Raw genomic sequence first — 54,978 nt, 5'->3', positions numbered from 1 at the left:
CTACGAAGGGCCGCAGCCCGCCTGACGATTTGGGTATGCTGGACGGCTGTCCGCAGCCGGAGAAACGCATGTTCAAAGCCCTGGTCCTCGAAAAGAATCCCGAATTCGCCGCGTCGGTGCGGGAAGTCGACGACACGTTCCTCCCCGAAGGCGACGTCACGGTCGCGATCGACTACTCCACCCTGAACTTCAAGGACGGCCTCGCCATCACCAACCGCTCGCCGGTGGTGCGTGCCTGGCCGATGATCGCGGGCATCGACGGCTCGGGCACCGTCGTCGAGAGCACTTCGAGCCAGTGGAAGGCGGGTGACCAGGTGGTGCTGAACGGGTTCGGCGTCGGGGAAACACACAAGGGCTGCCTCGCCGAACGCGCTCGCCTCAAGGGGCAGTGGCTGATCCGGCGGCCCGAACGCTTCAGTGCCAGGCAGGCCATGGCCATCGGCACCGCGGGCTACACGGCGATGCTGTGCGTGCTCGCGCTGGAGCGCCACGGCCTGAAGCCGGGGGAGGGCGAAGTGCTCGTCACCGGCGCCACGGGCGGTGTGGGCTCGACCGCCATCGCCCTGCTCTCCAGGCTCGGGCACCGCGTCGTCGCGGCCACGGGCAAGGCGTCGGAAGAGGCGTACCTGAAATCATTGGGCGCCGACTCGGTGATCGACCGGGCCGAGCTCGCGGCGGCCGGCAAGCCGCTGCAAAAGGAACGCTGGAGCGCTGTGATCGATGCCGTGGGCAGCCACACGCTCGTGAACGCGCTGGCCCAGACGCGGTACGGCGGGGCCGTCGCCGCTTGCGGTCTCGCACAAGGCATGGACCTCCCCGGAAGCGTCGCGCCCTTCATCCTGCGCGGCGTCGCGCTGCTCGGCGTGGACAGCGTGATGGCGCCGCTCGCGCTGCGGGAGAAGGCCTGGAGCCGGCTCGCGCAGGATCTCGACGCGGCCAAGCTCGATGCGATCACCACGGAAGTGCCGCTGGGCGAAGCCATTGCCGCGGCGAAGCGCCTCATGGAAGGACAAGTCCGCGGTCGCATTGTGGTGCGCACCAGGGCCGGTTGACAGCCGTCATCCGGCGGGCATGATGGCCGGTTCCGGAATACCCGGTTAGCCAGGAGAAAAACATGTCACTCAGGATCAACGACACCGCCCCGAATTTCACGGCGGAGACCACGCAGGGCAAGATCGACTTCCACCAGTGGATCGGCGACAAGTGGGCCGTGCTGTTCTCGCACCCGAAGGACTTCACCCCCGTGTGCACCACCGAGCTGGGCTACATGGCGAAGATCGAGCCCGAGTTCACCAAGCGCAACGCCAAGCTGATCGGCCTGTCGATCGACCCGGTGGACAACCACAGCCGCTGGGCCGCCGACATCGAGGAGACCCAGGGCTCCAAAGTGAACTACCCGATGATCGGCGACACCGACCTGAAGGTCGCGAAGCTCTACAACATGCTGCCGGCCGAGGAGGCGGGCACTTCGGAAGGCCGCACCGCTGCCACGAACGCGACCGTGCGCTCGGTGTTCATCATCGGCCCGGACAAGAAGATCAAGCTGATGATGACCTACCCGATGACCACGGGCCGCAACTTCGATGAAATCCTGCGCGTGCTCGACTCGATGCAGATGACCGCGAAGCACAAGGTGGCGACGCCGGTGAACTGGAAGAAGGGCGAGGACGTCATCATCGCGGGCTCGGTGTCCGACGAGGAAGCCAAGACGCTCTTCCCGAACGGCTGGACCGCCGTGAAGCCTTATTTGCGCGTCACCAAGCAACCCGGCAACTGAGGGTTGCGTGATACTGGGGTCTCCAATACAAGGGAGACCCCATGAACATCGTTCCGCACATCGGCCCGGTCGCGGCGCTCGTCGCCGGCATCCTCATCCTCGTGATGCCGCGCCTGCTCAACTTCATTGTCGCGATCTACCTGATCATCATCGGCGTGGTGGGCCTGCTCGGCAGATAGGGCTCAGGCGGGCTTGGGCTCCGCGGTGTGCGCGGCGTAGAGCTTCTGCATCCCGCCCAGCCAGCGGTCGTAATCCTGGCCCTTGGCCTGGAAGTACTTCGCGACTTCCGGATGCGGCAGCACCAGGAATCTTTCGTCGCGCATGGTGGCCACGACTTCCGCCGCGACCTGCTCGGCGGTCAACACGCCGTCCAGGCCCGCGGAGCCGGTGCCGCCCGCCGTCATGTCCGTCTGCACCGACTGGGGGCACAGGCAGGACACGCGCAGGCCCTTGCGGCCGTAGGCGATGCGCAGCCACTCCGCGACGGCCACGGCGGCGTGCTTCGTCACCCCGTACGGCGCGCTCTCCACGATGTTGAGCAGTCCCGCGGCCGAGGCGGTCACCACGAAGTAGCCTTCGCCGCGCGCGATCATCTCCGGCACGACGGCCCGGGCCCCCCAGATGTGCGCCATGCCGTGCACTTGCCACATCTTCTCCCACAGCGCGTCTTCCAGCTCGATGCCGCCCATGCGGCCGAGGATCCCGGCGTTGGACATGAAGATGTCCACCTGGCCGAAACGCTCGCGCGCCGCCGCCACCAGCGCCTGGATGTCCGCCTCCCGGCTGACGTCGCACTTCACGGCGAAGGCGTTGGGCCCCGCGTCGCGCGCAACGCCCTGGGCGCGCTCCAGGTTGAGGTCCGCGAGCACGATCCCGCGTGCGCCCTCCGTGGCGAATCGCTTCGCCAGCCCCGCCCCGATGCCGCTCGCGCCGCCGGTGATGACCGCGACTTTGCCCTGGATGTCCATGCTTGTTTCTCCGGTTGGTGCGGCAAGTATGGCGCGGCGGCAAGCCCCGGCCAGCCACGAAGGCGACACGCGCCGACACGAGGTCTGGCATCCCGTCCTACGCTGCTGAGCCAGCGGCTGGTGGAGCATCCATGCAGATTTTTCGACGGAGATGCGCGATGACGACAGCGATGCTGGACCATGAAAAAGACACCGACGTCAGCGTGGCGGGCCGCGTGGACGCCGCCCACGAGGACGCGCACTGGCAGCGCGCGCACGCGGCCGAGCGGTATTTCCGGCCGGGCCTGGATTACGAGGACTATGCCGGGGCCTATTGCGTGGGCTACACCGGGTACGCGCAGTACGGCGGCGCCTTCGAAGACGCGGAGAAGTCGCTTTGCGCCAACTGGATCCGCATCAAGGGCGATTCGCGCCTTTCGCTGGACGACGCCATGCTCGCCGTCCGCGCCGCCTGGAGCCGCATGGCGGCCTGAGGCGTCAGCGCTGTCCGTCGGCCGTTGAAAGCGCCACGGCGAGCCGGTCCAGCAGTGCCGTCTGTGCGGGCAGGAGTTTCTCGCGGGCTTGCGCCAGGGTGAACCACCCGATGCGATCGAGCTCGGGAAAACTCTGCATGCGGCCGGAGCGGGGCGGCCATTCCATCTCGAACGCGATGGACGCCAGGGCACCCGGGTCGAGGTCGCCCTCGCACGCCCAGGCCTGCACCCGCTTGCCGCTTTTCTGCCGGACTTCGCCCAGGGGAAGGTAAGGCGGCGATGGCACGTGCCCGGTTTCCTCGGTGAACTCGCGCACGGCCGCGGCCAGCGCTTCCTCGGGCGCCTCGTAGCCGCCCTTGGGCACGGTCCACGCGCCGTCGTCCCGCGAGCGCCACAGCGGCCCGCCGGGGTGGCCCAACAGGACCTCCGGCGTGCCATCGGCCGCCCGGCGGTACATGAGGAGTCCGGCGCTTTGCTTCATGCACCGAGCGTAGCGCGCATGGCGCTGTCCGGGGGAAGGCGCGGGCGCTAGTTCGCGGGGGGGGTGCCCGCCGCGTCCTCGCCCGGCTGGGATTCGGATTCGCCGTGGGTGTCCAGCTGGCGTTTCCTGATCATCACTTCCAGCGCCGTGTCCGAGCCCGAGCCGCTGCGGGGAACGTTGGTCGCGTCCTTGGAGGGGGAGTTGGGGTGGGCCGCGGTGTCCTTGGTGTCGCCGCTCATGAGCGATTGCTCCCGGCCGCGTCGTCGGCCTCGCCGGCCTGGTGGCGCTGCTGCTCCTCGCCCCGCGAGATCATGTGCGCCATGGCGCTGGCGGCGCCTTCGCCGGTGTGGCCGGCTTCGCCCTGCTCCTGCTGGCTGGACGACGCAGCCCCGGCGTGTTCCTCTTTGGTGTCTTTTGGATTGTTTCCGCTGCTGCCCATTGCTCGTGCTCCCGGACCGGTCCATGTGCACAGTCCATGAAGCTTATTTTTGGAAGAGCGGCTGGGATTCGCGGTCGGTATCCGGCTGAGCTATTTGTAGGAAATTTCCTCATCCGTGAAGGGATGCAACGGCCGGGGCCTCCTCCAGCCCGGCGGCGCGCCGCACCTCCACGCGGATCTCCTCGGTCAGGCGGGCCTTCAGGTCCACGAAAGCCGCCGTCGTCTTGACCGAGTAGTGCCGCGGGTGGCTGATGGCCACGGGCAAGTCGCATTTGATGCGCCCGGGGCGCGCGCTCATCACCACGACGCGGTTGCCCATGAAGATTGCCTCGTCGATGTCGTGGGTGACGAAGAGCACGGTCTTCCTCTCGGCCTCCCAGATGCCCTGCAGCAGCTCCTGCATCAGCTCGCGCGTCTGGTGGTCGAGCGCGCCGAAGGGCTCGTCCATCAGCAGGATGCGCGGGTCGTTGGCGAGTGCGCGCGCGAGCGCGGTGCGCTGCTGCATGCCGCCGGAGAGCTGTTTGGGAAAGTGGTTCTCGAAACCCTTCAGTCCCACCTTGGCGATGAAGCCCGCGGCCACGGCATGCTGGTCGGCGAGCGTCATGCCTTTCTCGCGCAGGCCGAAGCACACGTTCTGCAGGACGGTGAGCCACGGAAAGAGCGTGTAGCTCTGGAACACCATGCCGCGATCCGCGCCGGGCCCGGTGACGGGCGTGCCGTCCAGTTCGATGCTCCCCGTCGTCGGTGAGTCCAGCCCCGCGACCATGCGCAGCAGCGTGCTCTTGCCGCAGCCCGACGGGCCGAGGATGGTGATGAAGTCGTTCTCCTCGACCTTCAGGTCCGTCGCCTGCAGTGCGACGGTGCCGCCGGGGAAAGTCTTGGAAACGCGGGTGATGTCGAGAATGCTCATTGTTCTAGCGACCGATCTGCGCCCAGGGAAACAGCTTGCGGTTGAATGCCTTGAAGGCGAAGTCGGTCACGAGGCCGATGAGACCGATCACGATGATGCCGAAGATGATCTGGTCCGTGGCCAGCAGCGCCTGGCTGTCGGTGATCATGTGGCCGATGCCGCTGGACGCGCCGATCAGTTCCGCGACGATCACGTAGGTCCAGGCCCAGCCGAGCACCATGCGCAGCGTCTCCGCGATCTCCGGCGCGCTGGAAGGAAGCAGCACGCGGGTGACGATGCCGCGGTCCCCCGCGCCGAGCGTGTACGCGGCCTCGACGAGGTCGCGCCGTGTGTTGCCGACGCTCACCGCGATCATCAGCACGAGCTGGAAGAACGAGCCGAGGAAGATCACCGAGAGCTTCTGCGCCTCGCCGATGCCGGCCCACAGGATCAGCAGCGGGATGAAGGCGGAGGCGGGCAGGTAGCGCGCGAAGCTCACGAAGGGCTCGAAGAACGCCTCGACGGGCTTGTACGCGCCCATGGCCACGCCGAGCGGCACGGCGACCAGCGCCGCGATCGCGAAGCCGCCGACCACGCGCCACACCGTCATGCCGATGTCCTTCAGGAAGCCCTGGTGCGCCAGCAGGTCCCAGCCGGACCGCACCATGGTGAGCGGGTCAGCCAGGAAGGTCTTCGAGACGAAGCCGCCGAAGGTCGCCGCCGCCCACACGGCGAAGAAAAGGACGAAGAAGCCGATGCCCAGCGCGACGCGCGCGCCGGGGGCGACAGGTTGCAGGGGGCGCACTGCTTATTTCAGGAAGCGGGTGTCGGCGAGCTTGCCCATGTCCGGCAGCGCCTTGATGATGCCCGCCTCCAGCAGCAGGTCGCCGGCTTCCTTGCTGAACGCCGCATGCTCGCCGCTGAAGAACTTCTGGTTGGCGGCGCGGTCCTGCCAGCGCAGGTACTTCTGCGAGGCCTCGAACTGCTCGCCGGTCTGCTTCACGTCCGCGCCCATGATCTCGAAGCTCTTCTTCGGGTCCTTCTGGATCATCTCCACGGCTTCGAAGTAGCTGTCGGCCAGTGCCTTGGCGGCTTTCGGGTTTTCGGAGAGGAACTTCGGCGTGCAGCCGAAGGTGTCCATCACCATGGGGTAGTCGAGGGTGGTGGCGATGATCTTGCCGGCCTCCGGCTTCGCGCGCACCGCACCGAGGTAGGGCTCGTAGGTCATCGCGGCGTCGACGCCGTCGGTGCCCGCGATCATCGCGTTGGCGGCGGCCTGCGGCTCCAGGTTCACGACCTTCACGTCCTTGGTGGACATGCCGTTCTTCTTCAGGATCCAGGCGAGGGCGAAGTAGGGCGAGGTGCCGGGCGCGCTCGCGGCGACGGTCTTGCCCTTCAGGTCGGTGATCTTCGCGATGCCGGGCTTGACCACCATGCCGTCGGCGCCGTAGCTCTTGTCGAGCTGGAAGATCTGCGTCGTCGCGACGCCGTTGGCGTTCCACGCGACCCAGGTCTCCACCGTGGTGGCGGCGCACTGGACGTCACCGGAGGCGATCGCGAGGTGGCGGTCCTTCTGCGGAATCTTCTTGATGCTGACGTCCAGGCCGTTCTTCTTGAAGATGCCCGCCTCCTTGGCGAGCGTGAGCGGCGCGAAGCCGGTCCAGCCGGAGATGCCGACGGCGAGCTTGGTTTCCTGCGCGTGCGAGGCGCAGGCGAGGGCGACGAGGGAGAGGGCGAGCAGCTTCTTCATGGGAGTTCTCCAGGTAAAAATCGAGACGATCTTCATTGCAATTTCAATGCCGACAATTCGGGGATCTGCGATTCGAGGGCGTGGCCGATGTCGCCGGCGGCGACGAGGTGATGCACGGCCTCCATGTCGCGGGCGAGGCTGCGGTCCTGCATCATCGCGGGCGAGACGCTGCGCACCAGGCGCAACACGCCCTCCAGCCCCGGGGCGCTGCGCTGGGGGCGCAGGAATTCGATGCCCTGCGCGGCCGCGAGCAGTTCGATCGCGACGATGTGGGCGGTGTTCTTCAGCATGGGCTGCAGGCGGCGCGCCGCGAAGGTCGCCATGCTCACGTGGTCTTCCTGGTTGGCGGACGTCGGGATGCTGTCGACGCTCGCGGGATGCGCGAGCGACTTGTTCTCCGACGCCAGCGCCGCGGCGGTGACGTGCACGATCATGAAGCCCGAGTTCAGCCCCGGCTCGGGCGTGAGGAAGGGCGGCAGGCGAGAGACGACGGTGTCCACCAGCATCGCGATCCGCCGTTCCGTGATGGCGCCGATCTCGGCGATCGCCACCGCCAGCGCGTCAGCGGCGAGTGCGACCGGCTCCGCGTGGAAGTTGCCGCCCGACAGCAGGCCGCCGTCGAACACCAGCGGGTTGTCGGTGACGGCGTTGGCTTCGCGCACCAGCACCTGCGCGGCGTGGCGCATCTGGTCGAGGCACGCCCCCATCACCTGGGGCTGGCAACGCAGGCAGTAGGGATCCTGCACGCGATCGTCGTTTTCGAGATGGGACTTGCGGATGCCGCTGCCGACCATGAGCGCGCGGTAGGCGGCTGCGCAGTCGACCTGCCCGGGCTGGCCGCGCGCGGCGTGGATGCGGGGATCGAACGGGCCGTCGCTGCCGCGCGCCGCGTCCAGCGTGAGCGAGCCGGAGATCACCGCGGCTTCGAAGAGGCGGTCGGCCGCGAGCAGCGCATCGATGGCGAGTGCGGTGGACACCTGCGTGCCGTTGATGAGGGCCAGGCCTTCCTTGGCGCCGAGGCGCAGGGGCCGCAGTCCCGCGCGCTCCAGGCCCTGGGACGCCGGCATGCGCACGCCTTCGAAGAACACCTCGCCTTCGCCGATCAGCGGCAGGCTGAGGTGGGCGAGGGGCGCGAGGTCGCCGGAGGCGCCGACCGAGCCCTGGCACGGGATCACCGGCGTCACCCCGCGGTTGTGCAGCGCGATGAGCGCATCGACCACCTCCTCCCGCACCCCCGAGTAGCCGCGTGCGAGGCTCGCGGCCTTCAGCAGCAGGATGAGGCGCACGACACGCTCGTCGAGCGGCTCGCCCACCCCTACCGCATGCGAGCGCAGCAGCTTCAACTGCAGCACGGCGAGATCGTCCTTGCCGATGCGCGTGCTCGCGAGCTTGCCGAAGCCGGTGTTCACGCCATACACGGGCGCATCGCCTTCGGCCGCGCGGCGCACGGTTTCCGCACTCGCCGCGATGCCTGCGCGGCAACCGGGCGCGAGTGCGACCGGCACGCGCTCGGCGGCGCACAGCCGGCGCAACTGCGCGAGTGTCAGCTCGCCGGGATGCAGCGTCTCGGGGTTCATCCCAGCATCGGCAGGTTCAGGTGGTTCTCGCGCGCGCAATCCTTCGCGATGTCGTAGCCCGCGTCGGCGTGGCGCATGACGCCCGTGGCCGGGTCGTTCCAGAGCACGCGCTCGAGTTTTTCAGCCGCGTCCTGCGTGCCGTCGCACACGATCACCACGCCAGCGTGCTGCGAATAGCCCATGCCGACGCCACCGCCGTGGTGCAGGCTGACCCAGGTCGCGCCGCTCGCGGTGTTGAGCAGGGCGTTGAGCAGCGGCCAGTCGCTCACGGCGTCGCTGCCGTCCTTCATGCTTTCGGTCTCGCGGTTCGGCGAGGCGACCGAGCCGCTGTCCAGGTGGTCGCGCCCGATCACGATCGGCGCTTTCAGCTCGCCCGACTTCACCATCTCGTTGAACGCGAGCCCGGCGCGGTGCCGCTCGCCCAGGCCGATCCAGCAGATGCGCGCGGGCAGGCCCTGGAAGCTGATGCGCTCGCCCGCCATGTCGAGCCAGCGGTGCAGGTGCGTGTTCTGCGGGAACAGCTCCTTCATCTTCGCGTCCGTCTTGCGGATGTCTTCCGGGTCGCCCGAGAGCGCCACCCAGCGGAACGGGCCCACGCCGCGGCAAAAGAGCGGGCGGATGTACGCGGGCACGAAGCCGGGGTAGGCGAACGCATCGTCGACGCCGTAGTCCTTGGCGACCTGCCGCAGGTTGTTGCCGTAGTCCACAGTGGGGATGCCCATCGCATGGAATTCGAGCATCGCCCGAACGTGCGTCGCGCAGGATTCGCCGGCGGCTTGCGTGAGGCGCGCATGCTGCGCCGGGTCTTTCTGGGCCGCCTGCCACTGCGCCACGGTCCATCCGATCGGCAGGTAGCCGTTGATGATGTCGTGCGCGGAGGTCTGGTCGGTCACGATGTCGGGGCGGAGGCCGCCGGCCTTCGCGCGCCGCGCGAGCTCGGGCACGATCTCGCCCGCGTTGCCGCACAGGCCGATCGACACCGCTTCCTTGCGCGCGGTGTGGTGCGCGATCAGCGCCAGTGCGTCGTCGAGGTCCTTCGCCTGCTTGTCCAGGTACTTCGTGCGCAGGCGGAAGTCGATCCGCGACTGCTGGCATTCGATGTTGAGCGAACACGCGCCGGCGAAAGACGCCGCGAGCGGCTGCGCGCCGCCCATCCCGCCCAGCCCGGCCGTGAGCACCCAGCGCCCGGCGAGGCTGCCCCCGAAATGCTGCCGCGCGGCTTCCGCGAACGTCTCGTAGGTGCCTTGCACGATGCCCTGCGTGCCGATGTAGATCCAGCTGCCCGCGGTCATCTGGCCGAACATCATCAGGCCGGCGCGGTCGAGCTCGTTGAAGTGCTCCCAGGTCGCCCACTTGGGCACCAGGTTGGAATTGGCGATGAGCACGCGGGGTGCCCCGGCGTGGGTCCGGAACACGCCGACCGGTTTGCCCGATTGCACGAGCAGCGTTTCGTCCGCCTCGAGCTTGCGCAGCGAATCGAGGATCGCGTCGAACGCGGGCCAGTTGCGCGCCGCCTTGCCGATGCCGCCGTACACCACCAGCTCATCCGGGTTCTCGGCGACGGCCGGGTCCAGGTTGTTCTGGATCATGCGGTAGGCCGCCTCGATCTGCCAGTTGGCGCAGGACAGTTGCGTGCCCTGCGGTGCGCGCACGGGCCGCGCCTTGCTGTCGAGAAACGGGGTCTGCGAAAGATCGGACATGGCGGCTCCACGCGTGCAATTTCGGGGGATGCTAGTTGTCTATACAACTTGTGTCAACTGGGTTATCCTCGCCTCCCATGGCAAAGAGCGCACTTCCCGCGTACGAACAGGTCAAGGCCTGGACGCGCCGGCACATCGCCAGCGGAAAGTGGAAGCCGGGCGACACCGTGCCCAGCGAGGCCGCGCTGATGCAGCAGTTCGGCGTGAGCCGCATGACGGTCAACCGCGCGCTGCGTGAACTCGCCAACGAGGGCCTCGTCACGCGCGTGCAGGGCTCCGGCACGCGGGTCGCGCAGCTGCACCGCATCTCGTCCCGGCTCTCGATCCGCGACATCCACGAGGAGGTCGTCGAGCGCGGCCATGAGCACACCACGCGCGTGCTCCGGGCGGCCAGCGAACCCGCGGGCGAGGAGGTCGCGCAGTCGCTGGGCCTGAAAGCATCGGACGCCGTGTTCCACACCGTGATGGTGCACATGGAAAACGGCGTGCCCATCCAGTACGAAGACCGGTACGTGAACCCCGCGGCCGCGCCCGCGTACCTCGCGACCGACTTCACGCAGACCTCGCCCACGCTGCACCTGCTGCAGCACGCGCCGCTGACCGAGGCCAGCTATTCGATCGAAGCCTGCCTGCCGACCGCGCAGGAGGCGAGGGCGCTTGCGATCAAGCGCACCGAGCCGTGCCTGGCGATGATGCGGCGCACCGTGAGCGGCGCGCATGTCGCGAGCATCGCGCGCCTCGTCTACCCAGGGACGCGCTACAGTTTCGCAGGACAGTTCCAGGCCTGACAACACCGCACCGGAAGGACACCATGAGCTGGCACCGCATCGCCGTCGATTCCATCCCGCCCACGCCGTGGCGCAACGGCGGCGGCACCACGCGCGAGCTCGTCGTCTTTCCCGTGCGCGAGCACTGGCACTGGCGCATGTCGGTGGCGACGATCGCGCAGGACGGCCCGTTCTCGGTGTTCGAAGGCGTCGAGCGCTGGTTCGCGGTGCTCTCGGGCGACGGCGTGCGGCTGAGCATGGGCGGCAACACGCATGCGCTGCGGCCGGACTCGCCACCGCTGTCCTTCGACGGCGGCGTGGCGACGCAGTCGGAACTGGTGGGCGGCCCGACGGAGGATTTCAACCTCATGGTGCGCCAGGGGCGCGGGCACATGGAGCGCGTCCATGGCAGCCTCGCGCTCGCGGTGGCCTCGGGCAGCGCGGTCGCGTTGTGGTCCGGCGAGCACGCCGCGAGCGCGACCTTCGAAGGCGCCACGCTGGAGCTGCCGCCGCGCACGCTCGCCTGGCGGCACCTCGACATGGGCGGGCGCGTGACGCTACAGGCGACGCAGGGCCTGTGGATGGAGATCGCGCAGTGACCGTCCAGCTGTGGACGAACTGCCGCGCCGCGACGATGCAGGCGGGCCATGCGGCCGCCTATGGTCTTGTCGAGGACGCGGCGATCGCCGTGGAGGACGGGCGCATCGCGTGGATCGGTCCGCGCGCGCAATTTCCGCCCGGGCTCGAGGAGCGATGCGCGATGCGCCACGACGCGCGCGGCGCGCTCGTCACTCCCGGATTGATCGACTGCCACACGCACCTGGTGTACGCCGGCGACCGCGCGCACGAATTCGAGCTGCGGCTGCAAGGCGCGAGCTACGAGGAGATCGCGCGGGCCGGCGGCGGCATCGCCTCCACGGTGCGCGCAACGCGCGCCGCGAGCGGGCAGGAGCTGGTGCGGCAAAGCCTGCCGCGCCTGCAAGCCCTGGTGGCGGAGGGCGTCACGACCCTCGAGATCAAGTCGGGCTACGGATTGTCCCTGGAGCACGAAGGCAAGATGCTTCGCGCCGCCCGCGCCCTGGGGGCGCGTGGGGGCGTCGAAGTGCGCACCACGTTCCTGGGCGCGCACGCGCTGCCGCCCGAGTACGCGGGACGCGCCGACGACTATGTCGACGAAGTCGTGCGCATGCTGCCGCTGCTGCACGGCGAGGGCCTGGTCGATGCGGTCGACGCCTTCTGCGAGCGCATCGCTTTCAGCACGGCGCAGACCGAACGCGTGTTCCAGGCTGCGCGAAAACTCGGCCTGCCGATGAAACTGCACGCGGAGCAGCTGAGCGACAGCGGCGGCGCGCAGCTGGCCGCGCGCTACGGCGCGCTCAGCTGCGACCACCTGGAGTGGCTGGGCGCCGAAGGCGCGCAGGCCATGGCGGGCGCGGGCAGCGTCGCCGTGTTGCTGCCCGGCGCGTTCTACTTCCTGCGCGAGACGCGCGTGCCGCCCGTCGAGCTGCTGCGGCAGCATCGCGTCCCCATCGCGGTGTCCACGGACTGCAACCCGGGGAGCTCGCCATGCACCTCCTTGCTGCTGATGCTGAACATGGCGTGCACGCTGTTTCGCCTCACGCCCGAAGAATCGCTCGCCGGCGTGACACGCCATGCCGCGCAGGCACTCGGGCTGCACGATCGCGGCGTGCTGGCCGCGGGTGCGCGTGCCGACTTCGTTCTGTGGGACGTCGAGCGGCCTGCACAGCTCGCGTACGCGATCGGCGCGAACCCCCGCATCCAGACCGTCTTCGAAGGCCGTCCCCTATGACCTACCTCCTGAACACCGGCGAATCGCCCCTGCTCGTGAGCATGCCGCACCTGGGCACCGACATTCCCGACGACCTCAAACCGGATTACGTGCCGCGCGCCTTGCAGGTGGAAGATGCGGACTGGCATCTCGACCGCCTCTACAACTGCCTGCCGGCGCTGGGCGCCACCGTGCTGCGTCCCCGGATCGCCCGCTACGTGATCGACCTCAACCGGCCGCCGGACGATGCGCCGATGTATCCGGGCGCGTCCAACACCGAGTTGTGCCCGACACGTTTCTTCAACGGCGATCCGCTCTACCGGCCCGGCCGCGAGCCGTCGGACGAGGAGCGCAGGCGCCGCCGCGTCCAGTACTGGCAGCCCTACCACGCCGCGCTGGGCCGCGAGCTCGCGCGCATACGCGCCCGCCATGGCTTCGCGCTGCTGTGGGACGCGCACAGTATCCGTTCGCAGATCCCGTGGCTCTTCGAAGGCGTGCTGCCGGACCTGAACATCGGCACCGCGGGCGGCGCGAGCGCCCATTCCTCCATCGAGAGCGCGGTGGCGCAGGCGGCCGCGCGTTTCGGCGATGTGAGCCATGTCGTCAACGGGCGCTTCAAGGGCGGCTACATCACGCGCCATTACGGCGACCCCGCGTCGAACGTGCACGCGGTGCAGCTGGAGATGTGCCAGAACCTGTACATGGGCGAGGAGCCGCCGTACGCCTACGACAATGAAAGCGCGGGGGGCGTGCAGCCCGTGCTGCGCGAAATGATCGAAGCCGCGCTGGCGGCTTGCAATGCGCTGTATGAGCGTTGAGCCGCGGCGATTCTTCGCGGCATCCGCGTGGATCGGCGGGGCCTGGCTGAAGGACGTCGTGCTGGCCGTGGGGCCGGACGGCCGGTGGGCCGCTGTCGAGCCGGATGCCCCCGCGAGCGCGCGCGAAGGCGCCGTGCATCTCGCAGGCCCGGTGCTGCCCGGCCTCGTCAACGGTCACAGCCACGCCTTCCAGCGCGCGATGGCGGGGCTGGCCGAGCGCAGCGGCGGCAGTGCGGACAACTTCTGGTCCTGGCGCGACCGCATGTACACGCTCGCGCACCGCATGAACCCGCAGCGGCTCGAGGCGGTCGCAGCATTCCTCTACGAGGAATTGCTGCATGCAGGCTACACGCAGGTGTGCGAATTCCACTACCTGCATCACGCGTCGCTCGCGCCCGGCGCGGACCCGCTGGACATGGCGATGGCGCTCGTGCGCGCCGCCAGGCGCACAGGCATCGGCCTCACCCTCCTGCCGACCCTCTACATGCGATCCGGTTTCGGGGCCGCGGGCTTGCGGGACGACCAGCAGCCCTTCGCGTCGACGCCCGCGTCGGTGCTGCGCATCGCGAAGGAGGTCCGCGCGGCGGCGCCGGACGCACTCGTCACCAGCGCCGTCGCCGTGCACTCGCTGCGCGCGGTCGGCGCGCCGGCCCTGGCCGAACTCGTTGCCGGCGCGGCCGAGGACATGCCCCTGCACATCCATATCGCCGAGCAGCAGCAGGAAGTGGATGACTGCCAGATCCAGCTCGGGCGCCGGCCCATCGAATGGCTCGCCGCGAATGTGCGGCTGGATTCGAGGTGGAACCTCGTGCATGCCACCCATGCCGCGCCCGACGAACTGGACGCGGTTCGACACCGGGGCGCTTCCATCGTGCTGTGCCCGAGCACGGAGGCGAACCTCGGCGACGGCGTGTTCGACCTGCCGGGCTGGCTCGGGCGCAGCGGCAGCTGGTCCATCGGCTCCGACAGCCATGTGACGCGCAGCTGGCAGGAGGAATTGCGGCTCGCGGAGTATTCGCAGCGGCTGGTGCACCGCAAACGCAACATCGCGGCGCAGGCCTCGCTCAGCGACAGCAGCGCGGCCGCCCTGTTCGAAGGCGCGTTGCAAGGCGGCGCGGCCGCGGCGGGCGTGCCGCTCGGCGGCATCGTGCCGGGGCAGCGGGCGGACTTCATGGTCGTGGACGCGCGCGCACCCGCGCTGGCGGGCGTCGATGCGGAGCACGTGCTGGATGCGATGGTTTTTTCGAGCCCGGAGGTCCCGCTCGCGCAGGTGTTCGTCGCCGGCCGCGCCGCGCCGCCCCGCGACCCCGCCATCGCGGCCGCCTATGCGTCGGCCTTGAGGGGGTAGAAGCGGGTCGGGGGCTGGCCCATCGCCGCCTTGAACATCGCGGTGAACGCGCTGTCGCTCGCATAGCCGCTGGCCGCCGCGACGTGGCTCACCGGCGCGCCCTTCGCGAGCATCGGCAGCGCGTGCGCGAGCACGGCCTGCTGCCGCCACTGCTGGTAGCTCGTGCCCAGTTCCTCCCGAAACAAGCGGGCCATCGTCCGCTCGCTCGCGCCCACCTGCGCCGCCCACTCGGCCAGGGTGCCGCGTTCCGACGGTGCGTGGAGCACGGCCTCGCACAGGGCGCGCAGGCGCTTGTCGCCCGTCTGCGCGTGGGGCAGCGGCACGCCCAGGGCCTGGCTGTCCGCGTGCGCGAGTTCGTCGAGCACGAGCCCCGTGAGCCGCTCCTCGCGCGCGCGGGGCAGGGCGGTCCCGGCGGGCGCGTCGAGCGCCTGCACGAGTTCGCGCAGCAGGGGCGACACCACGATCACCCGACAATCCGTCCATCCCTGCGGCGTGACGGACGCGTCGATGTAGAGCGTGCGAAAGCGCGCGTCCTCCAGCACGTGCACCGCATGGCGTGCGCCCGGCGCGATCCACACCGCCCGCGAGGGCGGCACGATGAACGTCACCTCGTCGCCCTTGCCCAGGTGCTGCTCCGCCGTGACCTGCACGATGCCGCTCGCGCAATACGCGAGTTGCGACCACGCGTGGTGGTGCGGCTCGAAGTGGCTGTCGGCCTGCATGTTGCGCGCGCGCACGCGCACGGGCCGCTGGCGGCTGGGCCGGAAGGCATCGGTATCGCCGACAAGGGCGTGCAGGGCAGGGCGCGGGCGCGGCATGGACGGAAGCGGGTTTGGCCGATTTTCGCCGAAAGCTGGCGTTTTGTCGCATTTCAGAAAGGCCGCCCGCCGCTACGATGCCACGCATGAGCACCATGACCGCTTCCGCCGCCGCCGCGCCGGTGAGCCTTCGCCAGGACGCCGGCGTCATCGGCCTCGTGGGCCTCGCGCACATGATCAGCCACTTCTCGCAGCTCCTGCTGGCGCCGCTTTTTCCCTGGCTGAAGGATGCGTTCCACGCGAGCTACATCGAGCTGGGTTTCCTGATGACGATCTTCTTCGTCGTGTCGTGCGCGGTGCAGACCACCTCGGGCTTCCTCGTGGATCGCTACGGCCCGCGGCCCATCCTCTTCGGCGGCCTCGCGCTCATCGGCGCGGCCGCGTTCGGGTTCGCATCCAGTCCCAACTACTGGACGATGGCCTTCTTCGCAGTCATCGCGGGCATGGGCAACGGCGTCTTCCACCCGGTGGACTACACGCTCATCAACCGCAAGGTGAGCCCGCCGCGCCTCGGGCACGCCTACAGCTTCCACGGCATCACCGGCAGCCTCGGCTGGGCGCTCGCGCCGGCCGTGGTCGTGCCGATCGCGATCGCGTACTCGTGGCAGGCGGCCCTCATGACCGCCGGCACGATGTCTTTCGCTGTCCTGGCCGTCCTGTGGTTGAACCGCTCGCGGCTGGAGCTCCCGGCTGCCCCGCCCAAGCCCCCCGGCGCGGTCCAGGAAGAGGGCAACTTCGACTTCCTGCGGATTCCCGCGGTGTGGATGTGTTTCGGCTTCTTCTTTTTCTATGCGGTCGTCCTGAGCGTGGTGCAGGCCTTCGCGCCCGAGGCGGCGAAGCAGCTGCATGGCGTTCCCACCGCGCTGGCCGCGGCTTGCCTCACCGTCTACATGATCTGCAGCGCGGGCGGCATGGTGCTGGGCGGCTTCCTCGCCTCCAACCCGGAACGCTGCGAGCGCGTGGTCGGCCTGGGCTTCGGCGCCGCGGCGGCCATCGCGCTGCTGGTCGGCCTCGCGCCGGTGCCGGCGCTGGCGGTGCCCGCGCTCTTCGGCGCGATGGGCTTCGCCAGCGGGATCGCAGGGCCCTCGCGCGACCTGCTGGTGAAGAAATCGACTCCCGAAAACGCGACCGGCCGGGTGTACGGCGTCGTCTACTCGGGCCTGGACATCGGGCAGGCGATCGCGCCGCTCTTCTTCGGCGCCCTGATGGACCACCACCAGTACCGGGGCGTCTGGCTGGGGCTCGTGGTCATGCAGGCCGTGCTCATCACCAGCGCGCTGAACGTCCGCAAGGTGCGGCGTACGGCGCTCGCCGCCGCCTGATTCCCCTGCCGCGCGCAGGCCGCCAGGCTCTGCGTTGCGGGATGGCGCTATCCTAGGGGCCAATGTACGCCCCCTACTTCGGCCTGAAGGGCGAGCCCTTCTCCATCGCGCCGGACCCGCGCTTCCTCTTCATGAGCGAGCGCCACCGCGAGGCGCTCGCACACCTGCTCTACGGCCTGGGCAGCGGGGGCGGCTTCGTGCTGCTGTCGGGCGAGATCGGCACCGGCAAGACGACGGTCTGCCGCCTGTTCCTCGAGCAGATTCCGCCCGGCTGCAACGTGGCCTACATCTTCAACCCCAAGCTCACGGTGATCGAGCTGCTGCAGTCGATCTGCGACGAGTTCCACATCGCCATGCCGCGCACGGAAGGCCCGCCCACGGTGAAGGCGCTGCTGGACCCGCTGAACGACTTCCTGCTCGCGGAGCACGCGGCCGGCCGCAATAACGTCCTCATCATCGACGAGGCGCAGAACCTGTCGGCCGAAGTGCTGGAACAGCTGCGCCTGCTCACGAACCTGGAAACGCGCGAGCGCAAGCTGCTGCAGATCATCCTCATCGGGCAGCCCGAGCTGCGCGCCATGCTGGCGCGGCCGGAGCTCGAGCAGCTGGCGCAACGCGTCATCGCGCGCTTCCACCTGGGCGCGCTGACGCCGGCGGAGACGGCGCGCTACGTGCAGCACCGCCTCGAGGTCGCGGGCCTCAGCCGGCCGATGCCCTTCGAACGCACGGCGCTGCAGCGCATCCACGAGCTTTCGCGCGGGGTGCCCCGCCGCATCAACCTCCTGTGCGACCGCGCGCTGCTCGGCGCCTTCGCCAACAGCCAGGCCTCGGTGGACCGCGCGACGGTCGACAAGGCGGCGGGCGAGGTGTTCGACACGGGCGCCGATGCCCCGCGGCCGGACCATCGGCGCAGCGCGGCGCTGGTGGCGGCCGGGCTCGCCGCCGGCGCGGCCCTGTTCGCGGTGGCGACCCATTTCGGCTCGCGGCCCGCCCCGCCCTCGCTGGGCGCGGCGGTGGCGGCTGCCCCCTCGCGTGCGTCTTCGGGCGCGTCGGCCCCGGCTTCGCCGGCGACGACCGCCGCGCTCGCGCCGACGCTTCTCACCAGCTTCGACGATGCGTGGCGCGAGCTGGCGAAGTCATGGAAGGTGTCGCCGCTCCCCCCGGGCGACGCGTGCAAGGCGCTGCAGGCCGAGAGGCTGCAGTGCTTCCGCCGAAGCCTCAGCCTCGCGGAGATCCGCGAGCTCGGGCGCCCCGGCATCCTCACGCTCGATGCGGGCGGCGGCGCGCCGCGCTACGCCGTGTTGACCGCGCTCGACCGCGAGAGCGCCACCCTGGTGGCGGCCGGCGTCGAGCAGCGCGTGAGCATCGCCGCGCTGGCCGGCCGCTGGCAAGGCGATTTCGCGACGCTGTGGCAACAGCCGCCGGGCTTCGACGCGCGCAAGCCCGCCGCCACCGCGCCGGAGACCCGGGCGTGGATGACCTCCCAGCTCGGTCCGGGCCCGTCCTTCGGCGCGCAGCTGAAGGCATTCCAGCTCTCGCACGGCCTCGCGGCCGACGGCCAGCCCGGGCCGATGACTTTCATGCAACTCAATCGTGCGGCGGGGGTCGAAGAGCCGCGCCTGCGAAACGCTTCCTGAACACCATGTCCTACATCCTCGATGCCCTCCGAAAGGCCGACGCGCAGCGCGAAGGCGATCCCGCGCGCGGCATCCACGCGCAACCCCTGCAAGGCGGCGGGGGCGAGGCCCCCGGATGGCGAGCGAAGCGGTCGCTGCTGTGGGCCGGCGGCATCGCGGGCCTGGGTGCGATCGCGCTGGCGGCGTGGGCCCTGCGGCCCGTGCCGGCCGCACCCGGCCCGGCGCAGGACGTCGCCATCGCGCCGCAGGCGCCCATGCGGGCGACGCCTCCCGCGCCCGCCGCGCAAGTCCTGCCGCCTCCCGTGGTGGTGGCCCGCGCGCCGCTCATTCCTTCGCCCTCCGTCGTTCCCGTGCAGGCGCCCGCGCCGCTCGCGATGCAAGCCTCCCGGCCCGAGCCCGCGCCCCTCATCGCGGCGCCGGCCGCGACCGGCCAGCCGCAGGGCATGACACCCCTGCACGGTCCCCAGGGTCCGGGCATGCAGCCGCAGCCCGCCGGCCCTGCGCCGGGCTACATCCCGCCACCGGTGCAGGGCGCCGCGCCGCGCGGACCCATGCCCCCGGCGCAGCCCATGCCGCCGGTACAGGGCCTGCCCGCGGACGCGCCGAAGATCGTGATCAATGGCGGCGTGTACTCCGCCAACAAGGCGCAGCGTATGCTGATCGTGAACGGGCAGGTGGCCGCCGAGGGCGCGGATCTCGGTTCGGGCGTGAGGCTCGAGCAGATCACCGCCAAGTCGGCGGTGCTGAGTTTCCGCGGCGCGCGCTACACCGTCGGCTACTGAGCCTCGGGCAGACCGCGCTGGAAGACGGACCAACGGCCGTCCTTGAACAGGTAGAGCGCGGAGGAGAGGCGCGCGCCGGGCCCGCCGGCATAGAGCGCCGCGGCGCTGAAGCGCAGGTTGGCCACCGACACTTCGTCGGATACCGGCGCGTAGACGAGGCCGCCGCGGCGCGGCACCGCGACGACCAGTCCTTCGGGGTGTTCCTTGAGCAGGTCTTTCCAGAACTCCCGGTCCAGGAAGTAACTGCTGTTCAAGTCGTCCGATTCGCTTTGCACCTGCATCAGCTTGCCGCTCCAGGGCAGCGGCGACGGCGCGCCATACAGGCGGCGGAGGTTGGACACCGCGACGCGCAGCGCCTCGTCGGGCGACAGCTGCAGGCGCTTGAGGTCGTCGGACGACGCGCTCTGCATCTTCTCGCCGCCGTCGAACACCAGGCGGATGTGCATGTCGCCGAGGTAGCGGAACCAGCTCGTGTCCAGCGCGATTTCCCGCCCGTCGGAGAGCACGGCGCGTACCTGGCCGAAGGGACGCAGCGACTCGTCCTGCTTGTTCGCGCCGCGCGATTCGCGAAGCACGGCGATCAGGTTGCCGGCGCTGGTGTCGAAGGACTGCTCACCCGGGCTGTCCGCAGGCGCGGCACGCACGGCAGCAGGCGGGAGCATTGCGCAGGCCAGCGCAACGAACAGTCTGGACGCACAGATGTTCATTCGGATTCCCCTCTCTCTGGTTTTTATCCTGCTCCGAACTCGTCGGCGCCGCAACATCCGGACACGTTTGCCGCGAAAAAAGTCGCGCGCGGGCGGCGCCCGCGTCTTGCGCGGGCAACGAACTTGGTTACCGAACTTGCGCCGCGCCGTGAACATGTAATGAGGCTCGTCCGTAGCATCGGCAACTCTTACAACGCCACCCAGAGGAAACCACATGGCCATGCAGTCCCCGTTCTTCAACAAGCGTGAACCCGACGCCTACAGCCAGCGCAACGCCAACCCGAACGCCGCCGCCGCGGCAGGCATCACGCCGGCAACTGCGACGACCGCGCCCACCGCGCCTGCAGCCAATTCCGCCCCCGCCAAGGAAGGCGAGAGCAAGCTCACCGTCGGCCCGAACATCAAGCTGAAGGGCGTGGAGATCACGGACTGCGACACGCTGGTCGTCGAAGGCTCGGTGGAGGCGACGATGGATTCTCGCGTCATCCAGATTTCGGAGCGCGGCTCGTTCACGGGCTCGGCCGACATCGACATCGCGGAAATTCGCGGCCAGTTCGACGGCAACCTCACCGTGCGCCAGAAGCTGGTGATCTATTCGACCGGCAAGGTCACCGGCAAGGTTCGCTACGGCAAGATCGTGATCGAGGAGGGCGGCCAGCTCTCCGGCGAGATCGATTCCGGCAGCACCGCTTTGCGTCCGGCCGCCAATGGCGTGCGGCCCGGCCTGCAGGTGCATTCCTCGGCGGGCTGACCGCCGCTCAGACCGCGGTGCGGTGACGCTGGATGCAGGTGTCCAGCACCTCGCCTTGGTCTCGCAGCCACCAGTTGCCGGTGGAGAAGATCTCGACTTCGCTGTAGCCGGCGAAGCCCTGCGCCTCCATCCAGCCGCGGATGCGCGGGATGTCGATGACGCCGTCGCCCATCATCCCGCGGTCGTTCAGCAGGTCGGTCGTGGGCGTGAGCCAGTCGCAGACGTGCAGCGCCAGGAGGCGCTCCCTGCCCGCCCGCGCGATCTGCGCCTGCAGCTTCGGGTCCCACCACACGTGATACACGTCCACCGCGACGCCCAGTGCGCCGGTGCGCGGCGGGTCGAGCGCATCGCAGACGTCCAGCGCCTGCTCCATCGTGTTGATGCACGCCCGGTCGGCCGCGTACATCGGGTGCAGCGGCTCGATCGCGAGCGGCATGCCGGCGGCGCGCGCGTACTCCAGGAGCCGCGCGATCCCGTCGTGCACCTGCGTGCGCGAGAGCGCGATGTCCTTGTGGGCCGCCTTGCCGGCCAGCGCACCCGGCAGGCCGCCCACCACGAGCACCAGGCACGCCGCATTCAATTCCTTCGCCTCGTCGACCGCACGGCGGTTGTCGTCGTCGGCCGCACGCAGGCCCGCCGGGTCGGCCGCGGGGAACATGCCGCCACGGCAGTAGCCGGAGAGTTCCAGGCCGTGCGTCTTCACCAGCTTCGACACTTCGGCGAGGCCTGCCGCCGCGACCTGGTCGCGCCACGGTGAGATGGCGCGGATGCCGCGTCGCACGCACGCCTCGATGATGTCCGGCAGGGGCAGGTCCGTGCCGCGGCTCTTGCGCACGGTGGCCGTGTTGATCGACAGCCAGCGGTGGTCGCCCGAAAAGTCCCGCATCAGGCTTCGACGCCGTGCATCGCGAGGAGGGTTTTCATTCGCCGCGCAGCGAGCTCCGGCTGCTCCAGCAGGTTCGCCGCATCCGCGAGCCGGAAGAGCTGCACGAGGTGCTGCAGGGAGCGCGTGCTTTGTTGCCCGCCGACCATGGTGAAGTGGCTTTGGTGCCCGTTCAGCCATGCCATGAACACCACGCCTGTCTTGTAGAAGCGCGTAGGCGCCGCGAAGATGTGGCGCGAGAGCGGCACGGTGGGCCCGAGGATCGCGTGGAATTCTTCGACCTTGCCTTGCGCCAGCGCGCCGAGCGCCGCGCTCGCCGCCGGCGCGATGGCGTCGAAGATGCCGAGCAGCGCATCGCTCTTGCCGTGCGTGGGTTCGGTGCCGGCGCCGTCGCCCGCGATCAGCTCGGCGTAGTTGAAATCGTCACCCGTGTACATGCGCACGCCCGTCGGCAGGCGGCGGCGCATCGCGATCTCCTTGTCCTTGTCCAGCAGCGAGATCTTGATGCCGTCGACCTTCGACGGGTGCGCGGCGATGATGCCCAGGGCCGTGTCCATCGCGGCATCGACATCGGCGCTCCCCCAGTACCCGGCGAGCGCGGGATCGAACATGTCGCCCAGCCAGTGCAGGATGACGGGCTGCTTCGCCTGCGAGAGGATGCGGTCGTAGACCCTCTCGTAGTCCGCCGGGTTCTTCGCGACGCGGGCCAGTGCGCGGCTCGCCATCACGATCAGCGTGCCGCCGAGCTTTTCGATGGCTGCCATCTGCTCTTCGTAGCCGGCAATGACTTCATCGACGGTCTTCACGGCGTCGAGCGCGAGATGGTCGGTGCCGCAGCCGGATGCGACCCGTGCGCCCGGAGAATCCTTCGCGGCGTCGAGCGAGCGGCGGATCAACTCCAGGGACGTGGGCCAGTCCAGGCCCATGCCGCGCTGTGCCGTGTCCATCGCCTCGGCGACGCCGAGCCCGAGCGACCACAAGCGCTGCCGGTAGGCGATCGTGGCATCCCAGTCGATCGCGCATTGCAACCAGGGGTCGATCGCGGCCAGCGGATCGGCCACCACGTGCGCGGCGGAGTACGCGATGCGATCGAAGCGCACGCCGCGCGCGGGCTTGACGGGCTCGGTGCCGCGCAGGGCGTAGGTTGAGAGCGTGCCGTCCGACTTGGGCAGGGTGAGCGTGAGCGCCATGGCGTCCTCAGACCGCGAGCGCGGGCACGTCGATCCAGCGGCGTTCCTGCCAGCTTTGCAGCGCCGCCTCCACGAGCTGCACGCCCTTGGCGCCTTCGGCCAGCGTCCAGCGATAGGGCTCGTTCTCCACCACGTGACGGATGAAGTGTTCCCACTGGATCTTGAAGCCGTTGTCGTAGACCTGCGAGTCGGGCACTTCCTGCCACTGGTCGAAGAAGTTCATCGTCTGCTTGACGTCCGGATTCCAAACCGGGCGGGGCGTCGTCACGCGGCTTTGCGCGCGGCACTCCTGCAAGCCTGCGACAGCCGAGCCGTGCGTGCCGTCCACGTGGAAGGTGACGAGGTCGTCGCGGCGCACGCGCGTGGCCCAGGACATGTTCATCTGCGCGATCACCGGCTCGCCGTGGTGCCCGACCAGTTCGGCCATGGCGTAGGCGGCGTCATCGGCCGTCGCCGCGTAAGGCTTGCCTGCCTCATCCCAGCGCTGCGGAATGTGCGTCGCCCCGAGGCACGAGATGGACTTCACCTGGCCGAAGAGGTTGTCGAGCACGTAGCGCCAGTGGCACATCATGTCCAGGATCATCCCGCCGCCTTCTTCCTTGCGGTAGTTCCAGCTCGGGCGCTGGATCGGCTGCAGGTCGCCTTCGAACACCCAGTAGCCGAATTCGAGCCGCACCGAGAGCATGCGTCCGAAGAAGTCCGCGCGGCGCAGCATGTCGAGCTTGCGCAAGCCGGGCAGGAAGAGCTTGTCCTGGACCGCACCGTTCTTCACGCCGGCCTCCTGCGCGAGGCGTGCCACTTCGACGGCTTCGTTCAGGTTGGTCGCGATGGGCTTCTCGCAGTACACGTGCTTGCCGGCGCGGATCGCCTTGGCCAGCAGGGCGGGGCGCATCTGCGTGGTGCCCGCGTCGAAGAAGATGGTGTCGTCCTTGTTGGCGAGCGCCTTGTCGAGGTCGGTGCCCCAGCGCTCGATGCCATGGGCCTTCGCGAGTGCCGCGATCTTGTCCGCATTGCGGCCGATGAGGATCGGGTCGGGCATCGCCCTGTCGCCGTTGGCGAGCGGCACGCCGCCCTGCGCGCGAATCGCGACGATCGAGCGGATCAGGTGCTGGTTCATGCCCATGCGCCCGGTGACGCCGTGCATGATGATTCCGAGACGTTGCGTTGCCATGGCAAACCCTTGATTCACTAGATGGTGAATTGTTCCGAAAAGGGAGTGCGTTGTCAATCAAGGACTTGGCCGGACGCAGAATTCGCAGAGGTTACGCAGAAGAAGCCCAGAAAAAGCCAAGAATGCATTTGAATTTTTCTTGTCTTTTTTCTGCGTAACCTCTGTGAATTCTGCGTCCGGCCAGTTGGTTTTGGCGCCACATTCAGCGCAGCACATACCCCAGCACCAGCTCCACCATGTGCGACAGCCTCTCGCTGCGGGCTTTCGGCGCGAGCAGGTCGCGGCCGAAGATCGCCGAGAGGGTGTGGCTGTTGGACAGGTAGAAGTACGACAGGCCCGCGATCGAGACGTAGAGCTGCACCGGGTCGATGCCGCCGCGAAAGCTTCCGTCCTTGCGGCCCCGCTCCAGGATTTCGCCGAGTGTCGCGATGAGCGGCGAATTCATCTCGCGCACGCGGTCCGAGCCTTCGAGATGCCGCGCGCGATGCAGGTTCGCGCTGTTGAGCAGCGTGAGGAATTCGGGGTGGTCCAGGTAGTACTGCCAGGTGAACTCGATCAGGCGCCGTACCGCGTCCGCCGGCGCCAGCGCGAGCAGGTTCAGCTTGCGCTCCTCCTCGCGGATGTGAAGGTAGGTCTGCTCGAGCACGGCCTGGAACAGCTTCTCCTTGTCCTCGAAGTAGTAGTAGATCAGGCGCTTGTTCAGGCCCGCGCGTTCCGCGATGCGGTCCATGCGCGCGCCGCCGAGCCCGCTCTCGGCGAATTCGTCGCGTGCGGCGGCTAAGATGACGGCCTGGGAGCGGTCGGCGTCGCGCAGTTTCTCTTCCGGGGGCGGGGCAGGGGCGCGGGGCATCCGCTGATAATTCACCAAATCGTTAATCGAGTCAAGAAGCCATGACACAGATCGCCGGTCACCTCATCGTGGAATGCCTCGTCGCCCAGGGCGCCACCCATGTGTTCGGCGTGCCGGGCGAGAGCTACCTCGCGGTGCTCGACGGCTTCCATGCCTATCGGGACCGGATCCGCTTCATCATCAACCGCCAGGAGGGCGGCGCCGCGTACATGGCCGAGGCGCATGGCAAGCTGACCGGCCGCCCCGGCGTGTGCTTCGTGACGCGCGGCCCCGGCGCGACGAATGCCTCGATCGGCGTGCACACCGCGTTCCAGGATTCCACGCCGATGGTGCTCTTCGTCGGCGACGTCGCGAGCGACCAGCGCGACCGCGAGGCGTTCCAGGAAGTCGACTACATGAACTTCTTCGGGCCGAGCACCAAGGGCATGGCCAAGCGCGTGGAGCGGATCGACGACCCGGAGCGCATTCCCGAATACGTGTCCCGCGCCTTCGCCACGGCGATGAACGGACGGCCCGGGCCCGTGGTGCTGGTGCTGCCGGAGGACATGCTCGTCAAGGACACCAAGGCGCGTCCGCTGCCGCGCGTGGAAGCGGTGCAGGCCTGGAGCGACCCGGGTTCGCTGCGCGAGGTGCGCGAGATGCTCCTGCAGTCGAAGAAGCCCTTCGTGATCGCGGGCGGCGGCGGCTGGACACCGCAGGCCGCTCAGGCCCTGCAGCGCTTCGCCGAGAACTGGAAGCTGCCGGTGGGCAACGCCTTCCGTTTCCAGGACACCTTCGACAACCACCACCCGCAATACGCGGGCGACGTCGGCATCGGCCTCAACCCGAAACTCGCGGCGCGCATCAAGGAGAGCGACCTGATCCTGGCGATCGGCCCGCGCCTGGGCGAGATGACGACCGGTGGCTACACGCTGCTCACGCCGCCGAAAGCCGCGCAGAAATTGATCCACATCCACGCGAGCGCGGAGGAGTTGAACCGGGTCTACCAGGCGGACCTCGCGATCAACGCGACGATGAACGCGGCGGCGCGCTCGCTGGAAGTGCTCACGGCGCCGCCGGAGCTGCCCTGGGCGGCCTGGACGGAGGCGGCGCACGCGGACTACGAGGGCAACCTGGTGCCGCAGAAGCTGCCGGGCAACATCGACATGCCGGCGATCGTCGGCCTGCTGGCCAGGCACCTGCCGGAAGACGCCGTCATGACCAACGGCGCGGGCAACTTCGCGAGTTGGGTCCACCGCTTCTTCAAGCACCACGGGCTCGTGAAGGGCCACAAGACGCAGCTCGCGCCGACCGTGGGCTCCATGGGTTATGGGGTGCCCGCGGGGATCGCGGCGAACATCGTGACGGGCCGCGTCGCGCTCACGATGGCCGGCGACGGGGACTTCCTCATGAACGGGCAGGAACTCGCGACGGCCGCGCAGTACGGCGCGAAAAGCATCATCGTGCTGCTGAACAACGGCATGTTCGGCACGATCCGCATGCACCAGGAGCGCGAATACCCGCAGCGCGTCGCGGGGACCGAGCTCGCCAACCCGGACTTCGCGGGCCTCGCCCGCGCGTACGGCTATGCAGGTGTGCGCATCACGCGCACGGAGGAGTTCGAAGCCGAACTCGTGGCCGCGCTGGAACGAAAGCAGGGCACCCTCATCGAGGTGATGCTCGACCCGGAAGTCATCACCACGCGCGGCTCGCTCTCCGCCATCACCGAAGGCGCTTTGAAGCGCAAGCGGGACGCAGGCGCTACAGGGTGAAGCGGAAACCCTCGACGATCGCGCCGGGCGCCGTCACGCTGCTGAGCTGGCGGCTGCCGTAGGTGCCGCTGTCGGGCACGAGCTCGGTTTCGCGCGTGAGCGCGACCAGCCCGGCGCCGAACATGCGCAGGAAGGAGTCGTCGAAGCGCATCACCGAGATCGGCGCGACGAGCTTGCCGTCCTCCACCCAGAAGCACGCGAAGCGCGTCATGCCCGTCATGCGGCAAGCGATGCGGTCGCTGTAGTTGAGGTAATGCAGGTTGCTCACGTAGACACCGGTACCCAGCGCGGCGAGCACTTCGGAGGAGGGCAGGTCGCCGCCCGCCAGCAGCAGCGATTCGGGCGCTTCGCCCCCGCCGGCGCCGTTGGCGGCCACACCGTACTCGCGCGCGGTGCGCGGCGAGGCGAGGGTGCCGGCACTGCGGCCGCCTTCCACCAGTGCCACCGCGTCGGGCTTGACGAAGCCATCGTCCTGGAACCGTGGCGCGATGCCGTCGCGCGTGGCCTCGACGAGCCGGACCGACGGCGCGAGCTTCACGTCGCCCTTGTGCAGGTGCAGGAGCGTGCTCACGCCGGTCTTCAGGGCCTTGAGGCCGAAGCCGCCCCAGCTCAGCGTGGAGAGCAGTTCCGCCACGGCGACCGGCGTGAAGTACACGCGGTAGTCGCCGGGGGTCAGCGTCTTGCGGGGGAGCTCGAGGAGTTCCGACTGCGCGCGGGCCCGCGCCATGCGCGCTCCGAACTCGGCGTCGCTCCAGTCTGTGCCCGCATAGGAGGCCTTCACCGCCTTGTCCCCCGCGCGGTAAACGCACCACTCGAAGTGGAAGCTCGCGACGCTGTGCCAGTTGCGCTGGCCCCGGCTGTCGGCATAGGCTCGGATCATCGGGCCGCCGGCATAGAAGCCCACGACGTCGGCGCCCGCGCCATGCGTGGCGACGGCCTCGATCACCTGGGCGGCCGAAGGCAGGCGCGCCTGCGATTCGCGTTCGGTGGAGGCGATCACCTCGGGCAGCAGCAGGTATTTGTCCTCGGGGACCAGGGCCAGTTGCGCGACGAGGGCATCGCGCTCCGCCACCAGGGCCGCGATATCCGCCGCGGCGTCGCCGCTGAGCGGCACCGTGCCGGTCGCGCGGCGCTGGCCGGCGGCCACCGACACGCTCGCGCTGCTTTGCTCCACGTGCGTGGCCTGGCGAACCTGCGCGTGGTTGAAGCGGATGAAGTCGGATTCTTCCGCCGCGAGGTACAGGCTGGTGCCCTCGACGCCGGGGATCACGGTGCAGACCGCGCCGGCGAGTTGCTCGAAGTACGCGCGCTTCATGCCGCACCCCCGAACACCGAGACGTTGGTGAACTTGCACGCCGGCGCCGCGTGGCCGACGCGCACGACCTGGTTCGGTTCGCCCTTGCCGCAGTAGGGCGTGCCCATCACCTCGAAGGTGCCGGCGTCGCCCACCATCGCGAGCGAGCGCCAGAAACCGGCGGAGATGCCGCGGTAGTTGGGGCGCTTCACCACTTCCGCGAGCTTGCCGCCGCGGATCATCCGGCCGTATTCGCAGCCGAACTGGAACTTGTTGCGAGAGTCGTCGATGCTCCACGACGAGTTGGTGCGCATCAGGATGCCGTGGTCGATGCTCGCGATCATCGCTTCGAGTGTGGAGTGGCCCGGCTCGATGTTGAGGTTGCTCATGCGGTCGATCGGGGCGCGGTTCCAGCTGCAGGCTCGGGTCGTGGAGACGCCGCCCAGATCCAGCCCGAGCGCGCGGGCGCGGGCCTGCGACACGGTGCCGCCCAGCGGGCGCACGAGCAGCCCGCTGCGGATGATCCACTGGCGCTCGGCCGCCGCGCCGTCGTCGTCCCAGCCGAAAGTGGCGAACTGCTCGGTCACGTCGGGCGCGAAGCTCACGTTGAGGAGCTCGCTGCCGTACTGGTAGCTGCCGAACATGTCCATCGTCACGAAGCTCGTCCCGGCGTAGTTGCGCTCGTCGCCCAGGATGCGGTCGAGCTCGAGCGGATGGCCGATGCTCTCGTGGATCTGCAGCATCATCTGGTCGGGCATGAGCAGCACGTCCATCTCGCCGGTGGGGCAGTTGGGCGCATGCACGAGTTCAACGGCCTCCCGGGCCACGCGCACGCCATCCTGCGCGAAGCCCGAACGGTCCAGCACTTCGAGGCCGCCTTGCTGGCAGAACCCGTTGTACTGGCCCGCCGCGGAGCGCGTCTGCGTGTCGCCGTTGGCCGAGGCCACGACTTCGATGCCGGGCACCATGAAGTCCCACTCCTGCTCCAGCAGGCCGCCATCGGCAGTGACGAGCACCTGGCGCGTGTGCGTGGTCCAGATCGAGGCCGAGCGGTCGACGATGTCGGGGCCGATCTTCGCGCTGGCGCACACGCCCTGGACCATGTCGAACTTCTCGCGCAGCGAGACCGCCGCGGCCGGCCGTTCGTTGGGGGAGCGGTAGCTGCCGCGGGGCTTCGGCATGGCGACCTGGCGGTAGTCGAAGACGCTTCGAGCGGCGCTGGCCTGCGCGAGCTCCGCGGCGCGACCGAAGGCACGCCTCAGGCCGGACTCCGAGAGGTCGCTGGTGGCCGCGTAGCCGAGGCCGCCCTGCTTGATCACGCTCACCATGACGCCCGCGTCGCGGCGCCGCGAGGGCGGCTCGGGCACGTCGTCGCGCACGCCGATGCGCTCGGTCTGTTCGGTGAGGGCGCGGGCCGACCAGAAGTCGGCGGCGGGGGCGGCTCGCCTGGCGAGTGTCTCGATGGAATCCATGGATGAGGGTCCCGTGTGCTGTGCCGGCGGTAACCGGCGGAAATGAAAAAGGCCGGTGGGTACCGGCCTTTGGAGTATCGCGCAATTGCGCGACACGTACGGGAAGCGCGCCTTACTTGACGTGCTTGCCGATGAGGCCCGCCATCTCGAACATGGAGACCTGGGCCTTGCCGAAGATTTCCTTCAGCTTGGCGTCGGCGTTGACCATGCGCTTGTTCATCGAGTCCTGCAGCTTGTTCTTCTTGATGTAGGCCCACAGCTTGCTGACGACCTCGGTGCGCGGCAGGGGAGCCGAGCCGACCACGGCCGCGAGTTGCGGGCTGGGCGTGAGTGCCTTCATGAACGCGGCGTTCGGGGTGCGCTTCTTGGCCGGAGCCTTCTTCGCAGCCGCCTTCTTGGCCGGAGCGGCCTTCTTCGCCGGTGCCGCCTTCTTCGCAGCAGCCTTCTTCGCCGGTGCTGCCTTCTTGGCCGGAGCCTTCTTTGCAGCAGCTTTCTTTGCGGGGGCGGCCTTCTTGGCGGGCGCCTTCTTCGCAGCTTTCTTTGCAGTTGCCATGATTGATTTTCCTTCTAGAAGTTGAGTGATCACCACCGGGAGCTTGCACTCCCTCTGGCACTGCGGATGCTACTGGAGAAAAAACGCGTTTCCAAGCGAAAAATCGCTTTTTTCATTGGGGCGTGTCGTTTTTTTCACTCGCGATTCGAGGCCGTTTTCCCTCTGGCGGCGCATGTTTCGCGAGGGCCGCGTGCCTCGCGCGCTTCGCGCATCGCGAGAGAAAACAGCATCAACACCGCGCCGCCACACGGGATTTCTCCTCTGGAGCGTCACATCGCACGCTCGTTTCCGAGCGTCGCGAGCACCACGCCGGCCAGTGCGAAGGCGAACGCGAGCAGCTGCACGCCGCTGAGTTGCTCGCCGAGCGCGAGCACGCCCACGAGGGCCGCGGAGACGGGCAGCATCACCGTGAACACACCGGCCTGCGCGGCCGGAACGGACTGCAGGCCCGTCATCCAGAGCCACACCGTCCACACACTCGCCGCGAGCGAATAGAAGAGAAGGAGCAGCCAGGTGCCGGGCGCCACCGAGGAAAAATCGAAATGCAGCGCAGTCCAGGCGCCCAGCGGCGTCACGAGCGCGAAGCCCCACAGGTTGATCAGCGAGGAGATGCGTTTGGGACCCAGCACGCCGGTCAGCTTCTTGCCGATCACGGCGTACGCGGCCTCGCACAGCACCGCGCCGAGCACGAGGAGGTTGCCCAGCCACGCGTGGGCGCGCGCGCCCGGCGTCGCGCCGGGGGAATGCGCTGGAGGGCCCGCAAAGGCGAGCAGCGCGATGCCCGCCGCCGCGCAGGCGATCGCCGCCCAGGTTCGCGCCGCGATGCGTTCGCGCAGGAACGCCCAGCTCAGCAGGGCGACGAATGCGGGGATGGCGGCCATGATCACGCCGGCCGACACGGCGCTCGTCATGCTCACGCCGAACAGCATGCAGATCGAGAAGAGGAAGTTGCCGAGGAAGGACTCGAGGAAGACGAGGCGGCGCGTGGCCGCGGACATCGGCGCCTCGCCCGCGGGCTTGCGCAGCCAGGGCAGCATCGCGAGGCCGCCGATGCCGAAGCGCATCCACGCGAGCAGGAAGACCGGGATCGCCGCGACGAGCGGCTTGGACAGGGCGACGTAGCTGCCGACGAGCGACATGCTCAGCGCGAGGCAGGCGTAGGCGGCGATGCGCCGGTGGGCTGCGCTCATTCAGAATGGCGATTTTTCAAGACGCCACGGATCATGCCCGAACCCAGCGATCGCCACGTCTTCGTCTACGGCACGCTGCGCCGCGGCGGCAGCAACGACATCAACCGCCTGCACCCGCCGCCGCGCTACGTGGGCATGGGAGAGGTGAAGGGACGCCTGTACCACATCGACTGGTACCCGGGCCTCACGCTGGGCGGCGACGAGGCGGTGACGGTGGTAGGCGAGGTCTACGCGATTTCGCCCGCGCTCGAGGCCGTGCTCGACGGGATCGAGGCGATCGTGCCGGGCGCGGACAGCGAGTACTTCAAGCGCGAGCTGGAGATCGAGGTGGAGGGACGGCCATTTCAGTGCCTCGTGTACGAGATCAATCCCGAAAGGGTGCGGGGCAAGCGGCTGATCGGGCACGGCGACTGGATCCTTTTTCACCCAGCGTGAATCTCTTTCTGCATTGTGAAAAGACGTCATGCTGCGCCGCGCCATTTTTTCTCAATACAAGAAATGATTTTTCACATGGAGGAATTGGCGTGATAACTATTTGATTTATAAGGAAATTAAATTTAGTCTTGTATAAGACACAAGACGCTCACAAACTCTTGTAGAAGACTTACAGTTCATCCATCGGCATCGGGCTTGCATGGCACCGTCGCCGCACCGGTTTTCCATCAACCTTCTGGAGTGAACATGACATCCTGGACCCACCTGACCCGCGAACAGCAGATCGCCCAACTCGAAAAGGACTGGGCCGAGAACCCCCGCTGGAAGGGCATCAAGCGCGGCTACAGCGCCGCCGACGTGGTCAAGCTGCGCGGCTCCCTGCAGATCGAGCACACGCTCGCCAAGCGCGGCGCGGAAAAGCTCTGGAGCCTCATCAACACCGAACCCTTCGTCAACACGCTGGGTGCGCTCACGGGCAACCAGGCGATGCAGCAGGTGAAGGCCGGCCTGAAGGGCATCTACCTGTCGGGCTGGCAGGTGGCGGGCGACGCCAACAGCAACGGCGAGATGTACCCCGACCAGTCGCTGTACTCGGTGGACTCGGTGCCGAAGGTCGTGAAGAAGATCAACGCCACCTTCGCCCGCGCCGACCAGATCCAGTGGAGCGAGGGCAAGGGCCCGGGCGACGAGGGCTACATCGATTACTTTGCGCCCATCGTGGCCGATGCGGAAGCAGGTTTCGGCGGCGTGCTGAACGCGTTCGAGCTGATGAAGGCCATGATCGAAGCGGGCGCGGCCGGCGTCCACTTCGAGGACCAGCTCGCTTCCGTGAAGAAGTGCGGCCACATGGGCGGCAAGGTGCTCGTCCCCACGCGCGAAGCCAATGCGAAGCTCATCGCCGCGCGCCTGGCCGCCGACGTGATGGGCACGCCCACGATCCTGCTGGCCCGCACCGACGCGGAAGCCGCCGACCTGGTTACTGGCGACGTGGACGACAACGACAAGCCGTTCCTCACGGGCGAGCGCACGGTCGAAGGCTTCTACCGCACGAAGAAGGGCCTGGCGCAGGCCATCAGCCGCGGCCTGGCCTACGCCGAGTACGCCGACCTGATCTGGTGCGAGACCGGCACGCCCGACCTGAAGTTCGCCAAGGACTTCGCCGACGCGATCCACGCCAAGTTCCCCGGCAAGCTGCTCGCCTACAACTGCTCGCCGTCCTTCAACTGGAAGAAGAACCTGGACGACGCGACGATCGCCAAGTTCCAGAAGGAGCTGGGCGCGATGGGCTACAAGTTCCAGTTCATCACGCTGGCCGGCTTCCACAGCCTGAACCACTCGATGTTCGAGCTTGCCTACGGCTATGCGCGCAACAACATGACGGCATTCGTCGAGCTGCAGCAGAAGGAATTCGCCGCGGCGGAGCGCGGCTTCACGGCCGTGAAGCACCAGCGCGAGGTGGGCACGGGCTACTTCGACGCCGTGACCACGACGATCGAGGCCAACGCCTCTACGGCCGCCCTGAAGGGGTCGACGGAAGACGAGCAGTTCTTCGACGACCAGAAGCACGGGTAACGCCTGTGGCGAATCTGTGAGAAACGGCCCTTCGGGGCCGTTTCTCTTGGGTGCGGCCCGCTTGCCGCCGTTGGGGCTGGCCGCTAGAGTACGCACACATCCACAGGAGACGGGCGGGCCCCATGAGCGCAGACAACGAGAAGACGGGCGTGTTCGACGCCTCCAAGCTCAGCCAGGCCAAGTGCCCGGATTGCGGCGGGACGGGCGAGCTGCGCATCGACAGCGAGAACATCAACGAGAATTTCGAGGTCGAGAAGCAGACGGTGATCACCCCCTGTACGCGCTGCGGCGGCACGGGTTTCGTCACCGCGGGTTAGAATCGGCGCATCCATTGCGTCAATGGCAGCAAGAGCGAGAAAGGCACCCTGGTTATGACACCGCGAACTACCCTGGAAGGTTCCACGACCCTTTGATGGTCGCGTAGTCGCGTGCACTGAGCTCTTCGAAGCATCCCAATCAAGCGCGGCTCACGACCGCGCTTTTTTGTTTCCCGATTTCCACATCACCATGATCCAAGTCACGCTTCCCGACGGTTCCAAACGCGAATATCCCGGCCCGGTCACGGTCGCCGAGGTCGCCGCTTCCATCGGCGCCGGCCTCGCCAAGGCCGCGCTCGCCGGCAAGGTCGACGGCAAGGTCGTCGACACCAGCTTCACGATCGCCAAGGACAGCGCCGTCTCCATCGTCACGGCCAAGGACCCCGAGGGCCTGGACGTGATCCGCCACTCGACGGCCCACCTGCTCGCCTACGCGGTGAAGGAGCTGTTCCCGGAGGCGCAGGTGACCATCGGCCCGGTGATCGACAACGGCTTTTTCTACGACTTCTCGTACAAGCGCCCGTTCACGCCCGAAGACCTCGTCGCGATCGAAAAGCGCATGGGCGAACTCGCCGCGAAGGACGAGCCGGTGACGCGGCGCGTGCTGCCGCGCGACGAAGCCGTCGCGCATTTCAAGAGCATGGGCGAGCATTACAAGGCCGAGATCATCGGCAGCATCCCGCAGGGCGAGGACGTGTCGCTGTACCGAGAAGGCGCCTTCGAGGACCTGTGCCGCGGCCCGCACGTGCCGAGCACGGGCAAGCTCAAGTTCTTCAAGCTCATGAAGGTGGCCGGCGCCTACTGGCGCGGCGACCATCGCAACGAGATGCTGCAGCGCATCTACGGTACGGCGTGGGCCAGCAAGGACGAACTGCAGCAGTACCTCACGATGCTCGAGGAAGCCGAGAAGCGCGACCACCGCAAGCTCGGCCGCGAGCTCGACCTGTTCCACATCGACGACGTCGCGCCGGGTGTCGTGTTCTGGCACCCCAAGGGTTGGGCGATTTGGCAGGCCGTCGAGCAGTACATGCGGCAGGTCTACCGCAGCACGGGCTACCAGGAGGTCAAGGGCCCGCAGATCCTGGACAAGAGCCTGTGGGAGAAGACGGGGCACTGGCAGAACTACCGCGAGAACATGTTCACGACGGAGAGCGAAAAGCGCGAATACGCGCTCAAGCCGATGAACTGCCCGGGCCACGTGCTGATCTTCAAGCACGGCATCAAGAGCTACCGGGACCTGCCGGTGCGCTTCGGGGAATTCGGCCAGTGCCACCGCAACGAGCCGTCCGGCGCGCTGCACGGGATCATGCGGGTGCGCGGCTTCACGCAGGACGACGGTCACATCTTCTGCACGGAAGACCAGATCCTGGAGGAGTGCGTCAACTACACGGCCCAGCTGCAGGCGGTCTACAAGGATTTCGGCTTCAACGACATCCTCTACAAGGTCGCCACGCGGCCCGAAAACCGCGTCGGCTCCGATGAGCTGTGGGACAAGGCCGAGCATGCGGTCATGGAAGCGCTGCGGCGCTCCGGCGTGGACTTCGTCGTGTCGCCGGGCGACGGGGCCTTCTACGGCCCGAAGATCGAATACACGCTCAAGGACGCGCTGGGCCGCCAGTGGCAGTGCGGGACGATGCAGGTGGACTTCAACACGGCCGAGCGCCTGGGCGGGGAGTACGTGACGGAAACGAGCGGCCGGGCGCACCCCGTCATGCTGCACCGCGCCATCGTCGGCAGCCTGGAGCGATTCATCGGCATGCTCATCGAGCACCACGCGGGCGCGTTGCCCGCCTGGCTGGCACCCGTCCAGGTGGCCGTGCTCAATATCACGGACTCGCAGGCCGACTACGCCCGGGAAGTGGTCAAAACGCTGCAAAATCAAGGGCTTAGGGTTGAGCAGGACCTGCGCAACGAGAAAATTACGTATAAAATACGGGAGCACGCGTTGCAGAAGCTTCCCTATATCCTCGTCGTGGGTGACAAGGAGCGGGCAGCCGGCTCTGTCGCGGTGCGCGCCCGGGGCAACCAGGACCTCGGCGTGATGACCTTGGCCGAATTTTCCGAAAGAATCGCCCAGGACATCCGAAACAAGCAATGAGTTCACCCTGAGTTCACCGCTTGCCGGCGCGTACCAAGGCAGTTTCGCTATCAATTGGATAGCATCGATTTGAAGGATTTGAACCATCGCTACTGAATTTCGCGACCGTCGCCACCGCGAGGAACGCAAACACCGCCTGAACCGGGAAATCATGGCCCCGGAAGTACGCCTCTCCGGCCCCGAGAACGAACCCCTGGGCATCGTCAGCCTGGCGGAAGCCCTGCGCATGGCAGGGGAGCTGGATGTGGACCTGGTCGAAATTGCCGCCACGGCGAACCCCCCGGTTTGCCGCTTGATGGACTACGGCAAGTTCAAGTACCAGGAGCAGAAGAAGGCGGCGGAAGCGAAAGCCAAGCAGACGGTCATCGAAATCAAGGAAGTCAAATTCCGGCCGGGCACCGACGACGGTGACTACAACATCAAGATGCGCAATATCCGGCGCTTCCTGGCCGAAGGCGACAAGTGCAAGATCACGCTGCGGTTCCGCGGCCGTGAGATCACGCACCAGGAATTGGGAATGGCCCTGTTGAACAAGATCCGCGACGAGCTCGCCGACCTGATCATCGTGGAGCAGTTCCCGCGCCTGGAAGGCCGGCAGATGATCATGATGATCGCGCCGGGCAAGAAGAAAGTGGCGGTGAAACCCGCCGCCGAAGCACCGCAGGGCGCTTCGGCTTAAGAATCGAACTCCTTCGGGAGTGGATCAACGCCCCTTCGGGGGTATTGAGCGGAGAGCCCGGAAACGGGCTTTCCAAACAAGTGTCTCGGGGCCTACAAGGCGCGGATCAGTCTCCGCGACGCCTCACGAGCACAAAGTAAAAGGAGCATGCAAATGCCCAAGATGAAGACCAAGAGCGGGGCGAAAAAGCGCTTCCGCGTTCGTCCCGGTGGAACCGTCAAGCGCGGCCAGGCTTTCAAGCGTCACATCCTGACGAAAAAGTCCACCAAGAACAAGCGCCACCTGCGCGGCCCGACGGCCGTCCATGAGACCAATATGGGTCACATGGCGCAGATGCTGCCGTTCGCCGGCCTGTAACACCCAGACGAACAAGGAGAAAACACATGCCTCGCGTCAAACGTGGTGTCACGGCTCGCGCCCGCCACAAAAAAGTTCTCGCCCTCGCCAAGGGCTTCCGCGGCCGCCGCGGCAACGTATTCCGGATCGCCAAAGAAGCGGTGATGAAGGCCGGGCAATATGCCTACCGTGATCGCCGCACCAAGAAGCGCGTCTTCCGCCAGCTCTGGATCGCGCGTATCAACGCGGCAGCCCGTGAGTGCGGCCTGACGTACAGCCAGTTCGCCAATGGCATCCGCAAGGCCGGCATCGAGATCGACCGCAAGGTCCTCGCCGATATCGCCGTGCACGACAAGGCTGCTTTTGCGGGCATCGTGGAACAAGTCAAGGCCAAGCTGGCTGCTTGAGTTCACGGCGCACCGGTGCCACCAACCAAGACAGGGCTAGGGCCACAGGCTCTAGCCCTGTTTTTTTTGCTTCTATGACCACAGATCTGGATTCCATCGTCGACTCCGCGCGCCAGGCCTTCGGACAGGCCGCGACCCCTGCCGACCTCGAGAACGCCAAGGCGCTCTTCACCGGCAAGTCCGGCCGCATCACCGAGCTGATGAAGGGCATGGCCGCGCTCAGCGTGGAGGAGAAGAAGTCGCGCGGCGCCGCGATCAACGCCGCCAAGCAGGCGATCGAAGCGGCGCTGAACGAGCGCCGCCAGGCGCTGGCCGACGCCGAGCTCGACGCGCAGCTCAAGGCGGAAGCGCTGGACGTCTCCCTGCCCGGCCGCGCGCGGGAACCCGGGGGCCTGCACCCCGTGAGCCTCACGCTGGAGCGCATCGAGCTGATCTTCGCGAGCATGGGCTTCGACGTCGCCGACGGCCCGGAGATCGAGAGCGACTGGCATAGCTTCACGTCGCTCAACAATCCGCCGAACCATCCCGCGCGTTCGATGCAGGACACCTTCTACGTCGACATCCAGGGCAACGACGGCATTCACTACAACCTGCGCCCGCATACGAGCCCGATGCAGGTGCGCTACGCGCATGCGCACATCAAGAAGTACGCGGAGCGAGTCAAGCAGGGCGGTGCCATGCCCGAGATCCGCGTGATCGCCCCCGGTCGCACGTACCGCGTCGACAGCGACGCCACGCACTCGCCCATGTTCCACCAGTGCGAAGGCCTGTGGCTGGGCGAGAACGTCAGTTTCAAGGACCTGAAGGTCGTCTTCACCGACTTCTGCCGCACGTTTTTCGAGAGCGATGACCTGGCACTTCGTTTCAGGCCGAGCTTCTTCCCGTTCACCGAGCCGAGCGCCGAGATCGACATCCAGTTCCAGAGCGGCCCGCTCGCCGGGAAATGGCTCGAGGTCGCGGGCTCGGGGCAGGTCCATCCCACGGTCGTGCGCAACATGGGGCTCGATCCCGAGAAGTACATCGGCTTTGCCTTCGGCATGGGCCCGGATCGCCTCACGATGCTGCGCTACGGGGTGAACGACCTGCGCCTGTTCTTCGACGGCGACATCCGCTTCCTGCGCCAGTTCCGCTAACCCTCACGTCTAGGCAACATGCAATTTCCCGAGTCCTGGCTGCGCGAGTTCTGCAACCCGCCGCTGACCACCCAACAACTCGCCGACACGCTCACCATGGGCGGCCTCGAGGTCGAGGACCTGCGCCCCGCCGCGCCGCCTTTCAGCAAGATCGTGGTGGGCGAGATCAAGGAAGCCGTGCAGCACCCCGGCGCGGACCGCCTGCGCGTGTGCCAGGTGGACGTGGGGCAGGGCGCGTTGCTCAACATCGTCTGCGGCGCACCGAACGCGCGTGCGGGCATCCGCGTGCCCTGCGCCCTCGTCGGCGCGGAGCTGCCGCCCGGCGACGACGGCCAGCCCTTCCTCATCAAGCTGGGCAAGCTGCGCGGCGTGGAAAGCCAGGGCATGCTGTGCTCCGCGCGCGAACTGAAGCTGAGCGAGGACCACGCGGGCCTGCTCGAACTCGCGGCCGATGCGCCCATCGGCGCCGACGTTCGCGAGGTGCTGCACCTGGACGACACGCTGTTCACGCTCAAGCTCACGCCGAACCTCGCGCATGCGCTGAGCGTGTACGGCGTGGCGCGCGAGCTCTCCGCACTGACGGGCGCCCCGCTCCAGACGCCGGCGTTTCCTCCGGTGCCGGCGGCCAATGGCGCGAAGCTGAAGGTCAAGGTCTCCGCGCCCGACCTGTGCGGACGTTTCTCCGGGCGCGTCGTGCGCAACGTGAACACGAAGGCGAAGACACCCGCCTGGATGGTGGACCGGCTCGCGCGCTGCGGCCAGCGCAGCGTCACGGCACTCGTGGACATCTCCAACTACGTGATGTTCGAGTACGGCCGCCCTTCGCACATCTTCGATTTCGACAGGATCCACGGCGCGCTCGACGTGCGCTGGGGCAAGCCGGGCGAGCAGCTCAAGCTGCTGAACGGCAACACGGTCACCGTCGACGACGAGGTCGGTGTCATCGCCGACGACCGCGAAGTGGAGTCGCTCGCCGGCATCATGGGCGGCGACGCGACGGCCGTCTCCGACGAGACGCGCAACGTGTACGTCGAGGCCGCGTTCTGGTGGCCGCAGGCGATCCAGGGCCGCTCGCGCCGCTACAACTTCTCCACCGATGCGGGCCACCGATTCGAGCGCGGCGTCGACCCGAGCCTCACGGTGGAACACATCGAGCACATCACCCGCCTGATCCTGGACATCTGCGGCGGCGAACCCGGGCCGATGGACGACCAGGTCCTCAGCCTGCCCGAGCGAAAGCCGGTGAAGCTGCGCGTCACGCGCGCGGCGAAGGTCATCGGCATGCCGCTGGACGAAGCGCAGTGCCGGGGCGCGCTGGAGCGTCTGGGCCTCGAAGTCAGTTCCTCGGCGGGCGTCCTCACCGTGACACCGCCCCCGCATCGCTTCGACATGGCGATCGAGGAAGACCTGATCGAGGAAGTGGTGCGCATCATCGGTTTCGAACGCCTGCCCACCATACCGCCGCTCGCGCCGATCACCGCCCGCCTGGCGCCCGAATCCCGGCGCAGCAAGTTCGCGGTCCGTCGCCTGCTGGCCGCCCTGGGCTACCAGGAGACAATCAACTTCAGCTTCGTCGAGGAAAGCTGGGAGCGCGAACTCGCGGGCAATGCCCAGCCGATCAAGCTGCTGAACCCCATCGCAAGCCAGATGAGCGTGATGCGCTCGTCGCTGGTCGGCTCGCTCCTGCAGGCGCTGAAGTTCAATCTCGATCGCAAGGCCGAGCGCGTCCGCGTCTTCGAACTGGGCCGCGTCTTCACGCGCGACGCAGGCGTCGAGACCACCGACACCACCGTGCACGGGATCCGGCAGCCGATGCGCGTGGCCGGACTGGCCTACGGCGATGCCGATGGCCTGCAATGGAGCCGCAAGGTGTCCGGGGTCGACTTCTACGACATCAAGGGCGACGTCGAATCGCTGCTGACGCCTGCGCGCGCGCAATTCAAGCCGGCGCAGCATCCCGCGCTGCACCCGGGACGGTGCGCTTCGGTGTGGCAGGACGGCGTCCTGGTCGGGCACGTCGGCGAGTTGCACCCGCGCTGGCGCCAGCAGTGGGAATTCGCGCACGCGCCGGTGCTGTTCGAGCTCGACCTCGACGCCGTGATGCGGCACGATCTGCCCGCTTTCCAGCCCGTGCCGCGCTTCCAGCCGGCGCAACGCGATATCGCGGTGATCGTGGCCGATGCGGTGACGCACGACGCCGTCATGGACGCCGTTCATTCGTCCGACACGGGCGGGTTGCTGCGCGACGCCATGTTGTTCGACGTCTACAAACCGAAGCAGGCGACGCCGGGCCTCGCGCTGGGCGAAAAAAGCCTTGCGGTGCGCTTGACGCTCGCGAGTGGCGAAGCCACACTGACCGACGAGCAAATCGACGCGGCGGTCAAGGCCGTGGTAGACCGTATTGCCGCCCGCGTCGGCGGCCGATTGAGGGGATAAGCATCATGGCCGCGCTTGCGACAACCGTTTCCGACGACGCGATGGACTTCGCGGTCGAAAGCCTGGAGACACCCGCGCTGACCAAGGCGCAACTCGCCGAACTCCTGTTCGAGCAGATCGGGCTGAACAAGCGCGAGTCCAAGGACATGATCGACGCGTTCTTCGACCTGATCTCCGACAGCCTCGTCGATGGCCAGGACGTCAAGATCTCCGGCTTCGGCAATTTCCAAATCCGCACCAAGGCGCCGCGTCCCGGGCGCAACCCGCGCACCGGCGAGGCGATCCCGATCCAGGCGCGCCGCGTCGTCACCTTCCACGCCAGCCACAAGCTCAAGGAACAGATCCAGGGCAACGGCGACATCGCGGTCGAGTAGGGCGCAGCCTGCGGGGCGCTTGCCCGCCCGATGAGCCGAAACAACACATGGCAAAAGGCCCGCGAATGGCCTTTGCATGGCGGGGCGACTTAGAGTAACCTTGTAGCTTTCTCTCCTACAGCATTGATTTACATGGAGAAAGCCCTTCCTGCCATCCCCGCCAAGCGCTACTTCACCATCGGCGAAGTCAGCGACCTGTGTGGCGTCAAGCCTCACGTGCTACGGTATTGGGAGCAGGAGTTCACGCAGCTGCGGCCGATGAAGCGCAGGGGCAACCGGCGTTATTACCAGCACCACGAGGTGCTCATGATCCGCCGCATCCGCGACCTGCTCTACGACCAGGGCTTCACCATCAGCGGCGCGCGCAACAAGCTGCAGGAGCTCGTGCAGGTCGAGCGCGACAAGCGCCGCGCCGGCGAGGTGATGCTCGAGGGCGTGGAAGTCATCGAGGTCGAAGATTCGTCCTTCGAGGATTTCGAGGACAGCGCGCCACCCGAAGAGCGCGACCTCGTGTCGCAGAAACTGCTGCTCGTTCGCCGTGAGCTGTTCGAAATCCGCGACCTGCTGTCCGCGACCCACTGATTGCCGGAGTCGTCCGCGCGCTGGGTTATACTCGTTGGCTTGTCGGCGTGTAGCGCAGCCTGGTAGCGCACTTGCATGGGGTGCAAGGGGTCGCGAGTTCGAATCCCGCCACGCCGACCACGCATTGATCCCGAGGGCCAGCAGGTTTAAGCCTGTTGGCCCTTTTTCTTTGGCGCCGCAAGTGGAGGTTGTGCGAATCGTGTGCATGCATAAAATCCGGGCGATGCCCTTCAATCCAGCCAACGGCGCCTTGCGCTGATCGACCCGTGGCCACAGTCGTATTTGCAGACCTGTGCGGCAGCACCGGCATCTTCGAGCGGCTCGGCGACGAGACGGCGGGGCGCTTCGTCACCCAACTCACCGGCGCTCTCAGCAAGACCTTTGAGCAGCACAACGGCCGCGTGGTGAAGCTGCTCGGCGACGGCCTTTTCGTCGTCTTCCCGCAGGAAAGCGACGCGGTCGAATCCTGCGTCGCCATCCAGAAGCGCCTGCAGGACAAGCCCGTCTACGCGGGCGGGACCGGCAGCCCCATCCAGATGCAGATGGGCGTGGAGTCCGGCGAAGTGGTGGAGATCGACGGCGACTGCTATGGCGACGCGGTCAACAGCGCGGCTCGACTGGCGGACCTCGCGGGCGCGGAGCAGATCCTCGCCACCCAACGGGTTCGCGCCGCCTTGCCGCCCCAGCAGCAGTCGCAACTGCGCAGCCTCGGCCCGATGTACCTTCGCGGCAAGAACGAGGCGACGGAGGTATTCCGCGTGGACTGGCAGGTGGATCGCGACGCGGACGCCACCGTGATGGGCGTGTCCATGTTCAAGGCGAGCAAGGATGCGGTGCTGGAGATGTCCGCGCTGGGCCGGACGCTGCGCCTGGAGCCCCGCGGCGAGAAGCTTTCGCTGGGCCGGGCGGCCACGGCATCGCTCTCGCTCAATGATTCCCGCGTGTCGCGCGTGCATGCCACCGTGGAGTGGCGCGGCGGGCACTACGTGCTCAACGACAACTCCAGCTTCGGCACCTGGGTCTACATGGGCAACCAGGTGGAGCCCCTGGTGCTGCGCCGCACCGAGTGCTACCTCGTGGGGCAGGGGCAGATCGTGCTGGGCTGCGAGCGCGAAGCCGAGAGCGCGCCGGTGGTCTTGTTCTCCGTCAAGGCCTGACGCCCGGAAAGGCGCGCTCCTCCATGGCGATCGACCTTCGCATCGCGGGACCCGCGCTCGACATCGTGGTCCGCCTGGAAGAGGGCCAGCCCGAACTCGTGCTGGGCCGCGACTCCGACTGCGGTGTCGTGCTGCCCGATCCCGAGCGCAACGTCTCGCGCCGCCACCTGTCGCTGAAGCTGCAGTCCGGCGAGCTCCACTTCCATGTGCTGTCGGTCGTCAACGGCATCGAGATGCCTTTCGGCGAGGCGCCCCCCGGCGCTCGTGGCGTCCTGCCCCCCGGCCAGACGCTGAAGGTCGCGGAGTACACCGTCACGGCGTCGGACATGGCGCAGGCGGCGCCGGAGCCCGCGCCGCACCAGGACGATGCCGACCCGTGGGCCGTGTTCGACCGCGAGGAAGACAGGACCGGCGCGCCGCGCGCGGAAGCGGCGGAGGACGACCCGTTCGGCGACTGGGGGTTCGAGACGACCTTCGGTCCCGGCGGGCTCGGCGGCGGCGCGATCGACGCCGCATCCCTGGGCCCGGCGGACGTGCCCTCCTTCTTCCGCGGGCTGGGCATCGATGCCGCATCCCTGGGCACCCTGAGCGAAGGCGAGCTCGAGGCCATCGGCCGCCTGGTTCGGACCCTCGTGCTCGGCGTGCTGGACCTGCATTCCAACGCCGTGGGCGTGAAGAAGGACCTGCGCGCCGAGGACCGCACCACGGTCGCGGTGAAGGACAACAACCCGCTCAAGACCGACTGGCCGAACGACACCAAGCTGCGCTACCTCTTCGGCGGCCGCGCGGCGGGCATCGGGTTCATCAGCGCGGAGCGCGCGGTGCGGGAGCTGCTGGTGGACCTGATCGCGCACAACACGGCCAGCGGCGCGGCGACCCGCAGCGCGATGGAGTCCGTCCTGAAGGAGTTCGCGCCCGAAGCGCTCAAGGCGCGGCTGCTGGGCAGCGGGACCAAGCTCTTCGAAAGCACCCGCGCCTGGGACGCCTACGTGCGCGACTACGACCAGCAGGGCAAGGATCGCGCGAAGTGGGCCGCGCGCCTGCTCGACAAGTACTTCACGGAGGCGTACATGCGCGAGAGCCTGCGTATCCGCCGCGAGACACCGCCGCGCAAGCATTGAGCGCGAAAGGCGCCCCGGCGATAGTGTCCAGCTAGAATCGGCTTCTCCCCGCTTCCCGGACACCCGTAGTCGTGAGTCTCAAAAAGCTTGGCCGCTATGATCTGATCCGTGTTCTGGGCAAGGGCGCGATGGGCATCGTGTACGAGGGCCGGGACCCGAACCTCGACCGCCGCGTCGCCATCAAGACGGTCAAGGTCGAGAATCTCTCCGAAGAGGCCGCGGCCGAGTACGAGCACCGCTTCCGCACCGAGGCGCGGTCCGCCGCCCGCCTGCAGCACCCCAACATCGTCAGCGTCTACGACTCCGACAGGGACGGCGACATCGCCTTCCTGGTGATGGAGTACATCCAGGGCGACGACATGAAGCACCACCTCGACAAGGGGGTGCGCTACACGCTCGAGCAGTCGCTCAAGATGATCCGCGACCTGCTCTCCGCGCTGGATTACGCGCACAAGCAGGGCATCGTCCACCGCGACATCAAGCCCGCCAACCTGCTGATCGAGCCGGGCGGCCGCGTGAAGCTCACCGACTTCGGCGTGGCGCGCATCCAGGATTCCGGCGAGGCCACGCGCACGCAGGGCAGCATGGTGGGCACGCTCAAGTACATGTCGCCCGAACAGGTGCAGGGCCTGAAGATCGATTCGCGCGCCGACCTCTTTTCCGTGGGCGTGGTGCTCTACCAGCTGCTCACCGACAAGCGCCCGTTCGACGGCGACAACGACTTTTCGATCATCCACCAGATCATCGGCCACACGCCGGCGCCGCCGAGCTCGTTCAACTCGCGGCTGCCCGGCGCGCTCGACGCCGTCGTCGCGCGAGCGCTCGCGAAGGACCGCGAGCAGCGCTTCGCCACCGCACGCGACTTTGCGAGCGCGTTGCAGTCGGCAATCCGCCGGGCGGAAGACCAGACGGTCGTGCCGCCCGCCAACCCGTTCAAGCAGCCGGAAGGGCCGGGCACCGGCTCCAAGGGCGGCCACACGAATACCGGCGTGGGCGCCGTGGCGACCGCCCCCGGCGGCTCCACCGTGACGCAGGAGCTCGAGCTCGTCTACTGGAAGGACATCAAGGATTCCAACGACGCGGAAGAGCTCGACGGCTTCCTGCAGAAGTTTCCGGCGGGCATCTATGCGGACCTCGCGCGCAAGCGACTGCGCAAGCTCACCGGCGATGGCGCGGGCGGCCCCGACCAGACCATCCTGAGCGGCTCGCGCGTGCCGCCCGAGCAGGACCTCGACGCCACCCGCCTGCTGCACTCGGGCACCACGCCGTCGTTCGTTCGGCCCTTGCCCGTGGCCGCGGCGGCCGCACCGGCCGCGCCGACCGCGCCGGGGGCGGATGCGAGCCAGCCGGGCAGCGCGGCGCCGCCGTTGCGCGAACCCACTCTGCCGCCGCAGGCAGCGGCGCCATCGACAGCATCCAGGGAGGAAACGGACTTCACCAAGACCCTCGTGCAGCCGCGCGAAGAAGCGGTGGTGGCGGCTGCGGAGGCCGACTCGGTCGAAGCCGTGCCCGCGGCGCTACCCCCGGCCGATGCGCCTGCGCCACCCGCTGTTTCCCCGCCCGCGGCCCCTGCGCGCAAAAAGCCTGCGGCCCTGCTCGCCGGGATTGCCGCCATCGCGGCCGCGGGGATCGCCGCAGCCCTGATGTTCAGCGGTCGCGCCCCGCAGGGCAGCTTGCCGTCGGCAGCGCCCGGCGCGTCCGCGTCGACTGCCGCAGCCTCCATGCCCGTGGCGGTAGCGGCGGCGCCGGTCGATTCGCCGGCCGGCGTAGTGCCCGGTGCCGCCGTGCCGGTCGTTGCCGCGCCGCTCAACGTCGCGAGCACGCCTGAACCGGCGGCATCGTCCCGCGCAAGTTCCGCCAGCGCCCCCGCTTCCAGGGCGGCCAGCGCGCCGGCCGCCAGGCCGAGCGCCCCGCGCCGCACCGCCAGTGCCGTCAAGCCGAAGCCCGCGTCCGCGCCCGTGGTCGAGCAGCCCACCATCGCCACGCCGTCCGCCCCGCCTTCCGCGCCGGTGCGCAGCGAAACCCGGGCGGCGTCGTCCACGCCGAATACGGCGGGGAACATGAGCGCGGTGGACGCCTGCAAGGACAGGGTGTTCCTGTCGCGGGAGTTCTGCCTGGCCGAAGCCTGCGAGAAGGCCGGCACGCGCAACCACCCGCTGTGCGTCAAGCGCCGCGAAGAGATCCGCCTGCGGGAAGACAGCAAGGTCCGCCAGGGCCCGCAGTAGGCGCGGGCGGGCGGGTCACACGATGTCGATCGTGTGGACGCCGAAGCTGCCCTTGCGCCGATCGTCGAAGTAGCGCACGAGCGTCTCGCGCACCGTCTTGAAGGAAATTTCCTCCCAGGGGATTTCATCCTCGCGGAACAAGCGCGCCTCGATGGTCTCCGGCCCGGGATCGAACTGGTCGCTCAGCAGGCGGGCGATGAAGTAGAGATGCACCTGGCCCACCTGCGCGACGCTGAGCACGGCGAAGAGCCCCTGCATCTCGTACTTCGCCCCGGCTTCCTCATCCGTTTCGCGGGCAGCGCCCTGCGCGGTGGTCTCGTTCAGCTCCATGAATCCCGCTGGCAGGGTCCACTTGCCCCAGCGCGGCTCGATGTTGCGCTTGCACAGCAGCACCTGGTCGCCCCAGTAGGGCACGGTTCCGACGACGTTCAGCGGGTTCTCGTAGTGGATGGTGTCGCAGGCCGGGCAGACCGCGCGCTCGTGCGTGTCGCCGTCGTCGGGGATGCGGTAGACGACGGCCGTGCCGCAGTTGCGGCAATGCTTGATGGGGCTGCGAAAGGGCATGGCTCCAGTGTACGGGCAACAAAAAGGCTCCCGGAGGAGCCTTCCCGCGAGCCGCGCGCTCCGCTCAGGTTTTGGTCGTCTTCGTGTGCTTTTCGATCAGTGCACGGGCGGTGTCGAGCAGCTTGCGGCCGTCGGCGCCGCGCTTGTTCATGTCCTCGACCCATTCGACCTCGATCGCGCGGGACTTGCGGCGGAATTCCTGCGCGTCCGCCGCGCTCACCGTGAAGATCGTGTTGCCGCGGTCGCTCGCGGACTTGCGGCCGATCGGGTCGTTGCCCTGCTGCACCTTGCCGAGCCAGGCGGAAGTCGCCATGCCGGAGTTGTTGTCGATGACCTTCTTCAGGTCCGGCGGCAGCGAGTTGTACTTCGCCTTGTTCATCGCCATCACGAAGGTCGTCGTGTAGAGGCAGCCGCCCGCGGGGTCGAACTCCGCGTGGAACTTGGTGAGCTCGTTGACCTTGACCGAGGGCACCACCTCCCAGGGGATCACGCAACCGGTGATGGTGCCCTTGCTCAGCGCGTCGGGGATGCCGGGCAAGGGCATGCCCACCGGCGTCGCACCGAGCGATCCGACGAGTTTCGTGACCTGGCGCGTCGGCGCGCGCACCTTGAGGCCGCGCATGTCCGCGACCGTGTGCACCGGCTTGTCCGCCGTGTGGATCACGCCCGGGCCGTGCACGTGGAGCGCCAGCACCTGCGTGTCCTTGAACTCGTCCGGCGTCTGGGTCTGGAAGTACTCCCAGTAGGCCTTGGAGGTCGCCTCGGCGTTGGACATGACGAAGGGCAGCTCGAACACCTCGATGCGCGGGAAGCGGCCGGCGGTGTTGCCGGGCAGCGTCCAGACGATGTCGACGACGCCGTCCTTGGCCTGGTCGTACAGCTGCACCGGCGTTCCGCCGAGCTGCATGGCCGGATAGCCTTCGAACTTGATGCGGCCCCCCGATTCCTTCTCGACCTTCTCCATCCAGGGCTTGTGCATCGTCAGCCACACATTGGACTGGGGCGCCATGAAGGTGTGGAACTTGAGGGTGACCGACTGCTGTGCGAAACCGGCGAGCGCGGGGGCGCCGAGCGCGACGGCCGCGGACGATTGGAGCAGGGTGCGACGTTGGATCATGGGGGTCTCCAGGGACAAGGGGCTAACTTAACGCAGCGGGGGCCGCGCGCCTTCGGGGCTTTCCCTCAACTGACGTACTTCACCAGCCAGAGCGAAATGCCCGGGAAGAAGAGCAGGAGGAGGGTGCGCAGCGTATCGCTGATGAGAAACGGCATCACGCCGCGGTAGCTCTCGGCGATGGGGACGTCCTTCGCCATGCCGTTGACGACGTAGACGTTCAGTCCCACCGGCGGCGCCAGCAGGCCGAACTCCACCACCATCAGCACCATGATGCCGAACCAGATCGCGACTGATTCCTTCGGCATCCCGAAATCCAGCCCCATGACCATGGGAAAGAAGATCGGGATCGTGAGCAAGATCATGCTGAGCTCGTCCATCACGGCGCCCAGCACCACGTAGAACAGCAGGATCGCGGCCACGACCATGAGCGGCGACAGTCCCCAGCCGCCCACCAGCGCCGCGAGCTGGTTGGGCACCTGCGTGAGAGCCAGCGCGGAATTCATGAGGTCGGCGCCGATGAAGATGAGGAAGATCATCGCCGAGCTCTCGGCGGTGGAATAGAAGCTCTGCTTGAACTTTTCCCAGGTGATCTCGCGCTTGATGAGCGCCGCGACGAAGGTCGAGGCCGCGCCGACGCCGGCGCCTTCGGTCGGGGTGAACAGCCCCCCGTAGATCCCGCCGAACACCACGAGGAAGATGATCGCGATCGGCAGCACGCCGAGCAGCGCTTCGAGCGTGAGTTGCGATGTTTCCGTATCCACGTCCGGGGCATGGCCCGGGACGACCCGGACGTAGATCGCGATGGCCGCCATGTAGCCGAGCATCGCGATGATGCCGGGGATCATCGCGGCGGCGAACAGCTTGGCGATGTTCTGCTCGGTGAGGATCGCGTAGATCACGAGCGGCACCGACGGCGGGATCAGGATGCCCAGCGTGCCGGCCGCGGCGAGCGTTCCCGTGGCGAGCCGCCCGGAATAGCCGTGGCGCTTCATCTCGGGGAGCGCGACCGAGGTGATGGTCGCCGCCGTCGCCACGGACGATCCGCAGATCGCGCCGAAAGCCGCGCACGCGAGCACCGCGGCCATCGCGAGGCCGCCCTTGAAGCGTCCCATCGCGGCCGCGGCGAACTTGAAGAGCGCCTTGCTGATGCCGCCCTGTGTCGCGAAGTGCCCCATGAGGATGAAGAGCGGGATCACCGACAGGTCGTAGCTCGCGAACCGCGCGAAGGCCTGGTTGTTGAGGAAGTTGGCAAAGGGCGACCAGCCTGTCTGCATAACGTAGCCGATCGCGCCGGCGGCGAACATCGCCACCGAGATCGGCGTGCGGATCGCCATCAGCACCAGCATGATCCCGAAGATGACGAGCGTGAGGGTGAGGGCGCTCATGCGTCGCTCCGGCGGGCCGCCCCCAGGAGCGACAGCCCTCTCGGGGGGCAGCGCAGTACACGAAGTGACATGCGTGGGGGCCTCATACGTGGGCTTCGGGGGCGTCGGCGAAGCCGAAAGCCGTCTGGTAGAGCGCAATGACGGACGTGAGCACGAAGGCCGGGACCATCGCCGCGTACACCGTCCACTCCGGAAATCCGAGAATCTGCGTTTCCGAATGCGAGTTGAAGGAGTTCAGCCCGCCCAGCGTCGTGCGCCATGCGAGCAGCGCGAAGCACAGGGCCAGCAGGAACGCGCCGAAGCGGTCCAGGAGCGCGTTCGTGCGCCCGCTGGCCCGGGCGGTGAAGAAGTCCACGATGATGTTGCCGCGCCTGCACTGGCACCAGGGCATGAACAGGGCGATGGCCGCGCCGGTGGCGACGCCCGTCAGCTCGAAATCGCCCACCAGCGTGGTGCCGATCGTGTTGCGCCCGATCAGGCTCACGCAGGTCATGAGCGTGATCACGGTGAGCAGCACGCCCGCGAGCACGGCGCACAGCCGTGCCAGGATTTCCAGCGTCTTCAAGGCTTAAGCGATCTTCACCGTGAGCGATTGGAGGCCCGCGACCCCGCCCGACAGCGTGTCGCCCGCGACCACGGCCGCCACGCCTTCGGGCGTGCCGGTGTAAATCAGGTCGCCCGGCGCGAGCTCCCAGGCGCTCGACACGTGTTCGATGATCTCGCCGATGTTCCAGATCAGCTTGCCCACCGTGCTGCGCTGGCGGTCCTTGCCGTTGACCTGCAGGAAGATCTCCGCGTGGGCCACGTCGCCGGCTTGCGCGGCGGGCGTGATCGGGCCGATGGGCGCGGACTGCTCGAAGGCCTTGCCGATGCACCAGGGGCGCCCCTGCTTCTTCATCTCGCCCTGCAGGTCGCGGCGCGTCATGTCCAGGCCCACGGCATAGCCCCAGATGTGCTTTTGCGCATCCGCCGCCTTGATGTTCTTGCCGCCCACACCGATTGCGACAACCAGTTCGATCTCGTGGTGCAGGTCCTTCGTGAGGCTCGGGTAGGCGATGGTGCCCGTCTCGCCCGCGGGCACGGGCACGACGGCATCGGCGGGCTTCAGGAAGAAGAAGGGTGCCTCGCGGCCGGTGAAACCCATCTCCTTGGCGTGCTCCACGTAGTTGCGGCCCACGCAGTAGACGCGGTGCACGGGGAAGCGCTCGGCGCGGCCGACCACGGGGACGGAGGCGACGGCGGGAGGGGTGAAAACGTAGCTCATGACAACCTTTCTTCTCTGTGGATACCCAGTGCCTGGTGCACCGGCCGGTCGGAAAAACTGAACAACACGCAGCCCGCGTCCGACGTGAAACGCGCAGTGTGCCACGACGGCACGACGAAGTGATCGCGCGGGCCGAAGGAAAACGTGTGCGAACCGCCCGCGCCGTCGATGTGCACCTTGCCATGGCCTTCGACCACGCTGTACACCGCACCATCCGTCTGCCGCCACGGACGCCCGGAAAACCCGGCAGGGATTTTCTGCATGAAAGTCGCCATGGTGGGCATCGGCGAGCCGCCGGTGAGCGGGTTGAGGTAGCGCAGCTTCACGCCGTCCCACTCGTCGATGGGCGCGTCGCGCTCCAGCCGCTCGAGCGCTTCCAGGCTGCGCGCGTAGGGATAGCTGAAGATCGGCGAGGTCGCGCCGAAGGGCGCGTCGTGCCGAACCGGCGCCATGTTGTGGCCGTAGCGGGCGAGGCTGATCCCTTCGGGTCGTTTCACGACCTGCGAGCGGCTCTGGTCGTTCTCGGCGAAACCCGCATCGAAGAAACGGATCGTCGGGATGTCCAGGCCGTCGAGCCAGACCACGGCTTCTCCGGAGGCGTCGTTGCCGTGGTCGTGCCAGGTCCAGCTCGGCGTGATGATGAAGTCGCCGGGGCGCATCGTCGTGCGCTCGCCGTCGACGGCGGTGTAGGCGCCCTGGCCTTCCACGATGAATCGCAGCGCGCTTTGCGTGTGGCGATGGCTGGGCGCGACTTCGCCCGGCAGGATCAGCTGCAGCCCGGCATAGAGCGACTGCGTGATCGCGGACTGGCCGCGCAGCGCCGGGTTCTCCAGCACGAGCACGCGGCGCACCGCCTCTTCGGCGGTGATGGCTTCGCCCGCACGCTTGAGGAAGGGCCGCACCTCTTCGTACTTCCACAGCGCGGGCACGCAGGGTGTGGCAGGCTGCTTCGGCACGAGCGCGTGCAACACCTCCCACAGGGGCGTGAGATGGAAAGGCGACATGTCGCTGTACAACTGCTGGCGCGCCAGCGCGGTCGGGTGGGGTGCGTTCACGATGGCTCCTTGTCGTGTCTTTACCAGCGCAGGCCGAGGTAGGCGCCTTGCGCCTCCAGGCCCGCTTGCAATGCGGCGATCTCGATGCCGGCCGCCGTGGTGCCCGAGGCCAGTGCCAAGTGCGCGGCGAGGCCGGCGGCCTCGCCCATCACGAAGCACGCGCCGGTGACGCGCGCGGCGGATTGCGCCTCGTGCGTCATCGACGCACAGCGGCCCGCGACCCAGAGGTTGTCGAATTCCGGCGGCACCGTCATCCGGTAGGGCAGGTGGTTGAAGCCGCGGCTCTCCGGGATCTTCGGCCAGCGGAATTCCACGTCGCCCTTCAGGTGCAGCTCCAGCGGCCAGCCGTTCACGCCGATCGTGTCGTCGAAGCTCGCGCAGTCCAGCACGTCGCGCTCGGTGAGCATGTACAGGCCGTTCACGCGGCGCGTCTCGCGGATGCCGACCTGCGGCGCGATATCGACGATGTAGGAATTCTCGAAGCCGGGCACTTCCTTGAGGAAACCGGCGACGCTCGCGATCTGCCTTCGGCCCAGCGCTTCGGCTTCGCTCAGCTCGGCCGCGTCCGTGCCGTCCATGGCGTTGCCGTCGGCGTTGGCGAGCTGCGTGAGATTCACTCGCCACTCGATGCCGCTCTTTTGCGGCCGCACGATGGGCGTCTTGCGCGGGAAGGTGTAGCGGCCTTCTTCCTGCGCCTGCTGCATCAGCTTCGGGATCGTCTCCCAGGCCTTGCCCGCCCGCTGCGGGTCGATGCCGTTCAGCCGGAACATGGTCGAGGGGTAGAGCATGTTCCCGTGTCCGTCACCCTTCTCGAACGCGGCCCCGGCCCATGCGGCGAGATCGCCATCGCCCGAGCAGTCGATGAACGTGCGCGCGACCACGGCGCGCCGCCCCGACTTCGTCTCGATGAAGAGCGCGCGCACGCGCCGTGCGGAATCCATCTGCACGCCGGCAGCCAGTGCGTGGAACAGCACCTGCACCTTCGCCGACGCCATGAGCTCGTCCGCGGCGATCTTGTAGGCGGCGGTGTCGTAGGCCTGCGCCACGGTCTTGCCGAAAAGCGAGTGCGGCGTGTTGAGGCCGCCCAGCCTGTCGATGCGCGCGAGAAGATCGTCCGCCACGCCATGCACGACCTGCCGGATGTCCCCATGCACGTTGGCATGCAGGCCGCAGAAATTCGTGACGCCCGCCGCCGTGCCCATGCCGCCCAGGAATCCATAGCGTTCGATCAACAGCGTCGAGCGGCCGGCGCGCGCGGCGGAGACGGCCGCCGCGATGCCCGCCGGCCCGCCGCCGAGCACGGCGACGTCCCATTCGCCCAGGACGGGCGTATCGCGCGAAGGTTCGGTCAGCGAGGTGGTCATCGGTTCACCGGAACATGGTTGGCGGGTCGATGCCCTCGTACATCCACTTCAATCCCGCGAAGCCCGCGGACTCCGTGCCGGACTGGAACATTCGGTTTCGCAGCTCGCGCTGCACGCCGCTCGCATGGTAGATGTCGCCGTAGAAGCGCGCGGTGAGCTGCACGCGTCCGGTGCGCAGGTAACGCGCGCCCTGGTACTTCAGGAATGCCGCCGCGACGTCGCCGCCGCTGGCGTGCATCGCCTCGCCGAGCACGACGGCGTCTTCGATCGCCTGGCCCGCGCCCTGCGCGAGGTATTGCAGCATCGGGTGCGCCGCATCGCCGAGCAGCGTCACGCGACCGTCGCTCCAGTTCTTCACCGGTTCGCGGTCGCACAGCACCCACATCTTCCAGGTTTCGATCTTGCCCAGCAGCTCGCGCACCTGCGGCACCGCCTGCGCGAAGCGCTCGTTCAGCTCCGCGGTGTCGCCGAAGGTGTTCCAGCCCTCGTCGTACTTGTTGCTGTGGAAGACCGCGACGAGGTTGAAAAGCTCACCGCGCCGCAGCGGGTAGTGGACGAGGTGGGTCTTCTCGCCGCCCCACAGCAGTACGTCGTCGCTCCAGAGGTGTGCGGGAACGTCTTCGCGTTTGAGCACCGCGCGGTACGCGATGTGCCCGGAGACGCGCGGCTTGCCGTCGCCGACGACGGCCTCCCGGATGCGGCTCCACAGGCCGTCCGCGCCGATGAGCGCGTCGCCGGGCACCGTTTCGCCGCCGGTGAGGAACACTTTCACCCCCGTGGCGTCCTGCGTGAACGACTCGACTTTGCTGGAGGTGCGCAGCGTGACGCCCGGTTGCGATCCGCAGGCTTTCAGGAAGACATCGTGCAGGTCCGCGCGATAGATGACGCCATAGGGAAATCCGTAGGCGGCGCGCGCCGTGTCGCCGAGCGGGACGCGCACGACTTTCTCGCCGGTGCGCACGTCGTTCATGCCGAGCCCGGGCGGGAAGTACGCAACGCGGCTGACGGCGTCCGTGAGGCCGAGGTAGTCGAACATCCGGAAGATGTTAGGACCGAGCTGGATGCCCGCGCCGATTTCGCCGAACGCCGCGGACTGCTCCAGCACCGTGACCCGGTGCCCCTTGCGCGCCAGGACGAAGGCCGCGGCCAGGCCGCCGATGCCGCCGCCGGCGATCACGAGGTTCAGGGAGGAGGGCATGGCCGCGGCAAAAGAAATAAGCATACATACTAATCCGGACCATCGCAAGCGCAGGCCGTGGCTACACTCGCCGCATGGCCAAGAGCTTCGACTTCCAGCACGCACCGGGGCACCTCATCCGCCGGGCGCACCAGGTGGCGGTGGCGATCTTCATGGAAGAGACGGCGAGCTTCGACGTGACGCCGGTGCAGTTCGCGATCCTCAACGCGCTGATCGACGATCCGGGCGAAGACCAGGTGACGCTGGCGGGGAAGGTGGCTTTCGACGCGGCGACGTTCGGCTCGGTCATCGGCCGGCTGGAAGCCAAGGGCTGGGTTCGCCGCGAGGCCGATGCCGCGGACCGGCGGCGCAAGCTGCTGTGGGTGACGGCTTCCGGCGAGGCCGCCGCGGTCGCGATGAAGCGCGCGGTGTCCCGTGCGCAATCGCGCATTCTCGGCTCGCTCGACGCGCAGGAGCGGGTGCAGCTGGTCGGGCTGCTCGGCAAGCTCGTGGCGGGCCACGAGGCCGGTTGAGAGTCCTCAGTCGGACTTCGTCACCAGGGTGAAGTGCTCGACCACCGGCGGGCTCGCGAAGAACGGGCCGATGATGGCGCGCCACTGCGGGAACAGCGGTCCTTCGCGGAAATCCACCGTGTGGTTCTCCAGCGTGTCCCAGAAGATCTGCAGCACGTAGCGCTCGGGCGATTCGATCCCCTTGTTCACCTTGTAGCCGCGCATGCCCTTGGCCTTTACCGCGACGGTGGTGAGCGCGCGGTGGATTGCCTCGTCGAAGGCGGCCTGCTGGCCCGGGGCGATGCGGATTTCTGCGATTTCGAGAATCATGGGATGGGTCCTGCTGGGGGTCTAATACTGGGTGCGCGGCAAGTCTACCGTGAGGCCGTCCAGCGAATCGTCCAGCGCGATCTGGCAGGCGAGGCGGCTGTTCGCACGGCGGGGCTCCGCGGTGTAGCCGAGCATGGCGTTCTCGTCCTCCCCGGGGGCCGGCAGCCGGCTCGCGAAGGGCTCGCGCACGA

The 54,978-nt window shown here is 68.0% G+C and carries 59 protein-coding genes and 1 tRNA gene (2 of these 60 running past the window's edge); 31 read left to right on the top strand and 29 right to left on the bottom strand.

Features of this window, described 5'->3' with window-relative positions; translation table 11 throughout:
• From I5803_RS04540 to I5803_RS04525, 4 genes are all read left to right on the top strand, one after another.
• Positions 1-25, top strand: the final stretch of a protein-coding gene (locus I5803_RS04540) for a DUF1330 domain-containing protein (protein ID WP_196985212.1). The gene continues 281 nt to the left of window position 1, outside the view; 25 of the gene's 306 nt are visible here — the last part of the coding sequence; the start codon falls outside the window, past its left edge; it ends in the stop codon at positions 23-25.
• A 43-nt stretch (positions 26-68) separates the two neighbouring features.
• On the top strand, positions 69-1,052 hold the full coding sequence (acuI, locus tag I5803_RS04535; RefSeq protein ID WP_196985211.1) for an acrylyl-CoA reductase (NADPH): 984 nt from the start codon (positions 69-71) through the stop codon (positions 1,050-1,052).
• A 62-nt stretch (positions 1,053-1,114) separates the two neighbouring features.
• Entirely contained in the window at positions 1,115-1,777 is a 663-nt protein-coding gene (locus tag I5803_RS04530) for a peroxiredoxin (RefSeq protein WP_196985210.1), read from the top strand.
• A 41-nt stretch (positions 1,778-1,818) separates the two neighbouring features.
• Complete coding sequence (locus I5803_RS04525; protein ID WP_196985209.1) at positions 1,819-1,956, top strand: DUF3096 domain-containing protein; 138 nt, start codon at positions 1,819-1,821, stop codon at positions 1,954-1,956.
• Positions 1,957-1,959: 3 nt separating this feature from the next.
• Here I5803_RS04525 and I5803_RS04520 read toward each other — a convergent pair whose 3' ends face one another.
• Positions 1,960-2,745: an SDR family oxidoreductase gene (locus I5803_RS04520; protein WP_196985208.1), complete on the bottom strand. Its 786-nt coding sequence runs from the start codon at positions 2,743-2,745 to the stop codon at positions 1,960-1,962.
• Between the two features lie 158 nt (positions 2,746-2,903).
• On the opposite strand from I5803_RS04520, the gene I5803_RS04515 reads away from it, so the two are divergent.
• Positions 2,904-3,218, top strand: a complete 315-nt coding sequence (locus I5803_RS04515) for a hypothetical protein (protein ID WP_196985207.1) — start codon at positions 2,904-2,906, stop codon at positions 3,216-3,218.
• Between the two features lie 4 nt (positions 3,219-3,222).
• On the opposite strand, the gene I5803_RS04510 is transcribed toward I5803_RS04515, so the two are convergent.
• The 8 genes from I5803_RS04510 to hutU form a co-directional block, all read right to left on the bottom strand.
• Entirely contained in the window at positions 3,223-3,699 is a 477-nt protein-coding gene (locus I5803_RS04510; protein WP_196985206.1) for an NUDIX hydrolase, read from the bottom strand.
• 47 nt (positions 3,700-3,746) lie between these two features.
• Positions 3,747-3,938: a hypothetical protein gene (locus I5803_RS04505; protein WP_196985205.1), complete on the bottom strand. Its 192-nt coding sequence runs from the start codon at positions 3,936-3,938 to the stop codon at positions 3,747-3,749.
• On the bottom strand, positions 3,935-4,138 hold the full coding sequence (locus I5803_RS04500; protein ID WP_196985204.1) for a hypothetical protein: 204 nt from the start codon (positions 4,136-4,138) through the stop codon (positions 3,935-3,937). Before I5803_RS04500 ends, I5803_RS04505 begins: the two co-directional genes overlap by 4 nt.
• Positions 4,139-4,247: 109 nt before the next feature.
• Complete coding sequence (locus I5803_RS04495) at positions 4,248-5,048, bottom strand: ABC transporter ATP-binding protein (RefSeq protein WP_196985203.1); 801 nt, start codon at positions 5,046-5,048, stop codon at positions 4,248-4,250.
• Positions 5,049-5,052: 4 nt separating this feature from the next.
• Entirely contained in the window at positions 5,053-5,832 is a 780-nt protein-coding gene (locus I5803_RS04490; RefSeq protein WP_196985202.1) for an ABC transporter permease, read from the bottom strand.
• 3 nt (positions 5,833-5,835) lie between these two features.
• Entirely contained in the window at positions 5,836-6,777 is a 942-nt protein-coding gene (locus tag I5803_RS04485) for an ABC transporter substrate-binding protein (protein WP_196985201.1), read from the bottom strand.
• A gap of 32 nt (positions 6,778-6,809) precedes the next feature.
• A complete protein-coding gene (hutH, locus tag I5803_RS04480; protein ID WP_196985200.1) occupies positions 6,810-8,354 on the bottom strand; it encodes a histidine ammonia-lyase in 1,545 nt (514 codons plus the stop codon).
• The gene (hutU, locus tag I5803_RS04475; protein WP_196985199.1) at positions 8,351-10,054 is read right to left on the bottom strand and encodes a urocanate hydratase; all 1,704 of its coding nucleotides are present in this window, start codon (positions 10,052-10,054) and stop codon (positions 8,351-8,353) included. Before hutU ends, hutH begins: the two co-directional genes overlap by 4 nt.
• 77 nt (positions 10,055-10,131) lie before the next feature.
• Between hutU and hutC the strand changes: the two genes are divergently transcribed.
• From hutC to I5803_RS04450, 5 genes are read left to right on the top strand one after another with little or no spacing between them, the layout of a single operon-like run.
• Positions 10,132-10,842, top strand: a complete 711-nt coding sequence (hutC, locus tag I5803_RS04470) for a histidine utilization transcriptional repressor HutC (protein WP_196985198.1) — start codon at positions 10,132-10,134, stop codon at positions 10,840-10,842.
• Between the two features lie 23 nt (positions 10,843-10,865).
• Positions 10,866-11,420 (top strand): HutD/Ves family protein, encoded by a 555-nt coding sequence (locus I5803_RS04465; RefSeq protein WP_196985197.1) that lies wholly within the window; start codon positions 10,866-10,868, stop codon positions 11,418-11,420.
• A gap of 35 nt (positions 11,421-11,455) precedes the next feature.
• Complete coding sequence (gene hutI / locus I5803_RS04460) at positions 11,456-12,631, top strand: imidazolonepropionase (RefSeq protein WP_231402563.1); 1,176 nt, start codon at positions 11,456-11,458, stop codon at positions 12,629-12,631.
• Positions 12,628-13,428: an N-formylglutamate deformylase gene (gene hutG / locus I5803_RS04455; protein WP_196985195.1), complete on the top strand. Its 801-nt coding sequence runs from the start codon at positions 12,628-12,630 to the stop codon at positions 13,426-13,428. Before hutI ends, hutG begins: the two co-directional genes overlap by 4 nt.
• Positions 13,418-14,776, top strand: a complete 1,359-nt coding sequence (locus tag I5803_RS04450; RefSeq protein ID WP_196985194.1) for a formimidoylglutamate deiminase — start codon at positions 13,418-13,420, stop codon at positions 14,774-14,776. Before hutG ends, I5803_RS04450 begins: the two co-directional genes overlap by 11 nt.
• Here I5803_RS04450 and I5803_RS04445 read toward each other — a convergent pair.
• Entirely contained in the window at positions 14,752-15,594 is an 843-nt protein-coding gene (locus I5803_RS04445) for an AraC family transcriptional regulator (RefSeq protein ID WP_196985193.1), read from the bottom strand. The genes I5803_RS04450 and I5803_RS04445 overlap by 25 nt on opposite strands.
• A gap of 86 nt (positions 15,595-15,680) precedes the next feature.
• Here I5803_RS04445 and I5803_RS04440 point away from each other — a divergent pair, with 86 nt between their 5' ends.
• The 3 genes from I5803_RS04440 (at position 15,681) to I5803_RS04430 (ending at position 19,335) form a co-directional block, all read left to right on the top strand.
• The gene (locus tag I5803_RS04440; RefSeq protein WP_196985192.1) at positions 15,681-16,916 is read left to right on the top strand and encodes an MFS transporter; all 1,236 of its coding nucleotides are present in this window, start codon (positions 15,681-15,683) and stop codon (positions 16,914-16,916) included.
• 62 nt (positions 16,917-16,978) lie between these two features.
• The gene (locus tag I5803_RS04435; RefSeq protein WP_196985191.1) at positions 16,979-18,553 is read left to right on the top strand and encodes an AAA family ATPase; all 1,575 of its coding nucleotides are present in this window, start codon (positions 16,979-16,981) and stop codon (positions 18,551-18,553) included.
• 5 nt (positions 18,554-18,558) lie between these two features.
• On the top strand, positions 18,559-19,335 hold the full coding sequence (locus tag I5803_RS04430; RefSeq protein ID WP_196985190.1) for a general secretion pathway protein GspB: 777 nt from the start codon (positions 18,559-18,561) through the stop codon (positions 19,333-19,335).
• Here the strand turns inward: I5803_RS04430 and I5803_RS04425 are convergent.
• Complete coding sequence (locus I5803_RS04425; RefSeq protein WP_196985189.1) at positions 19,329-19,997, bottom strand: DUF1444 domain-containing protein; 669 nt, start codon at positions 19,995-19,997, stop codon at positions 19,329-19,331. The genes I5803_RS04430 and I5803_RS04425 overlap by 7 nt on opposite strands.
• A 259-nt stretch (positions 19,998-20,256) precedes the next feature.
• On the opposite strand from I5803_RS04425, the gene I5803_RS04420 reads away from it, so the two are divergent.
• Positions 20,257-20,793: a bactofilin family protein gene (locus I5803_RS04420; RefSeq protein ID WP_196985188.1), complete on the top strand. Its 537-nt coding sequence runs from the start codon at positions 20,257-20,259 to the stop codon at positions 20,791-20,793.
• Positions 20,794-20,800: 7 nt separating this feature from the next.
• On the opposite strand, the gene I5803_RS04415 is transcribed toward I5803_RS04420, so the two are convergent.
• From I5803_RS04415 to I5803_RS04400, 4 genes are all read right to left on the bottom strand, one after another.
• Positions 20,801-21,679 (bottom strand): sugar phosphate isomerase/epimerase family protein, encoded by an 879-nt coding sequence (locus tag I5803_RS04415; protein WP_196985187.1) that lies wholly within the window; start codon positions 21,677-21,679, stop codon positions 20,801-20,803.
• Positions 21,679-22,866 (bottom strand): dihydrodipicolinate synthase family protein, encoded by a 1,188-nt coding sequence (locus I5803_RS04410; protein WP_196985186.1) that lies wholly within the window; start codon positions 22,864-22,866, stop codon positions 21,679-21,681. Before I5803_RS04410 ends, I5803_RS04415 begins: the two co-directional genes overlap by 1 nt.
• 7 nt (positions 22,867-22,873) lie before the next feature.
• The gene (locus tag I5803_RS04405) at positions 22,874-24,037 is read right to left on the bottom strand and encodes a Gfo/Idh/MocA family protein (protein ID WP_196985185.1); all 1,164 of its coding nucleotides are present in this window, start codon (positions 24,035-24,037) and stop codon (positions 22,874-22,876) included.
• Positions 24,038-24,239: 202 nt separating this feature from the next.
• A complete protein-coding gene (locus I5803_RS04400) occupies positions 24,240-24,887 on the bottom strand; it encodes a TetR/AcrR family transcriptional regulator (protein WP_196985184.1) in 648 nt (215 codons plus the stop codon).
• Between the two features lie 41 nt (positions 24,888-24,928).
• Here I5803_RS04400 and I5803_RS04395 point away from each other — a divergent pair, with 41 nt between their 5' ends.
• Entirely contained in the window at positions 24,929-26,638 is a 1,710-nt protein-coding gene (locus tag I5803_RS04395) for a thiamine pyrophosphate-binding protein (RefSeq protein WP_196985183.1), read from the top strand.
• On the opposite strand, the gene I5803_RS04390 is transcribed toward I5803_RS04395, so the two are convergent.
• The 4 genes from I5803_RS04390 to I5803_RS04375 all read right to left on the bottom strand — a co-directional run bounded on the left by I5803_RS04390 (position 26,628) and on the right by I5803_RS04375 (position 31,147).
• Complete coding sequence (locus I5803_RS04390; protein ID WP_196985182.1) at positions 26,628-27,953, bottom strand: metallopeptidase TldD-related protein; 1,326 nt, start codon at positions 27,951-27,953, stop codon at positions 26,628-26,630. The genes I5803_RS04395 and I5803_RS04390 overlap by 11 nt on opposite strands.
• Complete coding sequence (locus I5803_RS04385; RefSeq protein WP_196985181.1) at positions 27,950-29,404, bottom strand: TldD/PmbA family protein; 1,455 nt, start codon at positions 29,402-29,404, stop codon at positions 27,950-27,952. Before I5803_RS04385 ends, I5803_RS04390 begins: the two co-directional genes overlap by 4 nt.
• A gap of 112 nt (positions 29,405-29,516) precedes the next feature.
• Entirely contained in the window at positions 29,517-29,957 is a 441-nt protein-coding gene (locus tag I5803_RS04380; RefSeq protein ID WP_196985180.1) for an SWIB/MDM2 domain-containing protein, read from the bottom strand.
• 269 nt (positions 29,958-30,226) lie between these two features.
• The gene (locus tag I5803_RS04375) at positions 30,227-31,147 is read right to left on the bottom strand and encodes a DMT family transporter (protein ID WP_196985179.1); all 921 of its coding nucleotides are present in this window, start codon (positions 31,145-31,147) and stop codon (positions 30,227-30,229) included.
• 33 nt (positions 31,148-31,180) lie between these two features.
• Between I5803_RS04375 and I5803_RS04370 the strand changes: the two genes are divergently transcribed.
• The 15 genes from I5803_RS04370 to I5803_RS04300 all read left to right on the top strand — a co-directional run bounded on the left by I5803_RS04370 (position 31,181) and on the right by I5803_RS04300 (position 46,019).
• Positions 31,181-31,582 carry a gamma-glutamylcyclotransferase family protein gene (locus tag I5803_RS04370; protein ID WP_196985178.1) on the top strand — a complete coding sequence of 134 codons (402 nt, stop codon included), beginning with the start codon at positions 31,181-31,183 and terminating at the stop codon, positions 31,580-31,582.
• A 264-nt stretch (positions 31,583-31,846) separates the two neighbouring features.
• Positions 31,847-33,154 (top strand): isocitrate lyase, encoded by a 1,308-nt coding sequence (gene aceA, locus I5803_RS04365; protein ID WP_196988454.1) that lies wholly within the window; start codon positions 31,847-31,849, stop codon positions 33,152-33,154.
• A 122-nt stretch (positions 33,155-33,276) separates the two neighbouring features.
• Positions 33,277-33,471 (top strand): hypothetical protein, encoded by a 195-nt coding sequence (locus I5803_RS04360; RefSeq protein WP_196985177.1) that lies wholly within the window; start codon positions 33,277-33,279, stop codon positions 33,469-33,471.
• Positions 33,472-33,661: 190 nt separating this feature from the next.
• Positions 33,662-35,569, top strand: a complete 1,908-nt coding sequence (thrS, locus tag I5803_RS04355; protein WP_196985176.1) for a threonine--tRNA ligase — start codon at positions 33,662-33,664, stop codon at positions 35,567-35,569.
• Positions 35,570-35,654: 85 nt separating this feature from the next.
• A complete protein-coding gene (gene infC, locus I5803_RS04350; protein ID WP_196988453.1) occupies positions 35,655-36,248 on the top strand; it encodes a translation initiation factor IF-3 in 594 nt (197 codons plus the stop codon).
• Positions 36,249-36,401: 153 nt separating this feature from the next.
• A complete protein-coding gene (gene rpmI, locus I5803_RS04345; RefSeq protein ID WP_196985175.1) occupies positions 36,402-36,605 on the top strand; it encodes a 50S ribosomal protein L35 in 204 nt (67 codons plus the stop codon).
• Positions 36,606-36,631: 26 nt separating this feature from the next.
• On the top strand, positions 36,632-36,991 hold the full coding sequence (gene rplT / locus I5803_RS04340) for a 50S ribosomal protein L20 (RefSeq protein ID WP_141511532.1): 360 nt from the start codon (positions 36,632-36,634) through the stop codon (positions 36,989-36,991).
• Positions 36,992-37,065: 74 nt separating this feature from the next.
• Entirely contained in the window at positions 37,066-38,124 is a 1,059-nt protein-coding gene (gene pheS / locus I5803_RS04335; RefSeq protein WP_196985174.1) for a phenylalanine--tRNA ligase subunit alpha, read from the top strand.
• A gap of 18 nt (positions 38,125-38,142) precedes the next feature.
• Entirely contained in the window at positions 38,143-40,560 is a 2,418-nt protein-coding gene (pheT, locus tag I5803_RS04330; protein ID WP_196985173.1) for a phenylalanine--tRNA ligase subunit beta, read from the top strand.
• 41 nt (positions 40,561-40,601) lie between these two features.
• Positions 40,602-40,934, top strand: a complete 333-nt coding sequence (locus I5803_RS04325) for an integration host factor subunit alpha (RefSeq protein ID WP_196988452.1) — start codon at positions 40,602-40,604, stop codon at positions 40,932-40,934.
• A 132-nt stretch (positions 40,935-41,066) separates the two neighbouring features.
• Positions 41,067-41,516 (top strand): MerR family transcriptional regulator, encoded by a 450-nt coding sequence (locus I5803_RS04320; RefSeq protein WP_196985172.1) that lies wholly within the window; start codon positions 41,067-41,069, stop codon positions 41,514-41,516.
• A 43-nt stretch (positions 41,517-41,559) separates the two neighbouring features.
• Positions 41,560-41,636, top strand: a tRNA-Pro gene (locus I5803_RS04315).
• A 146-nt stretch (positions 41,637-41,782) separates the two neighbouring features.
• On the top strand, positions 41,783-42,673 hold the full coding sequence (locus I5803_RS04310; RefSeq protein ID WP_196985171.1) for an adenylate/guanylate cyclase domain-containing protein: 891 nt from the start codon (positions 41,783-41,785) through the stop codon (positions 42,671-42,673).
• 23 nt (positions 42,674-42,696) lie between these two features.
• Positions 42,697-43,794 (top strand): type VI secretion system-associated FHA domain protein, encoded by a 1,098-nt coding sequence (locus I5803_RS04305; RefSeq protein WP_196985170.1) that lies wholly within the window; start codon positions 42,697-42,699, stop codon positions 43,792-43,794.
• A 71-nt stretch (positions 43,795-43,865) separates the two neighbouring features.
• The gene (locus tag I5803_RS04300) at positions 43,866-46,019 is read left to right on the top strand and encodes a serine/threonine-protein kinase (protein ID WP_196985169.1); all 2,154 of its coding nucleotides are present in this window, start codon (positions 43,866-43,868) and stop codon (positions 46,017-46,019) included.
• Between the two features lie 15 nt (positions 46,020-46,034).
• On the opposite strand, the gene I5803_RS04295 is transcribed toward I5803_RS04300, so the two are convergent.
• The 8 genes from I5803_RS04295 to I5803_RS04260 all read right to left on the bottom strand — a co-directional run bounded on the left by I5803_RS04295 (position 46,035) and on the right by I5803_RS04260 (position 53,966).
• A complete protein-coding gene (locus I5803_RS04295; protein ID WP_196985168.1) occupies positions 46,035-46,583 on the bottom strand; it encodes an NUDIX hydrolase in 549 nt (182 codons plus the stop codon).
• Between the two features lie 64 nt (positions 46,584-46,647).
• Positions 46,648-47,700, bottom strand: coding sequence for a TRAP transporter substrate-binding protein (locus tag I5803_RS04290; RefSeq protein ID WP_196985167.1), 1,053 nt, complete (start codon positions 47,698-47,700; stop codon positions 46,648-46,650).
• A 65-nt stretch (positions 47,701-47,765) separates the two neighbouring features.
• Positions 47,766-49,085, bottom strand: a complete 1,320-nt coding sequence (locus I5803_RS04285) for a TRAP transporter large permease (protein WP_196985166.1) — start codon at positions 49,083-49,085, stop codon at positions 47,766-47,768.
• Between the two features lie 82 nt (positions 49,086-49,167).
• Positions 49,168-49,650, bottom strand: coding sequence for a TRAP transporter small permease (locus I5803_RS04280; RefSeq protein WP_196985165.1), 483 nt, complete (start codon positions 49,648-49,650; stop codon positions 49,168-49,170).
• A 3-nt stretch (positions 49,651-49,653) separates the two neighbouring features.
• Positions 49,654-50,349, bottom strand: a complete 696-nt coding sequence (locus I5803_RS04275) for a fumarylacetoacetate hydrolase family protein (RefSeq protein WP_196985164.1) — start codon at positions 50,347-50,349, stop codon at positions 49,654-49,656.
• On the bottom strand, positions 50,346-51,404 hold the full coding sequence (gene gtdA / locus I5803_RS04270) for a gentisate 1,2-dioxygenase (protein ID WP_196985163.1): 1,059 nt from the start codon (positions 51,402-51,404) through the stop codon (positions 50,346-50,348). Before gtdA ends, I5803_RS04275 begins: the two co-directional genes overlap by 4 nt.
• Positions 51,405-51,424: 20 nt before the next feature.
• On the bottom strand, positions 51,425-52,768 hold the full coding sequence (locus I5803_RS04265; protein ID WP_196985162.1) for an FAD-dependent oxidoreductase: 1,344 nt from the start codon (positions 52,766-52,768) through the stop codon (positions 51,425-51,427).
• 4 nt (positions 52,769-52,772) lie between these two features.
• Complete coding sequence (locus I5803_RS04260; RefSeq protein ID WP_196985161.1) at positions 52,773-53,966, bottom strand: 3-hydroxybenzoate 6-monooxygenase; 1,194 nt, start codon at positions 53,964-53,966, stop codon at positions 52,773-52,775.
• A gap of 74 nt (positions 53,967-54,040) precedes the next feature.
• On the opposite strand from I5803_RS04260, the gene I5803_RS04255 reads away from it, so the two are divergent.
• Complete coding sequence (locus tag I5803_RS04255) at positions 54,041-54,478, top strand: MarR family winged helix-turn-helix transcriptional regulator (RefSeq protein WP_196985160.1); 438 nt, start codon at positions 54,041-54,043, stop codon at positions 54,476-54,478.
• Positions 54,479-54,484: 6 nt separating this feature from the next.
• Here the strand turns inward: I5803_RS04255 and I5803_RS04250 are convergent, their stop codons facing one another.
• A complete protein-coding gene (locus I5803_RS04250; RefSeq protein ID WP_196985159.1) occupies positions 54,485-54,787 on the bottom strand; it encodes an antibiotic biosynthesis monooxygenase family protein in 303 nt (100 codons plus the stop codon).
• A 21-nt stretch (positions 54,788-54,808) separates the two neighbouring features.
• A protein-coding gene (locus tag I5803_RS04245) for a 2Fe-2S iron-sulfur cluster-binding protein (protein WP_196985158.1) crosses the window boundary here: on the bottom strand, positions 54,809-54,978 show its 3' portion. 160 nt of this gene lie beyond the right edge of the window; 170 of the gene's 330 nt are visible here — the last part of the coding sequence; the start codon falls outside the window, past its right edge; the stop codon is at positions 54,809-54,811.

It is taken from the genome of Caenimonas aquaedulcis, from assembly GCF_015831345.1.
Taxonomy (GTDB): Bacteria; Pseudomonadota; Gammaproteobacteria; order Burkholderiales; family Burkholderiaceae_C; genus Ramlibacter; species Ramlibacter aquaedulcis.
Note: the sequence above shows the minus strand (reverse complement) of the source record. Positions and strands in the feature narration are given on the sequence as shown.

Coding starts and splice junctions, on each gene's coding strand:
- I5803_RS04400 (WP_196985184.1), bottom strand. CDS start 24,887: ATGCCCCGCGCCCCTGCCCCGCCCCCGGAAGAGAAACTGCGCGACGCC.
- I5803_RS04395 (WP_196985183.1), top strand. CDS start 24,929: ATGACACAGATCGCCGGTCACCTCATCGTGGAATGCCTCGTCGCCCAG.
- I5803_RS04525 (WP_196985209.1), top strand. CDS start 1,819: ATGAACATCGTTCCGCACATCGGCCCGGTCGCGGCGCTCGTCGCCGGC.
- I5803_RS04305 (WP_196985170.1), top strand. CDS start 42,697: ATGGCGATCGACCTTCGCATCGCGGGACCCGCGCTCGACATCGTGGTC.
- I5803_RS04375 (WP_196985179.1), bottom strand. CDS start 31,147: ATGAGCGCAGCCCACCGGCGCATCGCCGCCTACGCCTGCCTCGCGCTG.
- I5803_RS04495 (WP_196985203.1), bottom strand. CDS start 5,048: ATGAGCATTCTCGACATCACCCGCGTTTCCAAGACTTTCCCCGGCGGC.
- I5803_RS04380 (WP_196985180.1), bottom strand. CDS start 29,957: ATGGCAACTGCAAAGAAAGCTGCGAAGAAGGCGCCCGCCAAGAAGGCC.
- thrS (WP_196985176.1), top strand. CDS start 33,662: ATGATCCAAGTCACGCTTCCCGACGGTTCCAAACGCGAATATCCCGGC.
- I5803_RS04385 (WP_196985181.1), bottom strand. CDS start 29,404: ATGGATTCCATCGAGACACTCGCCAGGCGAGCCGCCCCCGCCGCCGAC.
- acuI (WP_196985211.1), top strand. CDS start 69: ATGTTCAAAGCCCTGGTCCTCGAAAAGAATCCCGAATTCGCCGCGTCG.
- I5803_RS04260 (WP_196985161.1), bottom strand. CDS start 53,966: ATGCCCTCCTCCCTGAACCTCGTGATCGCCGGCGGCGGCATCGGCGGC.
- I5803_RS04410 (WP_196985186.1), bottom strand. CDS start 22,866: ATGGCGCTCACGCTCACCCTGCCCAAGTCGGACGGCACGCTCTCAACC.
- pheS (WP_196985174.1), top strand. CDS start 37,066: ATGACCACAGATCTGGATTCCATCGTCGACTCCGCGCGCCAGGCCTTC.
- I5803_RS04275 (WP_196985164.1), bottom strand. CDS start 50,349: ATGAGCTACGTTTTCACCCCTCCCGCCGTCGCCTCCGTCCCCGTGGTC.
- I5803_RS04450 (WP_196985194.1), top strand. CDS start 13,418: ATGAGCGTTGAGCCGCGGCGATTCTTCGCGGCATCCGCGTGGATCGGC.
- hutG (WP_196985195.1), top strand. CDS start 12,628: ATGACCTACCTCCTGAACACCGGCGAATCGCCCCTGCTCGTGAGCATG.
- I5803_RS04415 (WP_196985187.1), bottom strand. CDS start 21,679: ATGCGGGACTTTTCGGGCGACCACCGCTGGCTGTCGATCAACACGGCC.
- I5803_RS04290 (WP_196985167.1), bottom strand. CDS start 47,700: ATGATCCAACGTCGCACCCTGCTCCAATCGTCCGCGGCCGTCGCGCTC.
- I5803_RS04265 (WP_196985162.1), bottom strand. CDS start 52,768: ATGACCACCTCGCTGACCGAACCTTCGCGCGATACGCCCGTCCTGGGC.
- I5803_RS04360 (WP_196985177.1), top strand. CDS start 33,277: ATGAGCGCAGACAACGAGAAGACGGGCGTGTTCGACGCCTCCAAGCTC.
- I5803_RS04530 (WP_196985210.1), top strand. CDS start 1,115: ATGTCACTCAGGATCAACGACACCGCCCCGAATTTCACGGCGGAGACC.
- I5803_RS04405 (WP_196985185.1), bottom strand. CDS start 24,037: ATGGCAACGCAACGTCTCGGAATCATCATGCACGGCGTCACCGGGCGC.
- pheT (WP_196985173.1), top strand. CDS start 38,143: ATGCAATTTCCCGAGTCCTGGCTGCGCGAGTTCTGCAACCCGCCGCTG.
- I5803_RS04505 (WP_196985205.1), bottom strand. CDS start 3,938: ATGAGCGGCGACACCAAGGACACCGCGGCCCACCCCAACTCCCCCTCC.
- hutU (WP_196985199.1), bottom strand. CDS start 10,054: ATGTCCGATCTTTCGCAGACCCCGTTTCTCGACAGCAAGGCGCGGCCC.
- I5803_RS04500 (WP_196985204.1), bottom strand. CDS start 4,138: ATGGGCAGCAGCGGAAACAATCCAAAAGACACCAAAGAGGAACACGCC.
- I5803_RS04465 (WP_196985197.1), top strand. CDS start 10,866: ATGAGCTGGCACCGCATCGCCGTCGATTCCATCCCGCCCACGCCGTGG.
- I5803_RS04325 (WP_196988452.1), top strand. CDS start 40,602: ATGGACTTCGCGGTCGAAAGCCTGGAGACACCCGCGCTGACCAAGGCG.
- I5803_RS04520 (WP_196985208.1), bottom strand. CDS start 2,745: ATGGACATCCAGGGCAAAGTCGCGGTCATCACCGGCGGCGCGAGCGGC.
- I5803_RS04390 (WP_196985182.1), bottom strand. CDS start 27,953: ATGAAGCGCGCGTACTTCGAGCAACTCGCCGGCGCGGTCTGCACCGTG.
- I5803_RS04515 (WP_196985207.1), top strand. CDS start 2,904: ATGACGACAGCGATGCTGGACCATGAAAAAGACACCGACGTCAGCGTG.
- hutC (WP_196985198.1), top strand. CDS start 10,132: ATGGCAAAGAGCGCACTTCCCGCGTACGAACAGGTCAAGGCCTGGACG.
- I5803_RS04435 (WP_196985191.1), top strand. CDS start 16,979: ATGTACGCCCCCTACTTCGGCCTGAAGGGCGAGCCCTTCTCCATCGCG.
- I5803_RS04295 (WP_196985168.1), bottom strand. CDS start 46,583: ATGCCCTTTCGCAGCCCCATCAAGCATTGCCGCAACTGCGGCACGGCC.
- I5803_RS04285 (WP_196985166.1), bottom strand. CDS start 49,085: ATGAGCGCCCTCACCCTCACGCTCGTCATCTTCGGGATCATGCTGGTG.
- I5803_RS04370 (WP_196985178.1), top strand. CDS start 31,181: ATGCCCGAACCCAGCGATCGCCACGTCTTCGTCTACGGCACGCTGCGC.
- hutH (WP_196985200.1), bottom strand. CDS start 8,354: ATGAACCCCGAGACGCTGCATCCCGGCGAGCTGACACTCGCGCAGTTG.
- rplT (WP_141511532.1), top strand. CDS start 36,632: ATGCCTCGCGTCAAACGTGGTGTCACGGCTCGCGCCCGCCACAAAAAA.
- I5803_RS04445 (WP_196985193.1), bottom strand. CDS start 15,594: ATGCCGCGCCCGCGCCCTGCCCTGCACGCCCTTGTCGGCGATACCGAT.
- I5803_RS04430 (WP_196985190.1), top strand. CDS start 18,559: ATGTCCTACATCCTCGATGCCCTCCGAAAGGCCGACGCGCAGCGCGAA.
- I5803_RS04320 (WP_196985172.1), top strand. CDS start 41,067: ATGGAGAAAGCCCTTCCTGCCATCCCCGCCAAGCGCTACTTCACCATC.
- I5803_RS04250 (WP_196985159.1), bottom strand. CDS start 54,787: ATGATTCTCGAAATCGCAGAAATCCGCATCGCCCCGGGCCAGCAGGCC.
- I5803_RS04420 (WP_196985188.1), top strand. CDS start 20,257: ATGGCCATGCAGTCCCCGTTCTTCAACAAGCGTGAACCCGACGCCTAC.
- I5803_RS04255 (WP_196985160.1), top strand. CDS start 54,041: ATGGCCAAGAGCTTCGACTTCCAGCACGCACCGGGGCACCTCATCCGC.
- I5803_RS04425 (WP_196985189.1), bottom strand. CDS start 19,997: ATGCTCCCGCCTGCTGCCGTGCGTGCCGCGCCTGCGGACAGCCCGGGT.
- I5803_RS04440 (WP_196985192.1), top strand. CDS start 15,681: ATGAGCACCATGACCGCTTCCGCCGCCGCCGCGCCGGTGAGCCTTCGC.
- I5803_RS04510 (WP_196985206.1), bottom strand. CDS start 3,699: ATGAAGCAAAGCGCCGGACTCCTCATGTACCGCCGGGCGGCCGATGGC.
- hutI (WP_231402563.1), top strand. CDS start 11,456: ATGCAGGCGGGCCATGCGGCCGCCTATGGTCTTGTCGAGGACGCGGCG.
- I5803_RS04485 (WP_196985201.1), bottom strand. CDS start 6,777: ATGAAGAAGCTGCTCGCCCTCTCCCTCGTCGCCCTCGCCTGCGCCTCG.
- rpmI (WP_196985175.1), top strand. CDS start 36,402: ATGCCCAAGATGAAGACCAAGAGCGGGGCGAAAAAGCGCTTCCGCGTT.